The following is a 56,558-nucleotide window of genomic DNA, read 5'->3' as shown; positions in this document are numbered from 1 at the left end:
AGTGGTCTCCCTTGAAGCGAGGGCGCATTATAGAGAGAACAGATTCCTATGCAAGCACTTATTTGAAATAAATGTTTGTTTGCTTAAATAGCCAACAAATAGAGTGTTAAAACTGCAATTTTAACGCATAAGTCGTGTTTTGTTTTTGATATCATCTATTTCAAAGAATTTTGGTAGAACAGAGATGACAATTAGAACATACAAGACAAGAAGCCCATTTTTAGGGGCGCATTGCTATATAGATGCTTCTTCAGTAGTGGTAGGCGATGTTGAATGTGCCGAGCATGTCAGCATTTGGCCGTTGGTTGCCGCTAGAGGCGATGTTAATTATATAAGAATAGGTGCCAGGACTAATGTGCAAGATGGCACTGTATTACACGTTTCTAGAACTAGCGAGGCTAATCCTCTTGGGTTTCCGCTTGTTATTGGAGCGGATGTGACAGTAGGACATAAATGTATGTTGCATGGTTGTACCTTAGGTGATCGCATATTAGTGGGTATGGGCACTATTATCATGGACGGTGCAGTAGTAGAGGATGATGTGTTCATCGGAGCAGGTACATTAGTACCTCCTAACAAGACCCTGAAAAGTGGCTATTTATATAAAGGTAACCCAGCACAACAAGCAAGACGCCTAAAAGAAAGTGAAGTGGCTTTTTTAAAACAGTCGGCTTTAAACTACGTGAAACTTAAAGATGAGTATATTGCAGAGGCTAAGTAGATTTAATATACATTTATTGCGTCGGCGGTGAGCCATATTTCACCGTCTGAATTCCATTTCTCTTGTAAACCTTGTTGTTCAATCAATTCTTCTATTTCAAACTGCTTGGCCCTGTAAATAGACATCAGGCTCTCTTTATCCTTTCCGCTTATATAGCAGACCAACATTTGCCCAGCGACCATAACATCCACTTGAAGTGCTTTTTTCGTTTCTATATAGATGCAACCATCTAAAACTTGAATCGCTTGATTCATAAGTTATTTCTAAGAGCTTTTATAACAGGCTCAACATCAGGACGAAACCCCGTCCACAAGTAAAAACTTTCTGCCGCTTGCCCTACTAACATACCGAGTCCATCAAACGTATTGGTTACCCCGAGCTTATCTGCATGTTGCAAAAATACTGTGGGTTTATCGCCGTAACTCATATCGTAAACCCATGTACTCTTGCTTACGACTGAATCTGGGATAGCGGGTAACTCTCCGGTCAAACTAGCAGAAGTGGAATTTAGAATAAGATCGAAGGGCTGTTGCACTTCATCTAATTGGCTTAGTCCCACCCCCTTAAAATTGTCTTGGGGTATCAAAGAAGCTAACAGTTTAGCTTTTTCTTGAGTTCGATTGGCTACGACGAGTAAGGCAGGTTCTAGGGTAAAGATAGATTGCAAGACACCTCTAGCGGCACCACCAGCGCCTAACAATAAAATCCGAGCGCCCTTGATTTGTACACCTAGACGCTGTAAGTCTTGAACTAATCCTATACCGTCTGTGGTGCCTCCGATAAATGTGCCATCTGCTTTTTTAATGACGGTATTCACCGCACCCGCTATTTTTGCGGCGGCAGATAATTCATCGACCCATTCAGCTGTTTGCTCTTTAAATGGAGAGGTGATATTGCAACCTCTTGCATTAGGATCGGCTAAAAACTTTGATAATTCTGAGATAAAGTTTTCTTTGGTTGCCAAGGTACGATCATACTCAACCTCTAGACCCGCTTGTTTAGCAAACATTTGATGAATAAAAGGTGATTTACTTTGGGCTATGGGGTTGCCGAAAACCGTAAGTTTATTCACTAGATCCATTCTCTAGGATGTAAGTAGTTGGTGTATAAATCGGCTTCTTTACTATCAGGCTCAGGCTGGTAACTATATTCCCATCGTGCGAGTGGTGGCATCGACATTAAAATTGATTCGGTGCGACCACCAGATTGCAGTCCAAATAAGGTGCCTCTGTCGAATACCAAGTTGAATTCTACGTAACGCCCACGTCTGTACAATTGAAATTCTCGCTCTTTTTCACCAAAAGCAAGGTCTTTACGTTTTTCTACAATGGGCACGTAAGCATCTAGAAAGCCATCGCCTACGGCTTGCATAAATTTAAAACTCTTTTCAAAACCCTGTTCATTTAAATCATCAAAAAATAAGCCACCAACACCACGGGTTTCGTCTCGGTGTTTTAAATAAAAATAGTCATCGCACCACTTTTTATATTTTGCATAAACATCATTCCCAAAAGGTGAGCAAAGTTTATCGGCGACTGTATGCCAATGCACCACATCTTCATAAAAAGGGTAGAAAGGAGTGAGATCAAATCCGCCACCAAACCACCACACAGGTTCTTCGCCAGGTTTCTCGGCAACAAAATAACGTACATTCGCATGAGTTGTGGGTATATAAGGATTATGAGGGTGAATAACTAAGGACACACCAACTGCTTGGAAGCTTCTTCCAGCGAGCTCTGGCCTGGCCGCTGTGGCGGATGCTGGTAACTCTCCACCAAACACATGAGAAAAATTAACACCGCCTTGTTCAATAAGTTTGCCATCTGTTAGCACTCGAGTGCGGCCGCCACCACCTAGTTCGCGCTGCCATTTGTCTTCTACAAAACTGCCTTTACCATCCACCAACTCTAAGGTTTGGCAAATGTTATCTTGCAGTTTTAGCAAATATTCTTTTACTTTTTGTATATCTGGCATTGAATCTGTTGTCATCTAACTAATTGTCTCTTATGGTTTTTCCTGAATTTCCGTGACGGATTTTACTGGGTTTACTTGCCCCACCAACCTGCCCTTTTACTAGATATAGGCTTTCATCAAATTGTTGATATAGTTGTTTAGCATTTATAGCGGGGGGCTTTCCAGACACATTAGCACTGGTAGAAACCAAAGGCTTGCCAAATTGCTCACATAATTGACGTACGACAAGGTGTTGACTCACACGTACAGCGATTAAGTCACTATTGCCGGTAACCCATTTAGGCGCTTGCTCGGCAGCGGGAAGAAGCCAAGTAACTGGACCTGGCCAACTAGAAAATATTTCGCTACGCATCTGCATGGGAATTTTTGCATCATCCACGTAAGGCAGTAATTGCGAATACGTATTTGCCACCAAGATCAAGCCTTTCTCTATTGGGCGCTTTTTCAACGTCAATAACTGCTGAACTGCACCTTCATTATCTGGATCACAACCCAACCCTAATACTGACTCTGTTGGGTAAGCGAGTATGCCCCCTGCCAGTAAAGTCTCTAGGATCAGTTTGTTGTCTTCGCTGTTTGATAGCTGGTTCATGTATCTTGATTTAGTCCGTTTTTAGCTCAATTCGTGCCTGTGCATCCGCTGCCGTATCTAGCTCTGGCGCACAGAATAAAATCCGAGAAGAGGCAATGCCTTGCTCAATCAAGTATCGTTTCAAGTTATCTTGTCGCTTAGATCCCATGGCTTTAAGTGATGCTTTTTGATCTGAATTTAGTACTGTTTCTGCAGCTAAAGATAAATCGGCATAAGTACCAATAGCACAGGTTTTTAGCTGTAACTTGGGCTTGTCGTTCATAAATAACACGAGTTCGCTCAAATATTGCTGGTTCTCTTCGGTTAAGCCAACCTCGCCGGTTTGAAAAATCAATGGTTCAAACCTTACTTTTAGCAAATACTCTGCGCCCGTTATGGCTACCGAAACCACAGAGGCATATGGAACAAAAGTATTCATTAAATAGCTCTTAGCCTGAGACATGGCGGCTTTTTTTAATACTAACCCTAAGAAACTCTCAACGCCAAAAGAAGGCTCACTGACATTGCCTCGTAAAGGCACACCTAAGTCAATATTGCCCTGGTCGTCTTTCAACATACCTAAGGCGACATTCAGCGGCATAGCTTTACCTTCTTTGATTGTTCCTTGCTCCACCTCATCGGCGCTGGACATATCAATCCCCCGCATAAACAGCTTAGTCTTTCCGTCTATTGCATCGTCTTTTACGACGACTTCAATATCAACATCAAGCTGACCGCTTTTCATCTCAAAACCTAGCCCATCTTTTACGTAAGGTGATACAGCGGGCAAATTTAACTCACTGACATTGGCATTAACTAAGGCGTTCAGTTTGTCTGCAAATAACATCACATGCCCTTTTGCATCAATTTTGAGATAGCCTTCATCTGTGGCCAGCAACTCAAAAGGGCTTTCTAACTCACTATTGGTACTATCAAATGGCCCCGCTTGTAGCTTTTCAATGGTAATTTTATGCTCGTAAGCAGGTGACACGCTTTGGTCATTGATGTGAACAAACGCGGCATCGGCTAGTAAAAACTTGCCTAATTCAAGGGTTAACCCTGGTGTTTGTTCTGGTTCAGCAACATCTTCAGGCGCAGTTGCTTCATCTTGAGGCACGGATGTTAATGCTGTGGTATCAACCAAACCGTGAATGCTTTTATCTGGGTTCACTCTTATATCTGTTTTTAACCCAGCCATAGAGATAGTGTCTATTTTCAGGTGATTATCGGAAAATTGCACATCTGAAACCGCGAGTTGCCCGACGCTAAGCATAGGCAAAGACTCCGCTATTTGGCGGTTTTCAGACAAGTTAAGCCCATTCACTTGCACCCGTTCAATCACAATATTCGGCTGCATGTCCACCAGCTGTAAGTCGGTAGATAAACTTATATCCTCCCAATTCGCCACACTGTTGTCATGGGATTTTAATCCTATATTGCCTTGTTTTAACCGAGTGCCAACTGTCGCGCTCAGTTGTTGCACATCGCCACTTGGTAAGGCTGTGATGTTTAAATTATCGATTGTAACCACATCACTAGCGCCTTCTACAATCCAAGGGGCATAGTTGAGATTAAGAGCTGCTACAGACACGACTATTTGCTCACTGGTTACAGCAATATTCTCTTCGCCAATATTCACTTTAGGGTTGCCGTTGGCAGAAAATGCCCCTGAAATACTCACACCTAAGTCAGTCAATAAAGGGCTTAAGGTTTCGGTGTCAAACTTCTCCAGTGAGAAAGCACTATCTATCGAGCCTGTACCCCCCTGTAAAGAAACATCTGAAGTCAGCATCATTGGCGCTTTATTAACAAGTGCGTCCATAGATAACGACAACTGCTGTTTTAGCATACTCAAAGAACTATCAGTTACCGCAAGCTGATTTAGCAAGACCCGCTGCGAAGTGCCATCGATATTGGCATCAAACAATATTTTTTGTAATCTTAACTCGGGGATCACCACAGTATAATCTAGAGGTGGTTCGTCACTTTTTTGTTCAACTTTAGGCAGCTCTTGTTCGGCTTCAGAACGAGCCGTTAGGTCAACCCCTGCCACAATTAAATTTTGCTTATCTTTGACAATTTTAACTTCGGTGCCGCTTAACAAAAACTTCGATACGTACAGTTCTTTCAATAACAAACGATGTAAATGCACACTGATTTCTGCGTATTCAACAGATAAGGCTTGGCTTTTATTGACATCAAGCAAAGTCAACTCGCTTACCGTTAGCGTACTGGTAAAAGGATTGAATCTCACCGAGCTGTCGTCACTCAAAGATACACCCATTTCGTTCAAAGGATTTTTGGCAAAGTGACGAACCACCAAGGGCGAGGCTATCCAAACAACCAAGTATATTACCAAAAACAAAACGAATAAAAATTTTGCAGCAGTCGTTAACAGATGTGATTTAGCTTTGTTTGTAGAGGAGGTCATGATTAATATCTATTTAAGGTGGCTTTAAAGAAATCTACCCAATTTTTGGGCCGAAAAATATGGTGTTACTCAGGCTTAGGAATTTTACATTGGCATCGTTTTTGTGGGCAAACCAGTTCAATTTCACCGCTACTTTTTTTCTGCTGCATAATCGGCCAATGGCATTTGGGGCACGGGTGATCAACAGGTGGAAAATTTAATAAGTATTTACATTTGGGGTAATTATCACACGCATAAAATGACTTGCCAAACTTATTTGCTCGTTTGTTAATATGGCCTTTATTACAGGATGGGCAGATAAGTAGCGTATCTTCACTGTTGTGATTTGATTCAATGTAATCACATTCAGGAAATTCACTGCAACCAATAAACAACCCATAACGCCCCTTTTTAATAACCAATAACGATTGGCATACTGGACAAGCAGAGCCATCAATGGTTTTGATCTCGGCATTTTCGTATTCGTGTAAGGGTTTTGAAAAGTCACAATCTGGGTAACAACTGCAACCAATAAAAGCGCCAGACTTACCGCGTCTAACCTGTAGTTTGGCAGCACATTTTGGACAAGGTCCAAAAGCTTGCTCAGACGCTTTGCCTGAAAACAGAGAGTGATCAATCTTAGACATCTAAAAAACACGCATATTTTTTATTCATGAAACAATCAGTGCAGAGGACCTTCTGGCTCTTCAAACAATAATTCTTCCATTTGAGCATAAGCGTTTTCTTTTCCTGGGACATTAAATAGCACCATTAACACAACCCATTTCATGTCCTCAAGGCAGAACTCTTTTGAATCAATTTCCATCACACGATCAATCACCATCTCTCGAGTAGAGGGATCTAAAACCTGAATTTGCTCAAGAAACATTAAAAAACCACGACACTCAACATCTAAACGCATTTCCTCATCTTGGGTATAGATACGAGTAACAAATGAAGTAGTGCCTTTAGCTAAATAGGGTTTGATGTCGGTTTCTTGCAATGCCGCAAGCTTTTCCAACCAAGATAGTGCTTTGTATATTTCGTCGTGATGAAAACCCGCTCTCACCAACTCATCTGTTAACTCGTCTTGATCGACCCGTATTTCAGTTTCGCTATGGATAAAGTTTTCAAATAAATACATAAGGATATCGAACATGTTATTTTTCCCCCAATTTAATGTAACCGCCGGGAACAGCGGTAACTAAACCGCGCAATTCATATTCTAATAATTGTGACATTACATCTGTTACTTCTAAGCCGCTGCGTTGCGCTACTATATCTAGTGGCGTTGCTTCAAAATCTACACTATCTAACAATTTGTCCGATGCCAAGCTTTGTGAGCCATTATTTTCCGATTTTTGCTGTATTTTGCTTACCTCTGGTAAAAAAAGATGCTGAAACTCTTCATTAATGTCTTTTACACATGTCACCAACTTGGCCCCTTGTTGGATCAGGTAATGGCATCCGGCAGACATTGGGTTATGGATATTACCGGGTATCGCAAACACATCTCGGTTTTGCTCTAAGGCACACCTTGCGGTGATCAATGAGCCACTTTTAATTGCCGCTTCAACAATGAGTGTACCAAGCGACAAACCGCTAATAATGCGATTTCGTCTGGGGAAGTACTCTGGACGCCCTGGTGTGTTTGGTGCAAATTCTGAAATAATCACCCCATTATTATGCAAAATTTCCTCAGATAACTTGATATGGCGTCGCGGATACATTTTATCAATAGCCGTCCCTAGTACAGCGATAGTGGTATACCCTCCTTGTACTGCTCCTTGATGAGACAAACCATCTATTCCTAGCGCCAAGCCACTGGTCACTGTCCAACCACATTGACTTAATTGATGTGAGAAAAATTTGGCATTTTCTTTTCCCTGAGGACTAGGATTTCTACTACCTACCATAGCAATTTGGTAGTTTCTTAAATGTTTGGGATCTCCATAACCATATAATAGTGGAGGGGGGCTTGAAATCTGTTTGAGTAAGTCAGGGTAACTAGGATGGTCGAAGTGGATTAAAAATCTGTTTTTCGCTGCACTGAGCCAATCCAAGCTAGCCTGAATAGCTTGGGTATTAGGTTTCAATACTGCGTTAATTTGCTGGGAATTAAACCCCATTTTCTCAAGCAAGGCTGGTGATGTGGTAAACAATTCAGATAGTCCCACATCACACTTTTTCTCTAGCTTTTTTAAGCTTGTCACTGAAAAATTGGGTATTTGTACCAACTTCAACCAATTTTCCAGCTCGCCTCTATCGTTACTACCTACTTCAACATCCTGTTGCATGAATTTCTCCCTAGGCAGTTAGCCCTTTTAAGGGCTAAGGTTTGGCTACAATCATCCCTCTCTTAATCACTTTAGCTGATCGGGTAATCAGTGCGTAACTCGCTTTTTCAAAAGTTTTAAATACCACTACTTCACCAATTTTTAATGCAGGCTGACTAATTTCATCTCCCTGATTGAAAGCACTACGGATCATATCCGTTTCACCTTCATACTTGGGTTGTTTACCGTCAATTATTCTCGGCCCCTGACTGTAAATACCCATAATAGTACCGGCAGACACTTGGTCAGCACCAATATCTAGTACAACAACATTAAATCTACCTAATAAGTTATGTTGTTCTAAGTCATCAATAATATGTCCTCTTTGGGCATCAGCAGCCTTAAGCTGTATTTCATCAGGCTCATTGTTAACCGCTGGTATAATTTTGTCGCCTCGCTTAACCTCTAAGTTAGACTTAAGTATTTTAATGAGTTTCTGCTTACCTATATTTGCATCTACTAACTTTGCAGAGGCTAAATGTCGCACTTGCAAACCTATAAAGTTACCTTCCATGTCGTGCAGCTCGTTTTGTTTTCTAACGATGCTCAAGTTTTCTTTAGAACGGCGACCCGCTTTGCCAAGCACCAAATCATCAGATGCATAACGCACTGCACCATCTTGATTTCCCAAAATATGCGGGTGACGATCATAAGCTTGTTGCGTCATAATCATCTCATTTTCAATATAGGGTTTGATAACGGACCATGGCAACGCCGGTATCGCTTCTCGGGTTTTAAAGGATTTAACGCCTTCTGGAGATAGTTTAATCTCCTGCTTTTCTATTTCTCTCACTACTTCAAGTACATTTTCACCTTGTTCATTTTTAACCAAGTGCAATTCGTCACCGGGATAAATAAGATGAGGATTGGTAATATGAACATTAGTACGCCAAAGCTCTGGCCATTGCCAAGGCTCCTCTAAATACATATTGGAAATATCCCATAAGGTATCGCCTTTTTTTACAACATATATTTCTGGGGCTGTGTCTTTGACTAAAATACTGTCTGCGAAGCTATATACTGGCATGATCAGCAGCAGTATCAGCAACCTAATTATTTTTTTGCTCGTCATTCTTATATACACCTTGATGCAGTGACTATTATGTTTTGGATCGATTTACGCTAGAATAGCGCAGCTTGAAACCAATTAAATAGTCAATTCTATTTGATCGTATAGTAAATAATACACACGCCAATACTAACTCCCTCACTGTAACGTAAAGTTACTATTGGTTACATTAGTTCCTGAGTCTCGGCTCATTATAGTTGAATAATACAATGGCAATATTAGATGTTTTGCGTTTTCCTGATGAGAGATTACGCACAGTAGCGAAAAAAATCGAGAAAGTTGATAAATCTATCACTGCATTAATCAGTGATATGTTTGAAACAATGCGTGACGAAAACGGCATTGGTTTAGCCGCAACACAAATCGATGTACATCAACGATTAGTGGTCATGGATGTCTCAGAAAACCAAGATGCACCTATGGTTTTTATTAATCCAGAAATCACCCATAAAGAAGGTACAACCATCAGTGAAGAAGGCTGCCTATCTGTTCCCAATAATTATGCACAGGTTGAAAGAGCTGAAAAAATCACGGTTACAGCCCTTGATAAAGCAGGCGAACCTTTTACTCTAGATGCGGATGGTTTGCTGGCTATTTGTATTCAACATGAATTGGATCATCTAAATGGCAAATTATTTGTAGACTATTTATCCCCCCTTAAGCGTAAAAGAATTAAAACTAAACTAGAAAAAGAAGCCCGACTAGCGGCAAGAGGCTAAACCACAATTGAATAAGCCGTTAAAAATAATATTTGCAGGTACCCCTGAATTTGCAGCCTTGCATTTACAAGCTCTCATAAATTCAGAGCATGAGATCATTGCAGTTTACAGTCAGCCAGATCGCCCAGCGGGTAGAGGTAAAAAACTACAGGCGAGCGAAGTCAAAAAACTAGCTGTTGAACATGATATTCCTGTATTTCAGCCACAAACCTTAAAAACACCAGAAGCACAACAGACCTTAGCTGAATTAGGTGCCGATATCATGGTTGTGGTTGCTTACGGTTTAATATTGCCCTGCGCAATATTAAATACCCCCAAATTAGGCTGCCTTAATGTGCATGGTTCATTATTACCTAAATGGCGAGGCGCCGCACCAATTCAGCGTTCCATATGGGCGGGTGATAAAGTAGCGGGGGTAACCGTTATGCAAATGGATGAAGGTTTAGATACAGGTGCTATGTTACTAAAGCACTCCATTGCCATTACCAAACAAGATACCAGCGCCAGCTTATATCAAAAACTGGCGAAAATTGGCCCTAAAGCATTACTTGAAACCCTGTCAAAATTGGAAGAGTTGCCGCCTCAAGTTCAAGACAATACACTAGCAAGCTATGCCAAAAAGCTATCAAAAGACGAAGCTAAGATTGACTGGCAACTACCTGCCGAACAACTTGAAAGAAATATTCGCGCCTTTAATCCATGGCCTGTGGCATTTTTCACTTTAAACGAAGCAAATATTAAAGTGCATGCATCTGCTGTTGTTAAATCAGAAAATCCTAGCAAGCTTGCTGCTGGGTATATTCTTAAAGCGAACAAAGAGGGTATTCTCGTTGCCACCGGTGTTGAGTCTTTATTGCTAACCAAAATACAACTGCCGGGCAAAAAGCCTATGGCAGTGAGTGATGTGTTAAATGGAAAAGCAGATTGGTTTACTGTTGGCACCTCGTTAAAATGAAGAATAATACATAATGTCTAAGTCTACGGGTACGCACTTTAAAGCATTCAATTTGCGCGCTGACGCCGCCAAAGTATTGCACCAAATATTAGAAGAAGGCCAGTCGGCAAGAGAATGCTTACCCCTTGCGCAAGCATCATTAAAAGACCAAGACAAAGCCTGGCTACAAGAGATGGTGTATGGGGTACTTCGCAATTTACCTATTCTACAATTTTGGCTAAGACAACTACTCGATAAACCGTTAAAAAACCGCTTTAAAATAGTTGAGCAACTGATCATGCTAGGGTTTTATCAACTGGCCTTTAGCCGCGTTAGTCAACATGCCGCAGTATCCGAGACAGTGGCTGCATGCCAACCCCTTAATACTTTGGCTATGAAAGGGCTTGTCAATGCGATACTTCGCACCTTTATTAGAGATGAGTACTCGCAACAACCCGCACCAAGCAAACAAGTAGCCTCTGGGTTGCCTAAATGGTTATACAAAAAACTAGAAAGCGCCTATCAAGATGACTTTAACGATTTAATCGCTAACATGCAGACAAAAGCCCCCATTTGGCTCAGAGTTAATAGTCAAAAAGTGACCCGCGAAAGTTTTGCCCAAGAGTTAGAACAGTCAGGAGTCGAATTTAGTTATACTCCTGAACACCCAGAAGCCTTAATATTATCAAAAGGTTATGACGTCACTAGCCTACCGGGTTTTGACGCTGGCTGGTTTGCAGTGCAAGACGGCGCGGCGCAGCTAGCAGCGCATTTTCTGCAGCCTCAAGCAAACGACTCAATCTTAGATTGCTGCGCTGCTCCCGGTGGTAAAACCTGCCACATTATCGAATCACACCCCCATTTATCAAAAGTAACTGCCCTTGAAATCGATGAAAAGCGTGCTGCTAAAATAACTGAAAACCTAACGCGCCTTGGGCATACTGCCAACGTCATTATCGGAGATGCCAGTTCTCCTGATAAGTGGTGGGATGGGCAACTATTTGATCGTGTATTACTAGATGCACCTTGTTCTGCCACAGGTATCATTCGCCGTCACCCCGACATAAAATGGTTACGAAAAGCCAAAGACATCGATGTCTTAGTGAACTTACAAAAACAAATATTAGATGCCATTTGGCCACTTATTAAACCTGGCGGCACTTTGCTATATGCAACCTGCTCTGTGTTGCCACAAGAAAACCATTTACAAGTCTCCGATTTTTTATCACGTACCAGTAACGCCTTGTTAGACAATAGCTTTTACAATGACTCTACAGATAAACCAGGTAAACAGATTTTGCCTGGAGAGCAACAAATGGATGGTTTCTATTATGCCCGACTGGTAAAGTCCTAGGACGTGTTGGCCTGTCTACTATTGTCACCCTCTAAAAATAAGGTGTAAAAACCACGAATGAAGATAATTATCCTTGGTGCCGGTCAAGTGGGTGCCACCTTAGCGGAAAATTTAGTCGGTGAAAAAAATGAAATCACCGTTATCGATTCTGATCAAGACAAGCTAAGACATTTGCAAGACAGACTAGACTTGCAAGTAGTAGGAGGCATGGGCTCTCATCCAGATGTACTAAAAAAAGCTGGGGCAGAAGACGCCGACATGCTGATTGCTGTTACCAACAGCGATGAAAGCAATATGATGGCTTGTCAGGTCGCTTATAGTTTATTTAAAACACCTACCAAAATAGCTCGCGTTCGCTCCGAACAATACATCATCTACCAAGAACAATTATTTAAGCATCAAGATGTACCTGTCGATCATTTAATTGCACCAGAGCAACTGGTAACAAGAGCCATAAAACGCTTAATAGATTACCCAGGTGCCTTACAAGTAGTTGAATTTGCCGAAGGTAAAGCAAGCCTTGTAGCGGTTAAAGCCTATTATGGTGGTTTACTTGTAGGCCATGCACTTTCTGCCATCAAAGAACACATTCCCAATGTAGAAACACGTGTGGCCGCTATCTATCGTAGAGGCAAACCTATCCGCCCATTAGGTACAACTATTGTTGAAGCCGACGATGAAGTGTTTTTTATCGCCGCCACTAAACATATTCGCGCTGTCATGAGTGAACTACAAAAATTAGAGTCGAGCTACAAACGTATCATGATCGCCGGTGGCGGATTAATTGGTGCGGGTCTGGCAAAATTACTTGAACATAATCACAATGTAAAACTATTAGAGTACAACCCCGAAAGAGCAAAATACCTCTCCGCACACTTAGATAAAACCATCGTTTTTTCGGGAGATGCCTCAGATCATGAGTTATTAACCGAAGAAAATGTTGAGCAGGTCGACGCTTTTATTGCTGTTACTAACGATGACGAAGCCAACATTATGTCGGCTATGTTAGCCAAGCGACTCGGTGCATCTAAAGCCATGGTATTGATCCAGCGAGGCGCTTATGTAGATTTAGTACAAGGTGGAGAGATTGATATTGCCTTCTCTCCTCAGCAAGCCACTATCTCAGCACTCCTAACTCATATAAGGCGAGGAGACATAGTAAATGTTTACTCACTTAGACGTGGAGCGGCAGAAGCCATAGAAGCCATTGCCCACGGGGACCGCAGTACATCTAAAGTTGTAGGGCGAGAAATTCGTGAGATCAATCTGCCACCTGGCACCACTATAGGTGCCATTGTAAGAAGTGAAGAAGTCATCATTGCCCACGGCGATACAAAAATAGAAGCCAATGATCACGTTATCCTGTTCCTCGTTGATAAGAAATTCATTAGTCACGTTGAAAAACTATTCCAACCCAGTGCTTTCTTTTTTGGGTAATAGCCCCTAGTAACTTAATGTCCATTTGTTCAGGGTATTTTTTTGATAAGTAACGCCCATAACATCAAATGAATTGTAATGAATGGGCACTTGTTGTTTTTTCAAAGCATTGACGTAGAACAGTGTGGGCCAAGCATGGGGCGCAAAGTCCAGATGATTACTAATTCTTGTTTGGGTGACATCAAAAGTCACCCCATGATGTAAAGCTTGGTTGCTTCCTGGCACAGTATCCTGAGTATCAATATAGGCGTCACTAAAATCCGCGCAACTACCAAAATATTCAATGCCATAATCCCAAAAAACGCCAGAATAAACAGAAACGGGATCTAAATAGGTGGTGTGGACTCTCATTGCTGGGCGGATTTCTTTGAGCGCAGTGCACATTCCATAGATAACAAAAGAACCACAGCTATGGCCGACCAAATGAACTGCATTAAGGTTAGGTAATTGCGCTACTTTTTCACCCACAGCATAGCCAATTTTTTTACCATCTACAGAACAATTAAACACACTATCTGAATAAGGTTGCCAGCCAAAACTAATATGTTGAGTGTGAATATCACTGGAGGTTAAGGGTTGGATTTGCTCATAAACCAGTTGAAGCTCATCACTCCAACTGGCGGCTGAATCTTTCACGCCGTGAGCTGAAAACGTTAGGTACTCAGCATCCAAATTCACATCAATATTGACCACATCTTGATAATTTTTAGGCCAATGCATCAGTAACAGCAGTCCTAGGGAAACGAGGATAAAGGGGATACTCGGTATCACTATTCCTAGCCACCAAATACATCGCACCAGCCAATATTTTCCATAAAATTGCAGTATTTTATTCATCGATAACCCATATGGTAACTGAGACCATGAACTTCCTTATGTAACACGCCCTAGTTGCAATTGAATAACTGCAAAGTTAAAAGTAGTATATCACTGACGCTGCCACTCACTTAGGCTTAAGATAAAATTAGCGTAGTAAGCCAACCATGCTCTGTAACAGGCACCAAAGCAAATTTTCTATTGAGACACAATGTCAGCATTTACCATAAAAGATCTTGAATATCGCTATACTAAATCTTCACCTCTTGCGCTTCAGGGGATTAATATTGATGTGGAGGCAGGGCAATGCCTTGGTCTAATCGGACCAAATGGGGCAGGAAAATCAACTTTATTATCCATTTTGTCGGGCCTTATTACTTGCTACTCTGGGACGCTGTGTTTTAAGCAAAGTGACAATCTCTCCCTCAGGCAGTTTATTCAAAAAAACGTTGCCTTAGTGCCTCAAGAATATGCATTTTATCCACAACTGAGTGTCGCTCAAAATTTAGAATATTTTGTGAGTTTATGTGGCATTAAACAGACTAAATGCCAATCTAGAATAGACAAGGTTACCGAGCAATGTCAGTTACAACAGGTCTATAATAAACCAGCAAAAATTTTATCCGGGGGCTACAAACGCAGGTTAAATCTAGCCATAGCCTTACTAAAAGATCCACAAATACTGTACTTAGATGAGCCCACAGTAGGGGTTGATCCCATTACCAGAGAAGCCCTATTAACGCAGCTTAACTCACTAAAAAAACACGGGAAAACCATAGTATATACATCGCATTTATTAGCCGAAGTGCAAGATATCAGTGACCAAATAGTGATGTTAAATCACGGCAAAGCCAGTTACTTAAATTTGCAACATGGCAGTAAATGCTTGTCCCTAGAGTTTGCAGAAATACCAGCAGCAGATTGGATAGCACAGCTGTCAAATATCCCTATTAAAGTTGCGCCCAGCGGCAAGCAATTCGAACTATATATAGAAACACCCGCTATCTTACAGCAAGTTTTAACATTACTCGGTCATAGTCAACATAAGATAGTGAACCTGCATTATGACCAAACCTCATTGACCCAATATTATGTAAGTCACATGGAACAAGATGATAATTCAGAGCATTAAAAAGGAATTCATTTTGGTGTTTAGCGATCTGCATAGCGTTGCGGTATTGCTGTTTATGCCTGTTATTTTTATGTTGATCATGACCTTTGCAATGAGTGAACGGCAAGATCAAGTGATTCAAAATCTTGATGTTGAGTTGCGCACAAACAACGAATTCGCCCAAAGGTTGTTAGGCCGCTATTTGTCTCAATTTGGCTATCAGTTGAGTGCCGATAAACCCAATGCCAGCGCCAAATTAACCCTTAGCCCTGATCTCAATCAAGGGTTATTTTCAGGTCAGAATAACACCTTAGTACAGATAACATTTGCCCCGTCAACTTCCCCCGCAATTCAAGCCCTACTCAATCAACACCTACAAATGGCCTTCGCGCGAGTAAAGTTACATTTGTACATGCTAGATACCGGAGAGTTGCAACAGGATTTGCCGTTAGATGCGCAAATGTTGCAAATTAACCAACAAACCGATACCGCTGGTTACATTAAAATAGCCGCTGAAAACCAAGAACTGCCCGTGGTGAGCTATAGCGTGCCATCTTGGTTAGTATTTGGGGTGTATTTTATTGTTTTGCCTATTTCTTTAACCCTGATTAATGAAGTGCAAAGTGGCACACTCATCAGATTAAAGACCTTCCCTGTTAATTTGCAGCACTATTTTCTGGTTAAGTTACTGGCATTTTATCTGTTTAGCTTGGGACAATTTTTAGTTTTAAGCCTAATTGGTTGGCGGCTTATTCCGCTTTTAATTGATTTACCCGTTATTCCCTATAACCAAGTAGCAGAACTGCTGTGCACGGCTCTGGTTGTTAGCTTGGCAGCGGTGAGTTTTGCCTCGATTATTGCTGCGGTTGTACAGAGTTTTGAGCAAGCCATAGTGCTAGGAGGCGGAGTGAATATTATTATGGCGGCATTAAGTGGTTTTATGGTACCACTTGATGTTATGCCTAAGGTGTTACAACAAATCGCGCAATTTTCGCCAATGTACTGGTCGGCGCAACTTGTTAAGGGCACTATGTATGGCCAATTTAGCCATGAACATTGGAAAAGTGTTATTTTCCTCTGCATATTTGCGACAATATCACTCTTAATCTCGGCTTTACTCTTTCGCCGCAAAACAAGGAAACTTTCATGGAACTAACAGCAATAAAAACCCAATTAAAAAAACTGATCGTGGTGGAATGTGATAAAGAAGATGACATGACATGGGAAGATATAACAGATGATGAGCCATTATTTGGTAATGATTCTAAAGTGGGCTTGGACTCCCTCGATGCCTTGCAACTCGCCTTGGTTTTAAAGGAGCATTTTGGCATCAAAGTAGAGGGCTCTAAGGAATCTCGTAAACACTTACAATCTATCAATAGCATTGTTGCACATATCCAAAAGGTTGGGTCTGTTAACTAATATGCCGGTATATATCCATTCGAGTGTCTCCCATAGCGCCTGTGGCAATAGTTATGTTGAACCCCAGTTAACATTTTCAACCCAAGCCAATACTCAGCTTACATTTACTACAGGTGTTGAAGAACAAGCCCAAATCGCCAGTTTTTTTGCTATGGATAAACTGCCACTCAATAATACCGAAGCACGTCTGTTTACTAGTTTATCCACTGTTGTTGCACAACTGATCAAAACCAGTGGCTTAACGCCTCAACAATTAAGCCAAACCGCACTTATGTTAGGTTCTACCTCATTAGATATTGGCACCTTAAGCCCAGATACCGACAAAGCGTTAGGTTTACCCAAAATCGACAGGCTGAGCGAATATTTACAACAAAAATTTTCGCTACACCCTTACCATTTAGTAATCAACACCGCCTGTACCGCCAGCCTAAACGCTGTGTTATATGCCAAAAAACTTTTGCAAAGCACTGATATTAAACAGGTTATAGTGATTGGTTGCGAATTTTATAATCAGCTAACTACCTCAGGTTTTCATTCATTAGATTTATTAAGTAGTGAGCAATTGTTGGCCTTTCACCAAGAGCGCCAAGGATTAATTTTAGGTGAAGGCATAGGGGCATTATTGCTGTCTAACTCTCAACCTAAAGACAAAGCCTGTTATCGCGTTTTAGAAGGTGATTCTGCTTGTGATACATCCAGCCTGACCATGACGGCGGAAGATGGTAGCCATATACACAAAGTAATGAGCCAAGCTGTTAAAGAGTCAGGACTAAGGGCTAGTAATATAGACTTGATTAAAGTCCATGGTACAGCAACTTACAACAACGATATATCCGAGTACCATGCACTAAAAAGTTACTTTAATGATCCGCCCCCTATCATGGCTCTTAAACCCTTTATCGGACATACCTTAGGTGCCTGTGGCGTGATAGAACTGGCATTGATGGATTATTTACTGAGTCAACAAAGTATTCCTGTCGCCGACTACGTTACCAGCCAACCCCATGTAATCATGTTACCTTTTGCACCCCTTGATAAGGCAATTAGCCAGTATCAATATCTACTGGTCAATCATAGTGGCTTTGGTGGCAACAATGCCGCCTTGGTATTGGAGACAATTCAAGCATGCAATTAACCTTATTGAAGTACGCTAATTTTAGCCATAGCCGTGACATCGACAACAAAAATCTGCGCCAGCAAGTTAAACAAAAATATGGGGTAGCAGTTAGACGATTAGATAATTTTACATTATGCGCCTTAGCGGCAGTAGCTGAGCTTGGCGGTGATATTCACCATTATAAAAAATTATCGCTGATCAGTTGTGCCCAGCATTTTTCTATCGAGTTGATCCAGCAAATGTTGTTGGATCTACAACAAAATCACGCCATTAAACCCTTAGATTTTGTAGCCACTGTAGGCAATGCCGCCAATTTTTACATTGCTAAAGAATTTGCCATAGATGGCTGCAATTTGTTTGTTGGTGCAGACAAAGACGCCTTATCCAAGAGTTTATTGTTAAGCGCCTTAGAGACCCAAACAGATACTGCATCGGCAATACTCTTGCTTATTTGGCAAGAAACAGAACAACAGCGTAGCTGTCACGCCTTATTGTTAGCTCATCCTCAACTTCACTCCCATTACACTTCGAAGCAAAACCTTAAGAACCTTAATGAACTAGCCACTATGGCATTACCAGCAATAATTGATGTGACCTTGTAATACCATTATTCTTCATAAATAAGTGACCACTCAGAAAGCCCCAGCCATTTTAAACTCTCGCTGAGTGAGCACTTATTTATGGAGATTGGTATAAATTCGCCTCAACCGAATCCTTATCGACGCCTTTTATTATGTTTGAGTGTGATACTTTGATAATTAGTGGTTTGTTGTAACATAAAGCAGCTATCTTGGGGCGTCGGTTCCCCATTAAACAGGGATGGATTATTACTAAAGCCTACTGGCTCTAATGGCAAACCTATTGAAGAGCGTTCAAGGATTTGATTATTATTCAAATCCAGATATAAACGAATACAAATAGAGCCCAAAAGTAGATCTTCAATTTTTAACTCCACACTTTGTTGTTCACTATGGGCTGAATCGATGGTTTTTGTTAGTTTACGTACTGGTATTAAGTCTTTCCAGACTAGTCCTTGTTGTATCTCGCCATCGACTTGCGAGATGTCAATATGCAGTTGCCCTGCATATTTTTTGTGCCCTTGTACGTCGAGCATTAACGTTGCTGACTCGGCAAAATTTGCACTCAAAAGTGCATAAATAAAACAACAATATAAGACTAATATCTTCAACTAATTCCTCTGCTAACCTCGTCTCAGGGTTCACAAATTACCGTTAATAGGTATACTAACCACTTAATCGTTGAAGGACAAACTGGCCCACAATTTATGCGTAAAGTGCTTGCAATTAACTACTCTCAAACAGGTCAACTCTCCCGAATTTTACAGTCTATTAGCCAACCGATTTCTCAATCTGAACATATAGAGTTTGAAGTGCTGAACATAGAGCCGGCTAAACCTTTTCCCTTTCCTTGGCCGTTCTTACAATTTTTTAGAATATTTCCCGAAACGGTAGCCATGCAACCGATAGAGTTGAAACCTAGCACCACACAAGATCAACAATACGATTTGATTATTTTGTCGTATCAGGTGTGGTTTTTATCACCTTCTTTACCCATTAATTCTTTTCTTCAAAGCGAACAGGCTAAGTCGTTATTTGCTAACACCCCTGTGGTCACTGTGATTGGTTGCCGCGGCATGTGGTTAATGGCACAAGAAAAAGTCAAAGCTCAGCTACAAAACCTACAAGCAAAGCTAGTAGACAACATAGTGTTAAGCGATGATTGTGGTGCATTTTTTAGTTTTTTGGCTACCCCATTGTGGATGCTTACAGGCAACAAAAAACCGTTATCTTGGGTACCAGCCGCGGGTGTGTCAGAGCAAGATATTACAGAAGCGGCGCGATTTGGTGTGGCTATAAAAAGTCGTTTAGTGACTGATCCTAATCCATTGCAACAGAGTATGTTAAAAGGGTTATCGGCGGTCACCATTAACGAAAAACTAATCGCCAGTGAAAGAATGGCCAATCATAGTTTTACTATTTGGTCGAGAATACTGCGTAAAATAGGGCCGCAGCAAAGTACTCGCAGAGCAATAGGCTTGTGCGTTTATGTGATTTTCCTGCTGACCCTTATTCTTACGGTAGTGCCTATCAGTGCCTTAATTAAAAAGCTCATTGCACCGCTAACCAAAGATAAAATTATCGAACAAAAGAAATATTTTGCCGAGCCTTCAGGGGAATAACCAATACATGACTAATCCGGTTTACATCAATAATTTATCTGCTGCCCTACCTAATGCTGCGGTTGCTAACAGCGAGATGGAGCAGCGATTAGGTAAAGTCGGGGGGGTTAAATCTCGTGCTCGAGCCATTATTCTTAGAAGCAATGGCATCAAACAACGGTATTACGCCATCGACCCCGAGACAGGTGAGCAAAACTATACAAACGCAGCTTTAGCCGCAGCGGCAGTGCGCTCTTTGTTTGTGGATGAGCAAGAGATGCAAAATATCGACACTTTAGTGGCTTCATCATCTATACCCGATCAAATCATGCCTAATCACGCCTCTATGGTACATGGCGAACTTAATAATCCTCCTTGTGAAACAGTGTCAACCTCTGGGGTGTGTTTATGCGGTGTTACCGCTCTTAAATATGCTTATCTCAATATCAAAGCAGGTGAGAGCAAGAAAAGTGTTGTAGTGGCAAGCGAAGTGGCATCGGCCATGATGCATGCGCGCAATTTTGAAGCCGAACATCAGCATAAAATCGAGTCTTTATCTAAAAGCCCAGAAATGGCATTCGAAAAAGACTTTTTGCGCTGGATGTTGTCTGATGGCGCAGGAGCAGCCTTATTAACAGACTCACCTAATCCTGATGGTTTATCGTTACGCTTAGATTGGATTGATACATTTTCTTTCGCCAACGAACTCGAAGCTTGCATGTACGCTGGGGCCGAAAAAGTAGAGGGCAAGCTCAAAGGTTGGTCAAGCTACAATAGCGAAGATAGAGAGCAACAGGCGATTCTCGCAGTCAAACAAGATGTAAGATTATTAAATGAACATGTAGTGCGTATTACGGTAGAAGAAACCCTAAAACGTATTATCGCCAAGCGGCATTTATCCACGTCAGATTACGACTATTTTCTACCTCATTATTCTTCAGAGTTTTTTCGTGAAAAAGTTTATCAATCCTTAGTGAATATTGATTTTGAACTGCCCTTCGACAAGTGGTTTACCAATTTAACCGAAAAAGGCAACACTGGCTCGGCGTCTATTCTTATTATGCTTGAGGAGCTGTTTAACTCTAAGCCATTAAAAACGGGTCAAAAAATTCTATGTTACATCCCAGAAAGCGGCCGATTCTCCAGTGCCTTTATGCAGTTGACTGTGGTTTAACCCCATGAAAACTGAACAGGTGCCGCAAGACGACAGCCCTAGTTATAGCGGCCATAAAAAACTCATTTATGCGGTAAATGATAAAGGCCATTACAGCGGGATTCAATCGAGTGGTTGGGAAGTAGAAAACTTTGCTACTCAAATGGCTGTTGCAGAGCTTAAGCAACAGACCCAAGAAGCTATTGCCAATTACCATCAAGGCAAAGTGTCGGCCTTGGCTTACCATATGTGTCATCGTCGTTTCGATATTGTGTCTTTGGCGCAATGCACTGGGTTTTATCAATGGCAAATACGTCGCCACTTAACACCCCGAGTGTTTCGCGGTTTAAGCCAGCGCAAACTCACTATTTATAGCCAAGTGTTATCTGTCAGCATCGCACAACTATCTAGCGTCCCTAAACTGCCATGAGTGAAATCGTTAATCATCTTATCCACCAACAATCCTCACACTGTGAAACTGGTGTGGTGGCCAATATGTTAAGTAGTAAAGGCTTGCCCATGAGTGAGCCTATGGCCTTTGGTTTAGCGTCGGCTTTAACTTTTGCCTACTTACCCTTTGTTAAGCTGGCGGGTCTGCCTCTGATCGCCTATCGTATGCCACCTAAAACCATCATTAAGACGGTAGCCAAAAAACTCAATATTGAACTTAAGAGCCGTAAATTTTCTGATCCCCAAAAAGGTATGCAGGCTTTAGATCAAGCACTAGCTGAAGGACATATTGTTGGTCTACAAACCTCAGTTTACTGGCTGCCTTACTTCCCCGAAGACATGCGCTTTCACTTTAATGCTCATAACCTCACTGTATATGGTAAAAATGCACAAGGTGATTACCTGATTAGCGACCCTGTTTTTGAGGAGGTAGTCACTTGCTCGCCAGAGGATCTACAGCGGGCGCGATTTGCCAAAGGTGCCTTGGCCCCCAAAGGATTAATGTATATTTTAGGGGAAGTCCCCAGCCAAGTGGATTTAGCGCCTGAGATCTATAAAGGCATCAAAAAAACCGCCAGAATGATGAATGGTTTGCCAGTTCCGGGGGTGCCCTTTTTTGGGGTAAAAGGCATTCATTATTTAGCGAAAAAAATAACCGAGCTAGAAAATAAGCCCAGCAAATATGCCCGTTTGTACTTAGGGCACATCGTTAGAATGCAAGAAGAAATAGGCACAGGCGGGGCGGGGTTTCGCTTTATCTTTGCGAGTTTTTTAGACGAGTCATCCAAATTACTCGATGATCCAGAGTTATTTGAATTATCCCAGTTAACCACTAAAATTGGCGATCAATGGCGTGAATTTGCGGTACAAGCGGTCATGTTTTGCAAGAAAAGAAAAGCACTTTCACTGCAAGATATTAGTGCAACGTTAAGCAAATGTGCTGAGATGGAAAAACACTTGCAAACAAGGTTATTGTCTCTCAGCGCGTTGCAATAATACTTATTTAACCACTAACTTTAAAAGGACTAATCATGAAGTTATCTACAATCACAAAATCAATGCTGCCTCTTGTTTTGGCAATGAGCGCCGTTGTCACTGGTTGCTCTTCAACAGTTGGCAGCCAAGATGGCAGCGGATTTCAAGAAGGCGGCACTATGGTTGCTTTAGTAAACTTGCATCCCGACCAAAAGCGCCGAGTGCTGTACGCATTGAATTATCAATTACCCTATCTGCTACCTATGTGTTCTTCCATTAAAATTGAAGACATAGATGATGATGAAATTGAGTTTACCTATCAAGGTGTCACATTCACCTATGTGTGGGATAAACACACTCGCAAGGCAGGACAATCACTAGAAGCCAACTTTAAACAATACTTTGGAAGTAGTTGTGAACAACAAAAAGCCAATAACTTAAGCGCACTCGATCAACAGGGTATAAAGGCGGGCAAACCTAAACTGGGCATGTCAAAAGAAGGAATACTCTTTGCGATGGGCAGACCACCTATTCACGCTACTCTATCTTTGGACAGCAATACTTGGACATATTGGTCAAATAAATGGAATCGCCAGCTCATCAGTTTTGATGACAAAGGCAAGGTAACAAAAATTCGTTAAAACAAAAAAGGCGCTTTTAAAAGCGTCTTTTTTATTCCATCAGTATCAAACCCGTTTAAAAATAAGCGAAGTATTAATGCCACCAAAGGCAAAGTTATTCGACATCACAAACTCGGTATCAATGTTTTTACCCTCCCCTGTGATGTAATCCAAATCGCCGCACTCAGGATCAATATTGTTTAATTGAATGGTAGGCGCAAACCATTGGTGATTCATCATTTCAATGCTCGACCAGGCTTCGATCGCACCGCACGCACCTAAGGTATGTCCAAGGTAACTTTTAAGCGAACTAATAGGTTTGTGTTTACCTAACACTCGTTCTGTGGCTGTGGTTTCGGCGATATCCCCTTTATCGGTTGCTGTGCCGTGGGCACTCACAAAACCAATTTCACTGGCGGGTAGCGCCGCATCTTGCAACGCCATTTCCATGGCGATACCCATAGTATTCGAATTGGGTTGCGTCACATGCATACCGTCGGAATTAGTCGCAAAACCAACCACTTCGGCCAAGATTGTCGCCCCTCTGGCACGGGCATGTTCATATTCTTCAAGAATGAGCGTGCCTGCCCCTTCACCTATGACTAAACCATCTCGGTCCACATCAAAAGGACGAGGCGTTAATTGAGGCTGGTCGTTTAAGGTACTGGTGGCAAATAGCGTATCAAACACCGCTACGGCAGAGATACATAGCTCTTCGGCGCCACCGGCTATCATCACTTTTTGTTTACCAAATTTAATGGCCTCGTAAGCATAACCAATGCCTTGTGAGCTTGAGGTACAAGCTGAACTGGTCGTGTGAATACGCCCCTTAACTGAGAAAAACACCCCTAAGTTGACGGCTGTGGTGTGGCTCATCATTTGAATATAGCTGGTGGCAGTAATACCCGACATATCATGGCTTTTGAGTAAATCACCAAAGCCCACTATGGGTGGAGTCGAGCCAATTGACGATCCGTATGAAATGCCCGTATCACCATTGGTTAGCGTATCGCTACCGAGTAACTGACTTTGCTCTAAGGCTATTTCTGTGGCTCTGGTGGCCATCACCGATACTCGGCCCATGGAGCGAGTTTGCTTGCGGGTATAATGGCTAGGTTTAACAAAATTAGGGATAGGAGCGGCCAGCCTAGTATGTAGACCTTTTACATCTTGCCATTTTGGCACCTGCACCACCGAATTTTTCTTACTGCGCAGGTGACCTTCAAACTCACTCCAGTTGTCACCAAAGGCCGAAATTGTACCCATACCTGTTATAACAACGCGCTTCATTAGGCCATACCACCGTTAATTGAAATGACTTGTCTGGTGATATAAGACGCATCATCCGACATCAAAAAGGCCACTGCGGCGGCAACTTCATGCACTTGCCCGACTCGTTTTAGAGGGATCATTTTTATGATTTCATCCATAGGTAGATCGTCTGTCATACCTGTATCAATTAAACCTGGGGCCACACAATTAACTGTGATTTTACGCTTGGCAAGCTCTAATGATAACGCTTTAGTGGCTGCAATTACCCCTCCTTTAGAAGCGCTATAATTGACCTGCCCGCGATTTCCAACCACGCCAGATACAGAAGCCATAGTAACTATACGCCCACCTTTGCGTTTACTGACCATAGGCATAACCAAAGGATGCAAAACATTGTACATACCATCTAAATTAGTATGGATCACACTGTCCCATTCTTCACCTGTCATGGCAGGAAAAGCCGTATCCCGAGTGACACCAGCATTACACACTATGCCGTAATAAGCGCCAAACTCTGCTACATCGGCGTCGAACACCTCTTTACACTGGTCCCTATTGGCAACATCACATTGCAGATAGTAAGCATTTACTCCTAACTCTTTTATGGCAGCAACAGTTTGCTCGGCACCTTCGGCATCATTGCGACAATGCACTGTGATATCAAAGCCTTCTCGCGCTAATTTTAAGGCTACGGCTTGGCCAATGCCTTTACTCGAACCTGTTACTAATACTCGTCTATTCATTTGTCTTGTTGCTCCTGCAAATACTGCTCTGGATTGTCTGGCTCAAATACATTAATTTTGGCTTCGACCACAACTTGCTCACCTTGTTTGATGGCGCAGCTAAACACGCTTAGGCCATTGGCTTCTTTCAATAGCAACTCTACATAAATGTGTAATTCTGTGCCCAAGGTAAATTCTCGCACTTGGGTAGTATAACTACGGGAACTCACTAAAAAACCTAAGCTAACTTTTCCCCCTTCTTCGAGTTTTAGGGCATTGGCGTAGGCTGCTATAGTTTGTGCCATGTATTCAATACCCACGTAAGAGGGCACACTATTACGCTCAGAGTTAAAAAAATTACTGTGCTGGCCAATTTTCACCGAACACTCGGCTGATATAGCTGAATAACACTCCAGTTTATCCACCAATATCATCGGGTGGGAATGAGGCAGGACCTGCTCTATCGGATAACTATTCATGCTCTCGCCCCACTATTAAACTCACATTATTGCCACCAAAAGCAAAAGAATTACTTAAACAATAACGAATTTCAGTATTACTGTCGGTGCTATTTATAACCCATTTAAGAGGGGGCAGTGCTGGATCAAGGCTATGATCCGACACATGAGGTGCTAATTTTTGTTGTTGTAACATCAGGCAACAAAAGCCGATTTCGGTAGCACCCGCTGCACCTAAGGTGTGGCCAATACTGCCTTTACTGGAACTCACATAAGGCCGATGAGGAAAAAGCGTATCGACTGCTATTGCCTCCATCGCGTCATTCTTAGGGGTGGCGGTACCGTGTAAATTAATATAATCAATCTGCTGGGATAAAAGTTGCGCTTTATCTAATGCTTGTTGCATGGCATCAATTGCACCGCGCCCTTCAGGATGAGGCGCCGACATATGATGGGCATCGCTTGACTCGCCACCGGCTAATAAACGTAACTCGGCGTTATCTTTACTGATAACGGCGAGCGCCGCGCCTTCGCCTATGTTGATGCCATCACGGTTAACGCTTGAAGGTTTACATATACCCGCCGATGTAGATTGCAAGGCACTAAAACCATTGACTGTCATGGCACATAGCGAATCAACACCCCCTACAATAGCGGCGTCTATTACTCCCGTCTGGATCAACTCGTTAGCGGTGATAAAAGTTTTAGCACTCGAAGAACAAGCGGTAGAAATGGTAAAACTAACCCCAGACAAACCTGCCACTAAACTAATAAATTCAGCCACATTGGACATTTCTTGGACGCGATAATCATAGTCTGATGGAAATTCTCCAGTCTGTTGCCTTGCCTGCATTGCTTGTTCACCTTGGGCGATACCTGAAGTACTGGTGCCCAAAATAACGCCTATTCTCGACGCAGAATACTTTTGTTTAAGAGACTCAACAGTCGCTGCAATTTGTTGATAAGCCAGCAAAGCTAATTGATTATTGCGACTCTGAAAATGTGCAGGATAGGCAACTAAGCTTGGCAACTCACTCGCTACTTCGGCTACAAACACTGTTGCTTCAGGCAAAATATCGCCTCGCTGCACAAAGCCTTGTTGCGAGCCAGAAAATAAGTGCTGACTGATATCTGCAAGGTTGTCGCCTAAGGCGTTAACTAAACCAAAATCGTTGATATAAATAGGATCTGCCACAGCAGATTGGCCTGTGCCCATAGTATTAATCCGCTTCACATAACTTAGCTAACATACGCATGCCACGGCGCGAGCTTTTCACAAATGGATTGCTTTCATCCCAGGCATAACCGGCTAGAATCGAGGTGATCATGGGTTTAATTTCACTATCATCAGACTGGAAAAAAACCACATTTTGGAAACTAGTGTCATACCAAGAGGTGACAAAGGTCTTAAAGACTTCAACCCCTCGTCTCAACTCATCGGCATATTCAACCTGCCAATCGACCTGTTCCCCTTTAAGTTCACGGCTGACAAGTTGCGCGGCACTCACAGCCGAGCGCATGGCGATCGTCACTCCAGATGAAAACACCGGATCGAGAAATTCACCGGCATTACCTAATAATGCAAAACTAGGGCCGAATAAGGATTTCACATCCGCAGAATAACCGCCTATTTTTCTGGCGGGTTGTAATATCTCGGCGTTTTTAAACAATTCGGTTAAGTTGTCATCCTGATGAATAAAGGATAATAGCTGCTCGTTAAGCGGGTCATGATCGTTAAACAACTCTGGACGGGTGACAACCCCTAAGCTCGAGGTGCCATCTGAAAATGGGATTAACCAATACCATACATCTTCAATTTCTGGGTGCACGGTAATCAATATTTTATTGCGGTCAAAATTGGCATCGGCTGGGATATTGTCTTTAAAGTGAGTAAAAACCGCGATCCGCGGCGGTAAATCGCTAGGTAGATTCAGATCCAATAAACGTGGCAACACACGACCAAAACCACTGGCATCAAGCACAAATCGGGCTTTTAGCTGATAACGCTCATCACCTGAAGAAATGGTTAATGTAGCGCCATTTTCATCGGTTTGCACTGCTTCAACGCTTTGCTGATAACGTATGTCGGCGCCAAATTGACTGGCTTGATCGGCTAATAACTTATCGAAGGCGGCGCGTTTAACTTGAAAAGTAGTGCCTGGCCCTTGAGAGAATTTTTCCTCGAAATCAAACTGTGAACGCTCGCCTTTGCGATAAAAGGCCGCGCCATTTTTATACTGAAAATCTAGCTCTTCAGCACTGGCATTTAGCGCATCTAACATGCCCGCTTTTTCAACAAATTCCATGCAATGTGGCAGTAAACTCTCGCCTATAGAAAAACGTGGGAAACTCTCCCGCTCAACCACAACAACATTCCAACCATCTTGAACCAGCATTGAAGCAGCGATTGCGCCAGAGGGGCCTGCACCAATGATAACCACATCACATACTTCACTCTTGTTCATATTTATTCCTTATTTAAAAACGGGGATAATTTATCAAGCAAACACTGGGGGGTGGTAAATGACATTTCACCTGTAGCTATTTCTACTGCCACTTGTATTGTATGGGCTTTGGTTAACACTGTACCAGTTGCCTTGTCTCGCACTATATAATCAATTTTTAGGCGGGTTTGATATTCAACGAGGCGCGCTTCAATGGTTACCCATTCACTCAACTTAGCCGATGCCACATATTTAAGACGCATATCAACAATGGGCCACATGTAGCCCGAGGCTTCCATTTGCAGGTAGTTGTAATCGAATAATTTGAGTAACTCACAGCGGGCTACTTCAAGATATTTGACATAATTACCATGCCAAACCACGCGCATAGAATCCACATCAAAAAACTGCACTTCTAGCTCGGTTGTGGCCGTTAATATGGGTTTAGCTTTCATACAAGGTCCATCTTTTTTGCTGAATATATTCTATGGTTTCTCGCAGGAGTTTATCGGTCGGCCTATCTTCATCAATCAAGGTGAAGAAACTGCTGATGTCATCCAACATAGTACTGACATCTGTGGTCAAAGAGTTTTTATCTAATTCACCATTTTCAATTCGCAGCCAAATACCCTGGACAGATGCTAATAAGGTGGCAGCAACGACTTGCTCGGTTAACTGCAACACCCGCAAGCAATCTCTGGCCGCTATGGTGCCCATACTCACTTTGTCTTGGTTGTGGCATTCAGTTGAGCGAGAGAATACGCTGGCTGGCATAGTGAGTTTTAGTGCTTCTGCGGTCCACGCCGAGCAGCCAATTTGAATCGCTTTAAAACCGTGATTGATAAAACTGCGTTCTGCTTTAGCAGCAGACAAGTTAGACGGCAATCCATGGTTCATTTTCACATCTACCATAGTCGCTATCTGACGGTCGGCTAAGTCTGCCAAGTTGGCCACACAGTTTTTCATGGAGTCCATGGCCATGGCAATATGCCCACCATAAAAGTGCCCGCCATGTAAAACGTGCTCACCTACACCATCGACTATTGGGTTGTCGTTGGCGCTGTTTAATTCGTTTTCAATAAAACTTCTAAACCAAGGTAAACTGTCTTGCAACACTCCAATAATATGTGGCGCACAACGAATTGAATAGCGATCTTGTAATCGCTGAGAGTTGCGCGGATGAGAATGATGATTTAGATCATGCTGTATCCAAGCGGCAATTTCATTTTGCCCTGGATGGGGTTTGACACTAAATAGAATGTCATCAAAATGATTACTATTACCCTTTAACGCAAGGCTGGACAAGGCCGTAATTCTGGCCATTAATTTGGTTAAATATTCTGCGCGATCATAGGCCTTACAGGCTAATGCTGTCATCACAGCCGTGCCATTCATTATGGCTAGCCCTTCTTTAGGCCGCAATTTTATAGGCTTTAAACTGGCTTGTTTAAAGGCTTCGCTACTGGCCATAACTTTGCCTTGATAATAAACATCGCGCTCGCCAATAAGTGCACCTGCCACATAAGATAAAGGCGTTAAGTCACCACTTGCTCCTACCGATCCTTCTTGCGGGATCACTGGAATAATGTGTTTGTTGAGCATATCCACCAGCAAGTTTAGGAGATCCCAACTCACCCCAGAATACCCCTGCGACAAGGAAACCAACCGCGTTGCCAATATGGCTCGTCCCTCTTCTGGCGAGAAAAACTCTCCTAATCCACAGCCATGAAAACGAGTGAGATGCATAGGTAACTCATCCACAAGGGATAACGGCACTTCAACTGTGCAAGAATCGCCGTAGCCAGTAGTCACGCCGTAAATATGGCCTTCTTCTTTGAGTAACTGGTCAAGAAAACTGACCCCTGCATCGACTTTTTGGGTAAAAGATGGGGCGTTAGACAATTCAACCTGGGTATCATGCAGGGCAATGCGAACAACATCTTCTATTGTGATTCTTTGAGCGCCAAAACTCACAGTGTTCAAACCTGAACCCATCTATATTTACTCCATCTTTCTATTAATACTGGAACTATGCATCCCAATGATTTCTATACTAAAGCTTAATCTATTGTACATGTCAGATAATTTAACCCCAACTGGGAATCACTTATCTTTATTCTCTGGTAAAGGGCTATCTTCTTGAGTTTCATTGCCTCGCCAAAAGTCGAAAAAATTACCCCATTGATAAGGAGCCAAGAGCGCGAAATAACTCAGCCTGTCGGCATATTTGCACATTAGTTGATTAAAATAGGTTTCTCGATCTTTGCGTCTTATTTTGACCGGCTCTGCAAAATTTTCAATATGTACCTGATAGCGACTGGTTTCGGTACTTTTCAGGCAAGTCATTAAATAAACTGGGCATTGCATAATAGTGGCTAAGGCAAAGGGGCCAATTGCTATAGGCGCAGGCTCAGTCAAAAAAGGGACAAATTGCACACTATTAGGATTGTTCACTGATGTTCGGTCGGCGAAAATCACCACGGCTTCACCGTCATCAATTTTTTGTTTGAGTTTGATGGTATCGTCTGGGCCAAAGTTTTCGATATGAATAAAATTAATGCCCGCTTCGGGATTAATACGCTCTAAAAAATCATTAAAAGACTGGGCGTGAACATTATAGGTGATCACATTCAGTTTCTTTTTATTTTCACCAGAACTGAAAATAGCTCTACATATTTCCATATTGCCTAAATGCGTACTGAGAATGACACAGCCTTGCCCTTGGGCAAGCTCGTCATACACCTGTTGGTTAACGATATCCAAGTCATCTAGATGAATTTTACCTAGCCAAGCATCAAATTTGTCGACTATGGCCCAGCCAAAAGTCAGAAACACTTTAAAACCATGGATATGCAGCTTTAACTTACTACAGGGTTGCTGTTGTCGGCTGCGCTCAAGATTACGCCAATATTTAAGTACACCGCGGCGAGCTTGACCGCCGGTAACATAGAAATACAACATCACAGGGAAAAAACAGACCCGAAAAGGCCCTTTTCCAAAGAGCTTATATACAGCCACCAAAAAACGTATGCCAGCTAAACTGCCACGCTCTTTAATGCTTGACCAATGGGCTTGCTGACTCACTACTGGCCCCTAAATTTTGAAAAGAGCAAATAAGGCAACCGAATTATCATCCCAAAAAATAATCGGGTGTGCATTTTTGAGATTAACCAATTATCTTTCCAAACATTAAAATGAGACACCCCATCGGGAGGATAAAGCACCTTAGTTGCAATAAATCGAATCGCCGTATTCTGCCAAAATAAGCGCACCATAATTTCGATATCAAAGTCCATCCTATCGCCCAAAGCTTGTTTATCCATAAGCTGCATACAAGCTTTTAAGGGATACACCCTAAAGCCGCACATTGAATCTTTGATTGTAAAAGACAAGGTTTCGATATACACCCAAAAATGAGTGATAAAACGGCCATAATATCGGCCTTTAGAAATGCTTTCATCGTATAAAGGTCGGCCACTTATCATCGCAAGTGGATAACGTTTAGATTCATTTAGTAAGCTATCAATATCAGCCAAATTATGCTGTCCGTCGGCATCAACTTGTATTGCATGACTCATGTCCATTTCATAGGCAATAGTTAAACCTGTTTTTACTGCGGCGCCTTTGCCGCCATTGATTGACCTTCTAAAAAGCGTCAAATTTTGATATTCAGCGGCAAGCTCTTCAAGCAAAGTTTGGGTTTCAAGATTACTGCCATCATCCACCAAAATAATAGGTAAAGCATAGTGCTGCAGCGCGGCAATAGTATTAGCGACGGCCTGGGTATGATTGTAATTGGGAATAATAAAACAATAACTCATGGTCACACGAATAATACCTTACCTGAAGCATGTTTTCCGTGTTCTGAGCTATAGCTGAATGAATATTTATTAAGGTTGATTTGCCTCAAATTAAGTTTGAGGGTATAGCCTGGACACACAATAATTTGAAACTTAAGGCCATTAAACGCCTGAAACCCAGCTGGATCAGCATCAAAATATTGGCTGGCATATTCCACAACCCAATGGGTCATTGCCACCCCTGGTAACACAGGTGCATTGTCAAAGTGACCTTGAAAATAGTACAAATTTTCAGGTACCTTAAGTTCTAAGGTTACCGAATCCCGTTGTTCTTCAACTGACAAAACTTCGCCATGATATACACAATCACTCAAAATATGACTCCACAGCTTGTCGGTTTAATTTACCTTGAGCATTATAAGGTAATTGTTGCGGATACCTAAACTTTTTTGGCAAGGTCACGGCTTCAAACCATTGGGCTAAGTAGCCTCTAAACACGCGGTTAAACATGTGCCTAGGCATAGTATTCTTGGCTTCTACTCCTTGCGCATTAAGTTCAATTACAGCCGCTAATTGTTTGCGCTGTTTACCGGTAACTAAAACACATACGTCTTGAACAAATTCATGTTGCTTACAGCGCTGTTGCACTTCCTGTAATGAAATACGCTTTTCTTCGATTTTTACTATATCGTCGGCTCGCCCTAACAACCTAAACTGTCGTTCGCTATAAATCTCAATCCTGTCATCTCCGTAAAATTTATCTTCACTGATATAAGGTGATGACAACAATAATAATTCGCTATTGGGTTGCAAAGCCACACTGACGCCAGCGAAGGTATGCCAGATTTCGTCTGTGATTGAATTTCTCTGACGCCAACCTATGCCGCCTGTTTCGGTGCTGCCGTAGACTTCGATTAGCTTGCATGCAAGCTGTTGTTGCAGCGCAATATTTTTATCCGCATCTAACGGACCACCTGAAGAAAACACATTATCTATACGCTGCTTGACTGCCAATAGAGGATTGTCTAGACATAAACGATGCAGATGAGCCGGGCTGGCAACTAATGTCACTTTATAAAAATCACTTACTCGCATTTTATTAACTATATGTTCAGGGTATTCAAATGCTTGGCATACCACCCCATGACCCATAGTAATAGGCCAAAGTACCTTAAACAACAAACCATAAATATGCTGGTGGGAAACAGTCGACAGAAACACCGTATCTTTGACATTTGCGCCAAAACTGGCTTCAAGACAAGCGATTTCGGTTTGCAATTGACTGAACTTTTTGACTATAGCTTTTGCTTGGCCGGTGGAGCCAGAGGTAAAAAAGCTAAGGGTGATTTCGCCATCAATATGTAGACTGGAAATTGGCTGATTCGGCCAGCTATGCCGCGTCACTAAGTCAGGCTCTATCTCTGGCGAACCTATGCTGGCCTGCACCTGCTGTTTTATTTCGCGAATATGGGCGGGCTGGGCATTTTGTGGCAAAACAATAGATTTACCTGCGGATAACAATGCATAGAAGATCGCAGAAAATAAGAAGGTATCCGCCTCAAACAACAACCAAGTCTTAGCCGGTGATGCCATTAACTGGCTGCGATAACCTGCAACTATGTTAAACCAATGGGCATTATTGTGTTGTCCATCTAGGAAGGTAATTGTTCGGGGATCAAGGCTGTAGCTTTTTAAATCCATTTGCATTTAGTGTCTTATGGCCTTGTGGCGCATGAACACGCCACAAAAAATGGAATACCACTCGTAATCCATTGTGGATGGGTGAAAGGATTAATTGTTAATGAGGTTATCCAAGGCGTCTAACAAGTCGGCTATGGTTCTAACTTGTTTAAAATTACCAGGCTCAATCGAGCGACCCGTTTCTGCTCTTAGGCGCACCACAAGATCGACTACATCAATACTGTCTATATCGAGGTCTTCATATATATTGGCTTCTGGCACTATATCCGCTTCATCAATTTCGAACTCATTGACTAATATGGTTTTTACCATTGATAAAATTTGTTGTTGATCCATCGTCTTTGAAACCTTATTTACTGGCTAAGTTGAATATAATCACTCAAGGTTTTCACTGAGTAAAAATGCTTCTTGCTGTCTTCTGTATTGCCATCAATCTTAATATTGTAGGCATTTTTTATTGCCACACCTAACTCTAAAGCATCGATAGAGTCCAGCCCTAACCCATCAACAAAAAGAGGTGCATCATCTTCAATATCATCCACAGAAATATCTTCCAAATCCAAGGCTTCAATAATTAATAGCTTAATTTCATGGTTCAGATTGCTCATCTGTTTTCCTATTTTAAGGTTTTCGTTGTGAATTTCGTGTTACTACTATGCTCACCAAAAGCTGGTTCCAATCCTTTGCTATGATAAGTCTAGACCTAAAAACAGTGGGAAATGAAAGGCACTTAGGATGGTGCTGTTTTAAACAAACACCCATTACATCTATATACTTGATAGTTAATAATATCATTCTGAGGCTTATTCGCAACAACTGCTAGTGCTTCAATGTTACCCAAAAAAACCTAAAATCAACTCAATTTTGTCGAGAAACTTGCCAAGTTTGTTGGTGAATATTAGTTTGCAATTGGCGGTTATCACTTAACATAAACCCCATAAAGTCCAACGCTTGGCATTCACTACTTAGACTCTTTGCCGCAGGGTTATAAGCAAGACTGAAATCATTATTGCCATTGGCTTTTTCAATAAGCAACCCCACCCCTATTGAGCTGTCATCTGTGACATAAGGACGATAACAGTCAGGTACACTTAGATCACAATAGACATAAAGTATTTGTGATAACTGATTGGCATGAAGTTTTGCCACACTATCTAACAAGCCTTGCATAAAGCTACTTTGACCACCAGCAATGGCAGATAAGGGCGCACGGTTTCCGGTGAAAATACTAAACAAGCCTGCCGCCGCATTATGCACCGACAATCCAAATTGAGTCGGAGACAAATCTTTATTCTCGGCAATATTCTCAATTAGGCTGGTAGTGCGGTGTAAATCTCCATGACGTGAAGAGAACACACAAGGCACCTCTGCTTGATGATGACCGCTGGCTTCTAAGGCACAATGCAAGGCAACTTTTGCAAACGGGCTTAAGCGCCGGCGCTGCATTGCAGGAATGGCCGCTAGCTTAGGTAAAGCCAAGTCTTCAGTTAAGTGTTTTTCTCCACTTTGCCATAATTGCCAATCTTGTTCAGATTCAAGTCCAGGCGCCCAGGCGACACACTTACTAATATTGAAACTCAAGGCCATAATTCTTCCCTATTAAAAAAAGAAGTTTACTAAAGCCCGTCTTAGGGTTCAACACTGGCACAATTCAGTTGAAATACCTCAATAGAGGTGATTTTTGCTGCATTTGTCATGACACAATAGCTATAGTCGCCTTTTGCCAATTCTCCGCTATATGATTGATAGCTAGAAGTTTGCGCGAAACCAGACAATAAACATGGACTCAAATCTTGTTTCACCACAGCATCAATAGGTTTTTGCGTGACTTTTAGAAATGCTTCTTTTGCGGTCCACAAACGATAAAACATACTCTTAATGTCAGCCAAATTAGCGATCAGATGCTGCTCTTCAGTGGTACTAAAAACCTTGAGTAATTCGCTGAAGTTTCGTGATTTATGTTGCTCAATATCAATACCCAATTCACAAGGAAAATCGGCAATTGCCACGGCAACATAATCGCTACTATGGCTGATTGACACACTGTAGCGTTTATCGCTGGTTAACTGTCGCCACTGAGAATAATTAGTCAGTTCATAGTTATCTGACTTAGCGACCGAAAACTGCTGGCTTAAGCCGTGTTTAATCAACCATCTGCCCATGGCAAACTGGCGCTGCCGAGTTTTGTTTTTTATTGTATGGAAACGTAATTGGTCCGGCCCGTTTAGCAACGCAAGTAAACCTGCATCTGTAATGGCATGCTGACGCATATCGCAGTAGTACATATAAATAGTGTGTTTGGCCAAGCCCGTTATCCTTTATTGTTTGAACCACCTAGCGTACGGCCGTCTTATCATTTAACAGAAACATGCTAAACTTGAGCCATTCTGAGCTAACTAGACCTTTTATGCCTTACCCCCACTTACTCTCTACTCTAAATTTGGGGTTCACCACATTAAGCAATCGCGTCATTATGGGCTCCATGCACACCAACCTTGAAGAGCAACTCGATGGTTTTGTGCGTTTGGCCGCATTTTATGCCGAGCGTGCGGCTGGTGGTGTAGGACTAATTATTACCGGTGGCGTATCACCTAATACATCAGGAATTTTAGCCCCAAATCGCGTGATCCTCAGTCGTCAGCAACATGTTGCCGAACATCGGCTCATTACTCAAGCTGTGCATCAATATCCCACTAAGATATGCATGCAAATCTTACACGCCGGCCGTTATGGTTATCACAGTCAAATTGTGGCGCCAAGTGCCATTCAAGCGCCAATAGTGCCCTTTATTCCCCATGCACTAACTGAAAATGAGATAGAGCAGCAAATTGAAGATTTTGTGGTATGCGCCGGTTTGGCCTTTGATGCGGGTTACGACGGTATAGAAATCATGGGCTCTGAGGGATATTTAATTAACCAGTTTATATGTCGCCACACCAATAAACGCAATGACCAATGGGGTGGGAACTTCGACAATAGAGTGCGCTTTCCATTAGAAATTGTGCGGCAGATCAGGCAGCGTTTTGGAGACAATCACATACTTATTTTCCGCTTGTCTATTTTAGACTTAGTAGAAAATGGCAGTGATTTTGACGAAGTGATTAAACTGGCCTTGGCCTTAGAAAAAGCCGGTGTCAACATCATCAACAGCGGCATAGGTTGGCACGAAACACGGGTGCCCACTATTGCTAGCGTGGTTCCAAGAGCCGCGTTTAGCGGCATAACGGCCAAAGTTAAAAAGCTTATCACTATTCCAATAGTGGCTTGCAATCGTATTAATACCCCGCAAGTGGCGGAATCAATTATAGCCGACAATATGGCCGATTTGGTTTCAATGGCACGCCCTTTCTTGGCTGATAGTGACTTTGTAAATAAAGCCAAAGCAGATAACGCCGAGGCTATTAATACCTGTATTGCCTGCAATCAAGCTTGCTTGGATCATATATTTGTCAATAAAGTGGCTAGCTGTCTTGTGAACCCGCGCGCGGGGTTTGAAACCCTATTAAATTTTGAACCCACCTCTGAAGTCAAGGATCTAGCAGTAGTGGGAGCAGGCCCTGCTGGAGCCATGTTTGCAATTTTTGCTGCCCAGCGTGGCCACCAAGTCACCCTATTTGAACACAGTGACAAATTGGGTGGTCAACTAAATCTCGCTGCAAAAATTCCAGGGAAAGAAGAGTTCAATGAGTTCTTGCGCTATATAAATTACACCTTAGAGCAGTCAACGGTGAATGTGAAACTGGGCACATCACCTGATTTAACCCAACTCAATAAATTTGATGAAGTGATTATTGCCACGGGCACCACTGCCCGCCAATTAGATGTTCCTGGCGCCCAGCACTCAACTGTTATGCAATACCAAGATGTAATAGAAGACAAAGTAAAAGTAGGAAATAACGTAGTCGTTATTGGTACTGGAGGCATTGCCTTTGATGTCGCAACTAAGATCACCAGCCCGCCACCTGAAGACGACTCTTTTAAAACAAAACAACAAGGTTTTGCCACTCATTGGGGCATTGATCTTAATAATAAAAATAATGGCGGATTAGCCACTGCTGTGAATACTTGGGTTAACAGCAAACAAATCACTATGTTACAACGCAAAGTCCGCAAGCCAGGAGCGGGGCTAGGCAAAACCACAGTGTGGATCCACCGTGCTGAATTAAAGCGAAATAACGTTAAAACACTATCAAAGGTTAGCTACCAAGGTATATCGGATCTTGGTTTAACTGTGGGTATACGTGGTGAGTCCAAAATATTAACAGCAGATTCTATAATAGTGTGCGCAGGGCAGCAAAGCCATGTGACCTTTGACGTAAACCAGTTTAAGCAAGCGGTACACTTGATAGGTGGTGCAAATAATGTCGCAGGATTAGATGCCAAATCCGCAATTGAAGCGGCCGCTTGGTTAGCAGCAAAAATTTAAATATTATCTTAGCGTGATGAGTAACTTATTGGAGTACACACCACAATGACGGAGTTTGTTTTTGACATACATAAGTAAAATTTGGCGTTTTTTTGCAACCGCATTTTGTTTTAGTGTTTTTGGCCTAAGTGGTTTATTAATGGCGATATTTTGGCTTCCCCTGTATCGCCTAAAACACCGAGATGAGCAAACTCGTAATAGAGCCTGCCGTTATGCCGTTCACAAAAGCTTTAAATTTTTCATTTGGCTAATGTATTGGGTGGGTGTGGTCAAAGTCACCACCAACAATATAGAAAAACTGGCTAATCTCAAGGGCAAGATTGTGATTGCCAATCATCCAAGCCTAGTGGATGTAGTGGTGTTGATTTCATTGATACCAGATGCCAATTGTGTCGTAAAAGAATCCCTGTGGAAGAATATTTTTACCAAAGGGGTATTAATCAATACCGGTTACCTGAATAACGCAGACCCCGAAAATTTAATTGAAGACTGCCGAAATTCCTTGGATCAAGGCAGCAATTTGATTATTTTTCCGGAAGGCACCCGCACTACACCCGGTAAAGCTCTTAGTTTTCAACGAGGTGCTGCCAATTTAGCTTTACGCTCTAAAGCTAATTTTCAACGTACGTTGATTAAGGTTTCACCTCCAGGCCTCACTAAGGGTTGGCCTTGGTATAGGATCCCAGCTAGGCAAATACATCTAGATTTAACCGTACTCGAGGAATTTGATGTACACCCCTATCTACAACATAATATCAGTTTGTCGGTACGAAAATTAACCCGAGATTTACAAGAAATCTTCTCAGATGAATTAGCACATTTTGATCCTAAGCTATAAATGCTAAACTTTGCTTAGAAACGACTGGACAGACCAGCCTAAAGTAATCTTTTATACAGAAGAGCCTTAATGAAGCAGCAACTTTTTCAGCAATTAAAAAACCTCTTAGTGAACTATTTTGAGTTACCCGAAAACATGATCACTCGTGAAACGGATTTATATGAGGAACTTGAACTAGACAGTATCGACGCAATAGATTTAATGGTGAAGTTGCGTGAGCTAACAAATTTGGATATCGAACCCGAAGCCTTTAAAAAAATACGCACTGTAGGCGATGTAGTCAACGAATTACAACAGTTGCAAGGCGCCTAAAACATGGCGTTTTTAGTAGGTATTTTGGCGGTACTTTACCCAGTGATTGCCTACTTGGGTTTAAGGTATGGCTCACCCAACTTAGTAGCGGGCGGCCTAATTGCTATTCTACTATTGCGCTATAAGTTTGGTCATTCAGTTATGATCCAAAAATCATATATCAAATTTTTTATCGCCAGCATTGTTTTGGTCTTAGGTTATTCGTTGATTACCGATACTACCGGCGGCATTCGTTTTTATCCTGTAGCAACCAGCTTATTGTTTTTAGGCATCTTTGCTGGGTCTCTCTATTCCAAACAAAATGTAATTGAGCGTATTGCTCGCATTCGAGAACCCGAATTGCCACCAAGTGCAATATCCTACACCCGTAAAGTGACCATGATTTGGTGCGGCTTTTTTATTATCAATGGAGCTATAGCTTTTTATACCGCTGTGTATAGCGATATTGTTAGCTGGACCCTTTATAATGGCTTTATTTCATACTGTATAATGGCTGTTATAGGTGGCGTCGAGTGGTTAGCACGCAAGAGATTCAAATATAAAGATGCCATCAAATGAAGGCAGCTTCTAACACAGGAAGACAGAGTCCATGATAAAATTGAGATTATTTTTAATGCTTTTGTTTTTCTCGGCCCATTCTAGCAGCGCCGACTCACCTAGCCTTAGTCTGGACGCATCAGGTGATCAACAAGGGCAGTTTATCCAACAAAAACACCTAAAAGTGTTGAGCCAACCTTTTGTTACCAAAGGCAATTATCATTATCAACAAAATATCGGTTTAGTATGGAATACAAAATTACCATTGGTAAGTGAACTCAAAATCACCTCTGAAGGCGTGTCTGAACGTCAGCCAGATGGTAACTTTAAAACACTCACCAATAACGCTCAATTTAGTGAGTTATTATTGGCATTATTTAGCGGCCAACAACAAAGTTTGCAGCAACAATTCACCCTAACGCAACAAGAGAACACCCTTACTCTTATCCCTAAGGTACAACAAATCTCACAAATATTTGAGAGAATCACCTTGCTACTAAGTGAGCAAGGTATTCAAAAAATAACCCTGTACGAACCCCAAGGCAATTACACCACCATATTACTAAGCCAAAACAGTTTAGCCGATACTCAGGACTAAGATAATAGTGAAACTCACTCGGTCCCGCCTGTTATATAGTTGGTTATTTATCTCGCTGTTATGTATGGCAACATTGCTCTACCACAGTTTTAACCGCTCAATAAAATTTGATACCAATATTTTCAATATGCTAAATATGGGTGACAATAGCGGCGCACTAACCAAGGCGGCTCGCGCCCCCTTTGAAAATAAAGCGCTATTACTGTTGCAACTCAATAACACCACCAAAAGCAAGACCTACCTGCGACAATTACAAAAAGATTTAGCCCAACAGTCGGCCATCCAGCTGGTCAGCTTTAATCCCATTGACAACCTAGATATCAAGCAACTCGTTGCCAGCTACAGTCGTTTTCCTCTTGCGTTGCTAAGTGAAAAGGCCAAAATCGCTAAAGACAACAATGACTACGACTATCTTATTCAGCGCTATATGCAGCTTTTGAGTCAACCCAGCAACCCTTTAGTGACCATGAGCATTACTCAGGCACCTTTGTTAAATGTGGCCGATTGGTTTAGTGCACAATTAAACCAATCATTATGGCAGCAAGATCAAGAGTTGCTATTTATTGAGCGCCAAGGATTGCGTTATTACCCGTTATTTATTGAGTTTGTACCCGCTGCGATCCAGCTTGATCTTGTGGTTTCTACTATTCAAGAAATTGACCAGTTGCTATCTCAAGATAACCAAAACGCTGCCAATACCATCATTAAAAGTGGTCTAGCATTTCATAGCGCAGCAGTCACCCAGCAGATCGAATTTGAGATGCAATTATTCAGTACCCTGTCATTGATTGGGGTATTGCTTTTGACCTTCTTGAGTTTTAGAAACTTACGGCCCTTGCTATGTATCTTGGTGTTAATTAGCGCTTCGATGCTTGCAGGCATGACTGCGCTAGTGCTGGTTTTTGAGCAAATTCATTTATTAGCGCTGGTATTTGCCATCAGCTTGATTGGTATCGCAGTAGACTACGGCTATCACATCATGTTTGCTGCAAAATATACGGGGTTACGAGGCACGCATTTAGCCAAACATATAGCGCCTGCCTTGTTAATGGGCGCGGGCACAACTTTGCTCAGTTATTTGTTGTTGTTGTTATTACCCATTATGTTGTTGCAACAAGTAGCCGTATTTGTGGGAACAGGGTTGTTTTTTGCCATTTTCACCGGGCTGAGCGTGATCACTTGGTGGTCTGGCAATCTTAAAAACGAGCAGCCCAAAGCAGACTCGTCTACCACACCGCCTAAAGGCTTTAAACTGCTATTAGCTTTGTTGGTTTTGTGCGGCCTTGTAGCGGTTCCCCATTGGCATTTTGAAGACGATATCAACATGTTCAATAGCACCCCACAACATTTAATTGATAACGAGGTGCTCGTTAGTCAACTAGTAGGAAACCAACAATATCCTAGGTTCATCGGTATTAAAGGTAAAAATACAGAACAAATCTTGCAGCGATTTGAACAAACTCGCACCCAAATACAAAACTTGACCGATTCGGCATTCGAACTTAAAGGTTTGGACTTGTGGTTACCCTCTATTGCAACGCAAAAAGCCAACTCACAATGGCTTAAAGAAGGCATCACTCAACAGAAGTTAAGCTCCATAGTAAATATGATAGAGCCAAAGATAGTAGACAGATTGCTAACTGAATCAGATGCTTGGTTAACTGAAGGCCAACTACCTCAGTTTATAAGGCAGATGTATCCCGCTTTTGTGGAGCAAGGTAATGAGGTTGTTGGCATTTTAAGTTATATGGGCCCACTTGAAACTGAGTTATTAACAAATATTCAAGTACAATTGGATTTTCCCATTCAATATTACGACCAACCAGCCCAATATAGCGCCGCATTAACCCAATTAAGACAGTACATTTTAATCTTTCTAACCATGGCTGTGGTGGCTTTGATTATCATAATGCTAGTTCGCTACCCTATTTGTATTGGCCTAAGACTGTCTGCCTTACCTATTTTGGTTGCCTTTAGCGCACTGGCAATTACCCAATTAATTACGGGTTCGGTAACCATATTCAATTTACTAGGCTGCATATTGATTTTAGCGCTGAACGTGGACTATGTATTTTTTCTAAGGGAGCACGGACGACTTAATTATGTATTGAAATCTATTTTTCTTTCTGCCACAACCTCAGGCTTGGCATTTGGTATTATGGTTTTCAGTAAGACCCCAGCCATCTGGCAATTTGGCTTAACTGTTTTATTGGGTGTAACACTAGGCTGGTTATTGTGTTACTTATTGCCACCTTCACTACTCAATAGAGACAAAAACCAAGTTTGAAAATTACTCTAGCGCTTTGCATAATATTATTATCCTCCTGCTCTTCCATAGCACCGCGCGGCACGGCTATTTATTTGGATAAATATAGCCAATACTATCTACAAGCAGTACCAAAAGACATGTGGGGACAATCGAGTTTACAAAAGCTAACGGTAACTACACCTCAAGGCAATCATGAGCTATTACTGCAAACAGAATTAGGTTCCAATCAAATAAACATGGTGGGATTGTCGGCGGCTGGATTAGTCTTGTTTAACTTAACCTGGTCAGATGAATCTGGACTAGAAATAAAAAACAACCTACCTACAAAAGACATTGAAGCGCAAGTGATACTGGCCTACTACCAATTAGCTAATTGGCCGATGGAAAATATTCAACTTGGCCTCAAAAATTTAGATCTGGTGAATTCACCGGAAGATCAACAACAGCGGAATTTCTTTCGTGACAACACCCGTATCTTTAGCATGGTGCATACCCCTCAGTACAATCTAATGACCCATTATATTGATCACTACCAAATTAAAATTGAAACACTGCAGCAAATAAAAGTCGATTAAGCCAAGTCACCTAGTATTTCTAACCAAGAAAATTTAATATAAGAATTAAGTGGGTTAGCCGTTTGGTTATTGTGCAATTAATTAAAGCTTATGCAAAATTAAAAACACCTAGCTTAAGCCCATTTCTATCACGACCTATTCAAAGTTTAAGGAGAAAATTGACATGAAAAAGATATTAATCGCTTGTATTACTGGCTGCTTGTTTTTAGCGTCACCAGCGATGGCGAGAGACGACAGACACAAGTTCTCGCTCGATGAATTAATGAAAACTGACAAGGCTAAACAAGCTCTATATGATATTCCTTTGTATTTTGCAGACCAATCCTTTCCTAAACCACTTCGCAAGCAGACAGGTATAACCACCAACAAAAAAACCAATGCATTTGGTAAGTCTGACAAAGAAGCCTGTGAATGGGCGTTCTTATCGGCGATAAAAGCACTGCAAGAAAGAGCAGAAAAAGAAGGTATGAATGCTGTAGTCAATATTAAATCTAACTACAAACATAATGAGTTTTCTAGCAGAACAGAGTTTGAATGTGGCGCAGGCAATGTTATTGCTGGCGTGGCACTTAAAGCTGATATCGTAAAATTACCTTAATCATTAAAGAGCTTCTAATTGTAGAAGCTCTTTTTACCTAACTACGCCAGAATGTAGGCGAAAATAACACTAATAACGAAAACACTTCCAAACGCCCAAAGAGCATTGCAGCTATTAACATCCACTTTCCACCATCGCTCACATCTGCATAGGTTGCAGCTACTTCACCTAAACCCGGTCCCAAATTATTTAATGTGGCGGCAGTCGCACTAAAGGCTGTGACATCGTCCATTCCTGTGGCAATGAGTCCCACCATAATAATCACAAAAATCATCGCATAGGCTGAGAAAAAGCCCCACACCGCTTCTACGACCCTATCTGGCAAAGCTCTTTCACCTAACTTCACCGAATACACAGCTTTAGGATGGATTAAACGGTCAACTTCTCTTTTACCTTGTAAATACAACAAAAAGACCCGAATAACTTTTAGGCCACCACCAGTCGAGCCGGCACATCCTCCAATAAAACTTGAAAAAATTAGCATAATAGGCAAAAACACCGGCCAATTAGAGAAATCGGTCGTAGTAAATCCTGCCGTAGTACTAACAGAAACAGACTGTATCAAAGCTTGATCAAACGCTATGCTAGCATCTGAAAACCAACTAAATTGAATCAATACGAAGAAACAAATCAGTACCAAACTTATTTGAATAACAAAAAACGCTTTTAGTTCAGGGTCATAAAAATACCCTTTTAATGAGCGCCCACTAGCCGCAGCATAATGTAACGCAAAATTGAGGGCCGCAATCCATAAAAATATCACGCAAACTATGTTTACACCCACACTATTAAAATGACCTAAACTGGCATCATAGTTACTAAAACCACCAATAGCTATGGTTGAGAACGCATGACAAATGGCATCAAACCAATTCATACCCACTGACCAAAAAGCACAAGCACAAGCAATAGTAAGAGACAGGTAGATATACCAAAGATGTTTAGCTGTATCCGCTATTCTGGGGGTCATTTTAGAGTCTTTAACTGGGCCTGGGGTTTCTGCTCTATATAACTGCATACCACCTACACCCAAGATAGGTAATATTGCCACGGCGAGAACAATAATCCCCATCCCCCCTAGCCATTGTAATTGTTGACGGTAAAATTGAATTGCCTTCGGCAAATAATCTATACCTTCGATAACTGTTGCACCAGTCGTGGTTAGACCTGAGAAGGCTTCAAAAAAAGCATCGGTTGTTGACATTTGAGGCTGTTCTAATAACAAAAAAGGCAATGCACCAAAACTTGCCAGAACAGTCCAAAATAACACAACAATGAGAAACCCTTCCTTGGCCCGCAAATCATATCTAAAGCGTCTATTGGGATACCAAATAAGCAACCCGGTAATTAGACATAAAATAAAGGCCAATATAAAAGGCAAACCACTGCCATCTTCATATATAACCGACACTAATGCTGGTGGGATCATGGTGACACTAAACAGGGCTACAAGTAGCCCTAAAATTCGAATAATAGTGCGATACTGCATGAGTTAGATTTTACCCAAAATAGTGCGGCCATATAATGCATATGACGAGCTCGGAGATAAGTAGTTTAATTTGGAGTAACTCATTGGTTTAACAGTTGTTATCATTATTACTTTCTAGAGATCACATCAGAACCTAACTCAAAATATAGGCGTACAGAGTGAAAGTCGTGTATTATTTTAATAAGATAACAGAATGACTGTTAAGGTCGACTATATTTCGAAAAATTCGAATAACAATGTGTGATTGCATGACTTTAAAGGAAACAAGTTAGTATGTAAGCACTAACAAACATGGTTTTATGACAAAAGGTATCACAGGGCATTGCGAAATTAGGCTGCAGAATACGCCAATCAAGGCTTATAATTTTTTGTATCACTTTGTTAAAAAGACGACTTAAAATAATTCTTTTATCCCATTAGAGATCTGTGTATCTTCTATCTTGGTTTTTAATAAGCGCTTATTCTTTTTAAAATTTATCCACAGAATTAGTATCTTACAGTGTTACTTTATTTGATTGCTAAAAATACCTGTATCTATCTGTTTATTAAAAATATTTATATTTTATTTCAATACCAATATCTCTCAAACGTTTAATCATCTAATACATTATCTACATACTTATCCACAGAGTTAGCGGTGGATTAGTGGTATATTTCGGCACTAATGACATTCTCTACAATGTATAATCTAATCAAACAATTATATGGGCTCACTTTATGGCATCTGACACAGAAATTCTCTCTACCCCACTAATATTAGTGGACGGCTCTTCATATTTATTCAGAGCCTATCATGTGCCCTATTTGCAAGCGTTATCCACTTCTTGGGGGCAACCTACTGGGGCAATTACAGGCGTATTAAACATGATAAAGAGCCTGCAAAAAGATTACCCTCACGGCAATATAGTGGTGGTGTTTGATGCTAAAGGGAAAACCTTTCGTAGTGATATGTACCCTGAATACAAAGCCAACCGTCCACCTATGCCAGACGATCTTAGAACTCAGATTGCGCCTTTACATGAAATTATCCAAGCAATGGGATTACCTTTGTTAGTGATCGAAGGTGTCGAAGCAGACGACGTGATAGGCACCCTTGCTAGTCAGGCATCTAGACTAGGTATAGAAACCGTTATATCTACCGGCGACAAGGATATGGCACAACTGGTTACACCTCATGTGCGACTGATAAATACAATGACCAATGTGGAAATGGACGAAGCGGGAGTAATAGAAAAATTTGCTGTACGACCAGACCAAATAATCGACTATTTGGCGCTAATGGGTGACAAGGTAGATAATATTCCGGGCGTGGATAAATGTGGACCTAAAACAGCCGCGAAGTGGTTGGCAGAACATGGTTCACTAATACAAGTTATGGCGAATGCCGACACAGTAAAAGGCAAAGTGGGTGAGCATCTACGTAACGCATTAAGCCATTTGCCTCTATCCTACGACTTAGCCACAATAAAATTAGACGTTGATTTACCTGAAAACGTACAAGACATAAAACCATCCAAAATAGATTTTGACAAGCTCATCGCATTAAGTAGCCAGTTTGAACTAAAACGCTTATTGGCAGAGACCCAGCAAAAGGCAGCAAGTTTTTCATCAGACTCGATTTCGCAGCCAATAGATTCAGAAGCGCCAAAGTCAGACAGTAGTGATTATCAAACTATTTTAACCCAAGCCGATTTTGAGATCTGGTTAGAGAAACTTAAAACAGCCGACCTATTTGCATTTGATACCGAAACAACCAGTTTAAATTATATGGATGCCGAATTAGTGGGGGTGTCATTTTCAATATTACCAGGCGAAGCTGCCTATGTACCTGTTGCCCATGATTATTTAGATGCTCCAGAACAACTAGACAGAGCCCAAGTACTGGCCTTACTTAAACCTTTATTAGAGGATCCTGAAATTAGGAAAGTCGGACAACATCTAAAATACGATAAAAATGTATTGGCTAATTACAATATTAATTTGCAGGGCATAACATTTGATACCATGCTTGAGTCTTATGTATTGAATAGTGTTGCCACGCGTCACGATATGGATAGCTTGGCGCAAACATATTTAGGCGAAACCACTATTCATTATGAAGATATTGCTGGTAAAGGCGCCAAGCAAATTACGTTTAATCAAATCCCTCTAGAGAAAGCTGCTCCTTATGCAGCCGAAGATGCAGATATAACCCTTCGCTTGCATCACACTATTTGGGAAAAACTAAGCACAGAACAAAATTTAGTGAGTGTGTTTGAGGAAATCGAGCTGCCCTTGGTACCTGTTTTAGCCAAGATGGAACAGTTTGGTGTGCTTATCGATAGTCAAAAACTGGCGCAACAAAGTCAAGATTTAGCAACCCGTATTGTAGCCTTAGAGAATGAAGTACATCAGCTTGCAGGAGAGGAGTTTAACTTAAGCTCTCCTAAGCAATTACAAGAAATACTCTATAAAAAGATGGATTTACCAGTTCTTAAAAAGACCCCTAAAGGCGCACCATCAACTGCAGAAGAAGTATTGCAAGAATTGGCCATCAATTATCCTTTACCCAAATTGTTGATGGAATATCGTGGGCTAAGTAAGTTAAAAAACACTTACACCGATAAATTGCCAACAATGATTAATGCTCGCACTGGTAGAGTGCATACCTCCTATCATCAAGCCATAGCGGCAACGGGTAGATTGTCCTCTACTGAGCCTAATCTACAAAACATTCCTATCCGCACGGAAGAGGGTCGCCGCGTAAGACAAGCCTTTATTGCTCGACCAGGTTATAAAATTGTCGCGGCAGATTACTCCCAAATCGAATTGCGAATTATGGCGCATTTGTCAGGTGACAAGGGTTTACTGAAAGCTTTTGCAACCGGTCAAGACATCCATAAAGCCACTGCATCAGAAGTATTTGATACCCCTCTTGAAGAAGTCAGTATTGAACAACGCCGAAATGCTAAGGCCATCAATTTCGGGCTAATCTATGGTATGTCCGCATTTGGCTTAGCTAAACAGCTCAATATCCCGCGGCATGATGCTCAAAAATACATGGATCTGTATTTTGAGCGTTATCCGTCTGTTTTAACTTATATGGAAGACACTAGACAACTTGCCAAACAAAAAGGCTATGTTTCAACTGTATTTGGCAGACGATTATACTTACCTGAAATTAATGCCAGTAATGGTATGCGCAGAAAAGGCGCCGAACGGGCAGCCATCAATGCACCTATGCAGGGCACTGCGGCAGATATCATCAAAAAGGCCATGTTAGCCGTCGATAACTGGATAGAAACACTACCCCATGACGACATACGCATGATCATGCAAGTACACGACGAACTGGTTTTTGAAATTAAAGAATCTAAGCTATCAGAATTTAAAAATAAGATTATTTGTTTAATGGAGCAAGCTGTGCAGCTAGACGTACCGCTAATAGTTGAAGCAGGTGTGGGCGAAAACTGGGATGAAGCTCATTAATCTCTGCCTTTTCATAGAAATAAAAAGTAATTTTGAACTTTGTGCTTGGTCTAGCCTCTTATGTACAGTTTATGTGTGTCTCTATGTGTTTTACCCCACTTTTTAGTGGGGTTTTTTTTATCTAAAATATGGCTGCCAGTTACTCAGGTCAGATCATAGCCATACCAAACATCTAACTTCTGTTGCAAGTTCTCTAGGCCAATTCCATTTAGCGACGAAAACACTTCAACTGTCACATCACCACAAAAAGCCAGGGCGGCTTCGCGAACCATCATCAACTGATTTTTACGCTTACCAGACTTCAGCTTGTCGGCTTTAGTTAACAGTGCAAGTACGGGTAAATCTGCCGCTACTGCCCAGTGAATTAATTCTTGATCTAGATCTTTGAAGGGATGACGAATATCCATCAAGACCACTAGCCCTTTTATACTTTCCCTTTTTTGTAAATATTCACCTAGGGACTTTTGCCACTTCTTTTTAATGTCGATAGGTACTTTTGCGTATCCATAGCCCGGCAAATCCACTAAGCGGCGGTTTTCATCTAACTGAAACACATTGATCAACTGTGTCCGGCCAGGGGTCTTACTAGTTCTTGCTAGGCCTTTTTGCCGCGTTAGCTTATTTAAGGCACTCGATTTACCGGCATTTGAACGCCCAGCAAAGGCAATCTCGATCCCCTCGTCTGGTCCTAGGTGCGAAATATCAGGGGCACTGATACTAAATTTTGCTTGACTATAATGACTCACTGCGACTCCTGAAAACGCTGCAAAACTATTGTTTTTACTAATTAACCCATACGGGATAAGCAACGCCTGTAAGTAGCGCTATTTTTGCCCATTTCTTCGTTGTCTATCATGGGTGTAGAGTGACTACACAACATAATGAACGCCTCGATAAGAACAAAAATAGCACCACTTACCCATAATTTTAATGATTACTTTAATTCAAGTTAAGGTAACCCTTTGAAATATAATTATAAATTTGCTAATTTTGGCATTCCTTATCCCGAATTCGGATTAAGTTAGAGGCATTATATCAGGGAAAAGTAGAATCGTTATGCACTTTAAAATTTAGACAAAATCGCAAGTTATCGAATGAATTTATTTTACTGGCGGCGTAAATGTGTAAAATACCCAAATAACTGTTGTAAGAATAGCCAATTAATCAAATGCTTAATGAGATAATGATGAAAAATATAGGTCTGCTAGTCTGTTTATTTGTAGGTTTTAGTACGAGTGCGCTTGCACAAGGTGATGCTGAAAAGGGTAAAACCAAAGCTGTTACTTGTGGTGCATGCCACGGGGCAGATGGAAATAGTGCTTTAGCCATGAATCCTAAAATTGCGGGTCAACACGCTAATTATTTGGCCAAGCAATTAACAGAGTTTAAGTTAGCTGGCCAAACTGACGGCAAAGAAGGTCGAAATAATGCTGTCATGAACGGCATGTCGGCCGTGTTATCAGAGCAAGATATTCTCGACTTGGCCGCATATTTCTCAAGTCAGGAAGCGACACCAAGTGAAGCGTCAGAAGACGCGATAGAGCTAGGCAATAAGCTGTATGTTGGTGGCGATTTAGATCGCGGCATTACAGCCTGTATCGCTTGCCATGGCCCTAAAGGAAACGGCACTAGCTTGTCTGGTTTTCCTGACATTAGTGGTCAACATGCCGAATATATTGCCACCCAACTTAAGGCGTTTCGTTCTGGGGATAGAGCCAACTCACTAAATGGTATGATGGCAGATATTGCTAAGAGAATGACAGACAAAGATATTGAAGTAATTTCAAGCTACGTCGCTGGCCTGCATTAATCGGTTGTTGTTGCGACTAGTTTTCACCCGATTATTGGTCGCATTTGGTTATTCCAAAAGAAAGTTCATTTTTTTTGAAAGTTAAATGTAAATAAGTTGTAAATTTTTGTTATTGCTGTATTCTCTCGTGCAAATAAAAACAAAAGGGAATCACAAGCGCATTGCTTGTCATGGAAGTAGCAAGGCAACAATAGTTGATTTTGCATTATAAAATTACCATGGGAAACAAGGATGAAATATAAAACATCAGGAAGATGTCACAATAATAAAAAGGTCTTCGTTAAAAATAATAATAAGTGAAGATGGTATGGGAGAAGTGTCAAATGACACTCTTATCTTTGAAAAGGCGATAGCAACACTATCGCTTTTTTTCTGTCTAAAATTCACCTTCTGCTCGTTGTAACGTCCCTCTTAAACATTGCCTTCTAGAAAATTTAGGAAAAATCAACACAGCCTAGCAAACTAAGGTAGAATCACGGCCATTATTAAGCCCTACACAGGTGATTTATGGCTAGGCAAAAAAAATCTCGAAAAGTTGGCAAAATTGGCGTTTCCAAAACATCTTCAAACGTACGCAAGCCTACTGAGAAACGAGTTAAAAAGCATCTAGGTAAACCCGCAGGAAGCCGCAACAGCGAATCGCTAACCGTTCAACAAGCACCGGTCAAGGTCAATAAAGATCCAAGACATGGCAGTAAAAAGCCAGTTAGCTTAGTTGCAGAAACAAAAGAGCAACATTCAGCAGAGAAAAAAGTTAAGTACTTTTCTCCTACCCAAGAGCTGGCTGCCATCGAACAAGACGACCGCTTGGCAACACTATTAGATAAAATAGATTTAGGAAAAAAGATTACAAAAGAAGATCAGCAATTTGTAGATAAGACATTAGCCAGACATAAAATACTGTGCGACATGCTGGGTTTAAAGGGTGAAGCTGAAAAACCTAGTGCAGAGCCTGAACAACAAGCAGATCTATATTCACAGTTTGAAGCTATTGATATCAATGACTTTAAAGACTAATTAGCAAGGTGATGTATTTAACTTTATTACTCATTGCCCTAGCAATTGTTGCCGGCTTAGGATTTTATGCCGGCTCTCTACTGTATAAACTCAGAAGACAGCAACGGTTGCGCAATCAAAATACTCAACAAAGAATCCAAAATATTTCACAGAGCATTCAAACTATCGCTATGGCCGTTGAACAACAACAGTGTAATTTATCCGAAGGTTGTATCAGGTTGTTCCATCTTCTCGAAGCCCTGCCTGTAGCCGATAAACCGGATTTTTCTGAGCAATTTGTAGGGCTTTATACTCTCTACAATAAAATAAAAAACTTACCTACTCATGACGACAGAAAAGCCCAGTCTAAAATACAAACCAAGCAACAAGACATACAAAGAGAAGAATGGGAAGCCCAATTAGCGTCGCAGATTCTCGGCGAAGTAGCCGTTTTAAAGACCTTTTCTATTTAATACCATTATTCTCCATAAATAAGTGCTCACTCAGAAATATATAATTTGGCTAGATTAAGCCTAAAGTTTTGCATCCTGCGTACTAGCTTGGTAACAAAAACAGTCTGTTGTATGATCATTTAGCATCCCCACTGCCTGCATAAAGGCATAACAAATGGTGGTGCCAACAAATGAAAATCCACGTTTTTTAAGATCTTTTGCCATTCTGTCAGATTGTATCGATGAGGTAGGCACGTCGGCCATTGTGGGCCATGAATTGATCAGAGTTTTTCCTTCTACAAACTGCCAAATATAGTCATTAAATGAAGTACCACTGGCCTCAATTGCTAAATATGCCTTAGCGTTTTTAATGATAGATTGTATTTTTAAACGGTTACGAATGATGCCAGCATCTAACATCAGTCGTTCGACATCACGTTCGGTTAAAGTCACTATTTTTACAGGGTCAAAATTAAAGAAGGCCGCTTCATAATTAGCTTGTTTTTTTAAAACGGTGATCCAGCTTAGACCCGCTTGCTGGCCATCTAAACATAGTTTTGCGAACAATTCTTGGCTGTCAGTAACAGCCCTGCCCCATACATTGTCATGATAATCTTGGTAACACTGGTCTTTACCTACCCAGCTACAGCGTATTTTTTCCATTTAAATGCCCACTTTTGCTCAAAATGCGGTTTTAGTCGCCTTTAAGCCTACATAGAGTCAAGAACAAAAGGTATACTTGCCGACGTTTTTTTAGAATTTATTTATTGGCAAGCCCAGTTGTGGCAGAGGAAATGCAAAAGCATATGCAAAAGTTTGATTGTAAGACATTTCAGGGGCTTATTTTGGCGCTCCAAGATTATTGGGCCCGCCAAGGTTGCGTGATTATTCAACCCCTAGATATGGAAGTGGGTGCCGGTACGTTTCATCCCATGACCTTTTTAAGATCAATTGGTCCCGAGCCAATTAGTAGTGCCTATGTGCAACCATGTAGACGTCCTACCGATGGTCGATACGGTGAAAACCCCAATCGATTGCAACATTACTACCAATTTCAAGTCATGCTTAAACCTTCGCCCGACAATATCCAAGAGTTATATTTAGGCTCGTTAAAAGAACTAGGGTTCGATCCACTAGTGCATGATATTCGATTTGTTGAAGACAACTGGGAATCCCCCACTTTAGGTGCATGGGGTCTAGGCTGGGAAGTCTGGTTAAATGGTATGGAAGTCACTCAGTTTACCTATTTTCAGCAAGTAGGCGGCATTGAGTGTTCTCCTGTAACAGGCGAGATCACTTACGGCTTAGAACGTCTTGCTATGTATATTCAAGAAGTAGACAGTATTTACGACTTAGTTTGGACCGATGGGCCTATGGGTAAAGTGACCTATGGCGATGTATTCCATCAAAATGAAGTCGAGCAATCAGCTTATAATTTTGAACACGCCGATGTTGATGCGTTATTCGCTACATTTGACCAATGTGAAAAAGACAGCGAAAAACTGATAGCCGCTAATTTGCCGCTTCCTGCTTATGAACAGGTAATGAAGGCATCTCATGCATTCAACCTTTTAGATGCCAGACACGCCATTTCGGTAACTGAGCGTCAACGCTATATTTTGCGCGTGAGAGCCCTTTCAAAAGCTTGCGCAAATGCTTATTACCAAGCACGAGAAGCTCTTGGCTTTCCAATGTGTAACAAGGAGAAGTAGCCATGCGAACTGATAACCTATTAATTGAAATTGGTACAGAAGAGCTACCACCCAAATCGTTGGCAAAATTGGCTTTAGCATTTAGAGATAACATTCACTCTGAATTTACTGACAAAGACCTAACATTCAGTGAAGTAATTTGGTATGCGTCACCGAGGCGTCTAGCCGTCATGGTTGAAGGGCTATGTGAGTTTCAAGCAGATAAAAATGTTGAGAAACGCGGTCCCGCCATCACAGCAGCATTCGACCAAAATGGCGAACCCACTAAGGCAGCACAAGGTTGGGCCCGAGGTAATGGAATTGACATAAGTCAAGCCGAGCGATTGAAAACCGATAAAGGCGAATGGCTACTGTATAGAGCCCAAGTCAAAGGTCAGGCTATCAACGAGTTTCTTGCGGTGTTAGTAGAAAAAGCTTTAAAAGCACTACCTATCCCTAAGCCTATGCGCTGGGGGGCAAAGTCTACACAATTTATTCGCCCTATTCATACTGTCACTATGCTGTATGGCAGCGACCTCATACAAGGTAAAGTATTAGATGTAGACTCTGCTAGATTGATTAACGGCCACAGATTTCACAGCGATGCACCTTTTGAACTAAACCATGCAGATAACTATTTAGAGCAACTTGAACAACAACATGTTATTGCCGATCATAGTCGCCGCAAGGCAATTATTTTGGAACAGATCCAACTTAAAGCCAAACAAGAAAATGCCGTTGCAGATATTAACCAAGACTTATTAGATGAAGTGACTTCATTGGTAGAATGGCCAGTTGCGTTAGTAGCTAATTTTGAAGAGTCTTTCTTGGCTGTGCCTAAAGAAGCGCTAATCTACACCATGAAAGATGACCAAAAATACTTTCCGTTGTTAGATGAAGACGGCCTACTAAAGTCTAAGTTTATCTTTATTACCAATATAGAAAGTAAGCACCCTGAAACGGTAATTACCGGTAATGAGAAAGTTATTCGCCCAAGACTGGCCGACGCTGAGTTTTTCTTTAATACCGATAAAAAGCAAACGCTAGCATCGCGAGTTGAAAGTCTAAAAACCATTCTTTTCCAAAAACAGTTAGGCACCCTTTACGAGAAATCACAGCGTATTGCCACTATGGCTAAAATCATCGCTCAAATGCTAGGGGCTGATCAGGAAGCCGCACATAGGGCAGGCTTATTATGTAAAACCGACCTAATGACGAATATGGTTATGGAGTTTCCCGATGTTCAAGGCGTAATGGGAATGCACTATGCAAGAGTAGACGGTGAATCAGAGCTGGTTGCCTTGGCACAGAATGAGCAGTACATGCCACGTTTTGCTGGTGATAACCTACCTACTTCTGATGTTAGTGCATGTGTTGCTCTAGCAGACAAAATAGACACCTTAGTCGGTATTTTTGGCATTGGCCAAACACCTAAGGGTGATAAAGATCCGTTTGCGCTACGCCGAGCTTCTATTGGGGTGCTGCGAATAATAGTAGAAAAGTCTTTACCCCTAGACTTGGTAGATTTAGTCGAAGCATCCATTACAACTTTCGGTGAAAAAATTAAAACTGAAAACCTTCAAACCAATGTTGTTGACTTTGTATTGGCAAGATTTAGAGCCTGGTACGGAGAACAAGGTATTGCGGCAGGCGTTATTCAAGCTGTAGCAGTTAATCGCCCTACTCGACCAGCAGACTTTGCAGCCAGAGTTGAAGCGGTTAAGTCCTTTAATACATTGACCTCTGCAGAAGCCTTAGCAGCGGCAAATAAGCGTGTAGCTAATATATTGGCTAAGAATGCAAACAATGCAAATATTCCTTTTGATGCCGACTTATTGCAGGAGCCAGCTGAATTAGCTCTAGCGCGTAGCCTGGAGTCGGTAGAAGCACGTATTCGACCTATGGTTGAGCAGTCTGACTATACTAATGCATTAGTGGTTCTAGCTGAACTTAGGGAGCCAATTGATGGTTTCTTTGAGAATGTTATGGTTATGGCGGATAATGAAGCCGTTAAGCTAAACCGTTTATCGCTATTATCTAAGCTTAGAAACGTATTTTTGTGCTGTGCGGATATTTCGGTTCTTAATTGACTATAATCATTACGCATTTTTTGGATGTAAAGCAAATATGAGAAATATTGGTTTTATCACTGCTTTTGCTCTAAGTAGTTTACTAAGTGGCTGTGCCACTAATACTATTGATAACTTTAGTAAGGTGCAGGGTTACGACGGCCTTTATCTAAGAGGAGTGTTCTCTTGGTGGGAAGCAGATGATAAATATAAATTGGTAGAGCTGTCTGATAGGATATTCTCAACCTCAATTGAACTAATTGCCGATGGCCAGCCCTACGATTTTAAATTTGCAGATGCTAATTGGACGCCTGGTATGAACTGCGGCTATGCCAGTAGGTCTGATATGATTATAGTGGTTGGCGATACTGTTAGTGCGAATTGCGAAACCACAGATGAGAATTTTCGTTTTACTCCTACGGAATCCGGTACCTTTCAGTTCACAATAGACTTTAATGGATTTGGCAGACCTAAAGTCTCAATCGAAAATATAACAAATTGATTTTAGTGAAAATCTAGATAAGGCCGCTGCAATAGCGGCCTTTTTTATGTTTTGAAAAAATAATACCAAGCCATCCTAACAATTGGTCACTCAGCGAGATTTAAAAGCACCTAATCAAGGCGCTCGAATGAAGCAATAGTTATTCTATTGTAAGTTCGGGCAA

The 56,558-nt window shown here is 41.6% G+C and carries 59 protein-coding genes; 30 read left to right on the top strand and 29 right to left on the bottom strand.

Annotated elements, in window-relative coordinates:
* Nucleotides 1–184: 184 nt before the first annotated feature.
* A complete protein-coding gene (locus Q0688_RS20960) occupies nt 185–721 on the top strand; it encodes a gamma carbonic anhydrase family protein (protein ID WP_299082076.1) in 537 nt (178 codons plus the stop codon).
* Nucleotides 722–723: 2 nt separating this feature from the next.
* Here Q0688_RS20960 and Q0688_RS20955 read toward each other — a convergent pair whose 3' ends face one another.
* The 9 genes from Q0688_RS20955 to Q0688_RS20915 form a co-directional block, all read right to left on the bottom strand.
* Nucleotides 724–975, bottom strand: a complete 252-nt coding sequence (locus Q0688_RS20955; protein ID WP_299082074.1) for a hypothetical protein — start codon at nt 973–975, stop codon at nt 724–726.
* A complete protein-coding gene (aroE, locus tag Q0688_RS20950; RefSeq protein ID WP_299082072.1) occupies nt 972–1,802 on the bottom strand; it encodes a shikimate dehydrogenase in 831 nt (276 codons plus the stop codon). Before aroE ends, Q0688_RS20955 begins: the two co-directional genes overlap by 4 nt.
* Nucleotides 1,793–2,710, bottom strand: a complete 918-nt coding sequence (gene hemF / locus Q0688_RS20945; protein WP_299082070.1) for an oxygen-dependent coproporphyrinogen oxidase — start codon at nt 2,708–2,710, stop codon at nt 1,793–1,795. Before hemF ends, aroE begins: the two co-directional genes overlap by 10 nt.
* A gap of 4 nt (nt 2,711–2,714) precedes the next feature.
* Nucleotides 2,715–3,287, bottom strand: coding sequence for a Sua5/YciO/YrdC/YwlC family protein (locus Q0688_RS20940; RefSeq protein WP_299082068.1), 573 nt, complete (start codon nt 3,285–3,287; stop codon nt 2,715–2,717).
* Between the two features lie 10 nt (nt 3,288–3,297).
* A complete protein-coding gene (locus tag Q0688_RS20935) occupies nt 3,298–5,613 on the bottom strand; it encodes a DUF748 domain-containing protein (RefSeq protein WP_299082066.1) in 2,316 nt (771 codons plus the stop codon).
* A 149-nt stretch (nt 5,614–5,762) separates the two neighbouring features.
* On the bottom strand, nt 5,763–6,323 hold the full coding sequence (locus Q0688_RS20930; protein ID WP_299082064.1) for a topoisomerase DNA-binding C4 zinc finger domain-containing protein: 561 nt from the start codon (nt 6,321–6,323) through the stop codon (nt 5,763–5,765).
* 35 nt (nt 6,324–6,358) lie between these two features.
* Nucleotides 6,359–6,835, bottom strand: a complete 477-nt coding sequence (locus tag Q0688_RS20925; protein ID WP_299082062.1) for a DUF494 family protein — start codon at nt 6,833–6,835, stop codon at nt 6,359–6,361.
* A gap of 1 nt (nt 6,836) precedes the next feature.
* Complete coding sequence (gene dprA / locus Q0688_RS20920; protein ID WP_299082059.1) at nt 6,837–7,973, bottom strand: DNA-processing protein DprA; 1,137 nt, start codon at nt 7,971–7,973, stop codon at nt 6,837–6,839.
* A gap of 34 nt (nt 7,974–8,007) precedes the next feature.
* A complete protein-coding gene (locus Q0688_RS20915) occupies nt 8,008–9,084 on the bottom strand; it encodes a LysM peptidoglycan-binding domain-containing protein (RefSeq protein ID WP_299082056.1) in 1,077 nt (358 codons plus the stop codon).
* Nucleotides 9,085–9,290: 206 nt separating this feature from the next.
* Between Q0688_RS20915 and def the strand changes: the two genes are divergently transcribed.
* The 4 genes from def to trkA are packed head-to-tail and all read left to right on the top strand — an operon-like array spanning nt 9,291 to nt 13,525.
* Entirely contained in the window at nt 9,291–9,800 is a 510-nt protein-coding gene (gene def, locus Q0688_RS20910) for a peptide deformylase (RefSeq protein WP_299082053.1), read from the top strand.
* 7 nt (nt 9,801–9,807) lie between these two features.
* Nucleotides 9,808–10,755: a methionyl-tRNA formyltransferase gene (fmt, locus tag Q0688_RS20905; RefSeq protein ID WP_299082050.1), complete on the top strand. Its 948-nt coding sequence runs from the start codon at nt 9,808–9,810 to the stop codon at nt 10,753–10,755.
* 13 nt (nt 10,756–10,768) lie between these two features.
* Nucleotides 10,769–12,088 carry a 16S rRNA (cytosine(967)-C(5))-methyltransferase RsmB gene (rsmB, locus tag Q0688_RS20900; protein ID WP_299082047.1) on the top strand — a complete coding sequence of 440 codons (1,320 nt, stop codon included), beginning with the start codon at nt 10,769–10,771 and terminating at the stop codon, nt 12,086–12,088.
* Between the two features lie 57 nt (nt 12,089–12,145).
* Nucleotides 12,146–13,525, top strand: a complete 1,380-nt coding sequence (gene trkA, locus Q0688_RS20895; protein WP_299082044.1) for a Trk system potassium transporter TrkA — start codon at nt 12,146–12,148, stop codon at nt 13,523–13,525.
* Between the two features lie 6 nt (nt 13,526–13,531).
* On the opposite strand, the gene Q0688_RS20890 is transcribed toward trkA, so the two are convergent.
* The gene (locus Q0688_RS20890) at nt 13,532–14,362 is read right to left on the bottom strand and encodes a hypothetical protein (RefSeq protein ID WP_299082041.1); all 831 of its coding nucleotides are present in this window, start codon (nt 14,360–14,362) and stop codon (nt 13,532–13,534) included.
* 190 nt (nt 14,363–14,552) lie between these two features.
* Between Q0688_RS20890 and Q0688_RS20885 the strand changes: the two genes are divergently transcribed.
* From Q0688_RS20885 to Q0688_RS20865, 5 genes are read left to right on the top strand one after another with little or no spacing between them, the layout of a single operon-like run.
* Nucleotides 14,553–15,473: an ABC transporter ATP-binding protein gene (locus Q0688_RS20885; protein ID WP_299082039.1), complete on the top strand. Its 921-nt coding sequence runs from the start codon at nt 14,553–14,555 to the stop codon at nt 15,471–15,473.
* The gene (locus tag Q0688_RS20880) at nt 15,454–16,608 is read left to right on the top strand and encodes an ABC transporter permease (RefSeq protein ID WP_299082037.1); all 1,155 of its coding nucleotides are present in this window, start codon (nt 15,454–15,456) and stop codon (nt 16,606–16,608) included. The genes Q0688_RS20885 and Q0688_RS20880 overlap by 20 nt, the downstream gene beginning before the upstream one ends.
* On the top strand, nt 16,599–16,874 hold the full coding sequence (locus Q0688_RS20875) for a phosphopantetheine-binding protein (RefSeq protein WP_299082034.1): 276 nt from the start codon (nt 16,599–16,601) through the stop codon (nt 16,872–16,874). Before Q0688_RS20880 ends, Q0688_RS20875 begins: the two co-directional genes overlap by 10 nt.
* 1 nt (nt 16,875) lies before the next feature.
* Nucleotides 16,876–18,009, top strand: coding sequence for a beta-ketoacyl synthase N-terminal-like domain-containing protein (locus Q0688_RS20870; RefSeq protein WP_299082031.1), 1,134 nt, complete (start codon nt 16,876–16,878; stop codon nt 18,007–18,009).
* Nucleotides 18,000–18,593 (top strand): hypothetical protein, encoded by a 594-nt coding sequence (locus tag Q0688_RS20865; protein ID WP_299082030.1) that lies wholly within the window; start codon nt 18,000–18,002, stop codon nt 18,591–18,593. The genes Q0688_RS20870 and Q0688_RS20865 overlap by 10 nt, the downstream gene beginning before the upstream one ends.
* 113 nt (nt 18,594–18,706) lie before the next feature.
* Here the strand turns inward: Q0688_RS20865 and Q0688_RS20860 are convergent, their stop codons facing one another.
* Nucleotides 18,707–19,180 (bottom strand): DUF2141 domain-containing protein, encoded by a 474-nt coding sequence (locus tag Q0688_RS20860; protein ID WP_299082027.1) that lies wholly within the window; start codon nt 19,178–19,180, stop codon nt 18,707–18,709.
* 96 nt (nt 19,181–19,276) lie between these two features.
* Between Q0688_RS20860 and Q0688_RS20855 the strand changes: the two genes are divergently transcribed.
* The 5 genes from Q0688_RS20855 to Q0688_RS20835 are packed head-to-tail and all read left to right on the top strand — an operon-like array spanning nt 19,277 to nt 23,389.
* Nucleotides 19,277–20,191, top strand: a complete 915-nt coding sequence (locus Q0688_RS20855; protein WP_299082024.1) for a dialkylrecorsinol condensing enzyme — start codon at nt 19,277–19,279, stop codon at nt 20,189–20,191.
* 7 nt (nt 20,192–20,198) lie between these two features.
* Complete coding sequence (locus Q0688_RS20850) at nt 20,199–21,344, top strand: beta-ketoacyl-ACP synthase III (RefSeq protein WP_299082021.1); 1,146 nt, start codon at nt 20,199–20,201, stop codon at nt 21,342–21,344.
* Nucleotides 21,345–21,348: 4 nt separating this feature from the next.
* Nucleotides 21,349–21,753 carry a hypothetical protein gene (locus tag Q0688_RS20845; RefSeq protein WP_299082018.1) on the top strand — a complete coding sequence of 135 codons (405 nt, stop codon included), beginning with the start codon at nt 21,349–21,351 and terminating at the stop codon, nt 21,751–21,753.
* Entirely contained in the window at nt 21,750–22,769 is a 1,020-nt protein-coding gene (locus Q0688_RS20840) for a BtrH N-terminal domain-containing protein (RefSeq protein WP_299082015.1), read from the top strand. Before Q0688_RS20845 ends, Q0688_RS20840 begins: the two co-directional genes overlap by 4 nt.
* 35 nt (nt 22,770–22,804) lie before the next feature.
* Nucleotides 22,805–23,389, top strand: a complete 585-nt coding sequence (locus Q0688_RS20835) for a hypothetical protein (protein WP_299082012.1) — start codon at nt 22,805–22,807, stop codon at nt 23,387–23,389.
* Between the two features lie 45 nt (nt 23,390–23,434).
* On the opposite strand, the gene Q0688_RS20830 is transcribed toward Q0688_RS20835, so the two are convergent.
* The 15 genes from Q0688_RS20830 to Q0688_RS20760 form a co-directional block, all read right to left on the bottom strand.
* Nucleotides 23,435–24,658, bottom strand: a complete 1,224-nt coding sequence (locus Q0688_RS20830; RefSeq protein WP_299082009.1) for a beta-ketoacyl-ACP synthase — start codon at nt 24,656–24,658, stop codon at nt 23,435–23,437.
* Nucleotides 24,658–25,383: a 3-ketoacyl-ACP reductase FabG2 gene (locus tag Q0688_RS20825; protein ID WP_299082006.1), complete on the bottom strand. Its 726-nt coding sequence runs from the start codon at nt 25,381–25,383 to the stop codon at nt 24,658–24,660. Before Q0688_RS20825 ends, Q0688_RS20830 begins: the two co-directional genes overlap by 1 nt.
* Nucleotides 25,380–25,841, bottom strand: a complete 462-nt coding sequence (locus Q0688_RS20820) for a 3-hydroxylacyl-ACP dehydratase (RefSeq protein WP_299082003.1) — start codon at nt 25,839–25,841, stop codon at nt 25,380–25,382. The genes Q0688_RS20825 and Q0688_RS20820 overlap by 4 nt, the downstream gene beginning before the upstream one ends.
* The gene (locus tag Q0688_RS20815) at nt 25,834–27,036 is read right to left on the bottom strand and encodes a beta-ketoacyl-[acyl-carrier-protein] synthase family protein (protein WP_299082001.1); all 1,203 of its coding nucleotides are present in this window, start codon (nt 27,034–27,036) and stop codon (nt 25,834–25,836) included. The genes Q0688_RS20820 and Q0688_RS20815 overlap by 8 nt, the downstream gene beginning before the upstream one ends.
* A gap of 4 nt (nt 27,037–27,040) precedes the next feature.
* Nucleotides 27,041–28,285 (bottom strand): NAD(P)/FAD-dependent oxidoreductase, encoded by a 1,245-nt coding sequence (locus Q0688_RS20810; RefSeq protein ID WP_299081998.1) that lies wholly within the window; start codon nt 28,283–28,285, stop codon nt 27,041–27,043.
* A gap of 2 nt (nt 28,286–28,287) precedes the next feature.
* A complete protein-coding gene (locus tag Q0688_RS20805; RefSeq protein WP_299081995.1) occupies nt 28,288–28,719 on the bottom strand; it encodes a thioesterase family protein in 432 nt (143 codons plus the stop codon).
* Nucleotides 28,709–30,259: a histidine ammonia-lyase gene (hutH, locus tag Q0688_RS20800; RefSeq protein ID WP_299081992.1), complete on the bottom strand. Its 1,551-nt coding sequence runs from the start codon at nt 30,257–30,259 to the stop codon at nt 28,709–28,711. Before hutH ends, Q0688_RS20805 begins: the two co-directional genes overlap by 11 nt.
* Before the next feature lie 108 nt (nt 30,260–30,367).
* Complete coding sequence (locus Q0688_RS20795) at nt 30,368–31,348, bottom strand: family 2 glycosyl transferase (RefSeq protein ID WP_299081990.1); 981 nt, start codon at nt 31,346–31,348, stop codon at nt 30,368–30,370.
* Nucleotides 31,348–32,085: a glycosyltransferase family 2 protein gene (locus Q0688_RS20790; RefSeq protein WP_299081987.1), complete on the bottom strand. Its 738-nt coding sequence runs from the start codon at nt 32,083–32,085 to the stop codon at nt 31,348–31,350. The genes Q0688_RS20795 and Q0688_RS20790 overlap by 1 nt, the downstream gene beginning before the upstream one ends.
* 2 nt (nt 32,086–32,087) lie before the next feature.
* Entirely contained in the window at nt 32,088–32,438 is a 351-nt protein-coding gene (locus Q0688_RS20785; RefSeq protein WP_299081984.1) for an acyl-CoA synthetase, read from the bottom strand.
* Entirely contained in the window at nt 32,431–33,771 is a 1,341-nt protein-coding gene (locus Q0688_RS20780; RefSeq protein WP_299081982.1) for an AMP-binding protein, read from the bottom strand. Before Q0688_RS20780 ends, Q0688_RS20785 begins: the two co-directional genes overlap by 8 nt.
* 84 nt (nt 33,772–33,855) lie before the next feature.
* Complete coding sequence (locus Q0688_RS20775) at nt 33,856–34,101, bottom strand: acyl carrier protein (protein WP_299081979.1); 246 nt, start codon at nt 34,099–34,101, stop codon at nt 33,856–33,858.
* Between the two features lie 17 nt (nt 34,102–34,118).
* Nucleotides 34,119–34,373 carry a phosphopantetheine-binding protein gene (locus Q0688_RS20770; RefSeq protein ID WP_299081976.1) on the bottom strand — a complete coding sequence of 85 codons (255 nt, stop codon included), beginning with the start codon at nt 34,371–34,373 and terminating at the stop codon, nt 34,119–34,121.
* Between the two features lie 250 nt (nt 34,374–34,623).
* The gene (locus Q0688_RS20765; RefSeq protein WP_299081974.1) at nt 34,624–35,352 is read right to left on the bottom strand and encodes a beta-ketoacyl synthase chain length factor; all 729 of its coding nucleotides are present in this window, start codon (nt 35,350–35,352) and stop codon (nt 34,624–34,626) included.
* Nucleotides 35,353–35,393: 41 nt separating this feature from the next.
* On the bottom strand, nt 35,394–36,071 hold the full coding sequence (locus tag Q0688_RS20760; protein WP_299081971.1) for a 4'-phosphopantetheinyl transferase superfamily protein: 678 nt from the start codon (nt 36,069–36,071) through the stop codon (nt 35,394–35,396).
* A gap of 101 nt (nt 36,072–36,172) precedes the next feature.
* On the opposite strand from Q0688_RS20760, the gene Q0688_RS20755 reads away from it, so the two are divergent.
* The 8 genes from Q0688_RS20755 to Q0688_RS20720 all read left to right on the top strand — a co-directional run bounded on the left by Q0688_RS20755 (nt 36,173) and on the right by Q0688_RS20720 (nt 43,918).
* Nucleotides 36,173–38,191: an NADPH-dependent 2,4-dienoyl-CoA reductase gene (locus Q0688_RS20755; RefSeq protein WP_299081968.1), complete on the top strand. Its 2,019-nt coding sequence runs from the start codon at nt 36,173–36,175 to the stop codon at nt 38,189–38,191.
* A 61-nt stretch (nt 38,192–38,252) separates the two neighbouring features.
* Entirely contained in the window at nt 38,253–39,029 is a 777-nt protein-coding gene (locus Q0688_RS20750; protein ID WP_299081965.1) for a 1-acyl-sn-glycerol-3-phosphate acyltransferase, read from the top strand.
* Between the two features lie 69 nt (nt 39,030–39,098).
* Entirely contained in the window at nt 39,099–39,341 is a 243-nt protein-coding gene (locus tag Q0688_RS20745) for an acyl carrier protein (RefSeq protein WP_299081962.1), read from the top strand.
* Nucleotides 39,342–39,344: 3 nt separating this feature from the next.
* Entirely contained in the window at nt 39,345–39,899 is a 555-nt protein-coding gene (locus Q0688_RS20740; protein WP_299081958.1) for a hypothetical protein, read from the top strand.
* A 31-nt stretch (nt 39,900–39,930) separates the two neighbouring features.
* The gene (locus Q0688_RS20735) at nt 39,931–40,476 is read left to right on the top strand and encodes an outer membrane lipoprotein carrier protein LolA (RefSeq protein ID WP_299081955.1); all 546 of its coding nucleotides are present in this window, start codon (nt 39,931–39,933) and stop codon (nt 40,474–40,476) included.
* 64 nt (nt 40,477–40,540) lie between these two features.
* Nucleotides 40,541–42,763 carry a hypothetical protein gene (locus Q0688_RS20730; protein ID WP_299081952.1) on the top strand — a complete coding sequence of 741 codons (2,223 nt, stop codon included), beginning with the start codon at nt 40,541–40,543 and terminating at the stop codon, nt 42,761–42,763.
* Between the two features lie 74 nt (nt 42,764–42,837).
* Nucleotides 42,838–43,320, top strand: a complete 483-nt coding sequence (locus Q0688_RS20725) for a DUF3261 domain-containing protein (RefSeq protein ID WP_299081949.1) — start codon at nt 42,838–42,840, stop codon at nt 43,318–43,320.
* Between the two features lie 163 nt (nt 43,321–43,483).
* The gene (locus Q0688_RS20720) at nt 43,484–43,918 is read left to right on the top strand and encodes an excinuclease ABC subunit A (protein ID WP_299081947.1); all 435 of its coding nucleotides are present in this window, start codon (nt 43,484–43,486) and stop codon (nt 43,916–43,918) included.
* A 37-nt stretch (nt 43,919–43,955) separates the two neighbouring features.
* On the opposite strand, the gene Q0688_RS20715 is transcribed toward Q0688_RS20720, so the two are convergent.
* Entirely contained in the window at nt 43,956–45,407 is a 1,452-nt protein-coding gene (locus Q0688_RS20715; protein ID WP_299081944.1) for a TrkH family potassium uptake protein, read from the bottom strand.
* 717 nt (nt 45,408–46,124) lie between these two features.
* Here Q0688_RS20715 and polA point away from each other — a divergent pair.
* Nucleotides 46,125–48,875, top strand: a complete 2,751-nt coding sequence (gene polA, locus Q0688_RS20710) for a DNA polymerase I (RefSeq protein ID WP_299081941.1) — start codon at nt 46,125–46,127, stop codon at nt 48,873–48,875.
* A gap of 143 nt (nt 48,876–49,018) precedes the next feature.
* On the opposite strand, the gene yihA is transcribed toward polA, so the two are convergent.
* The gene (gene yihA, locus Q0688_RS20705; protein WP_299081938.1) at nt 49,019–49,621 is read right to left on the bottom strand and encodes a ribosome biogenesis GTP-binding protein YihA/YsxC; all 603 of its coding nucleotides are present in this window, start codon (nt 49,619–49,621) and stop codon (nt 49,019–49,021) included.
* A gap of 440 nt (nt 49,622–50,061) precedes the next feature.
* Between yihA and Q0688_RS20700 the strand changes: the two genes are divergently transcribed.
* The 3 genes from Q0688_RS20700 to Q0688_RS20690 all read left to right on the top strand — a co-directional run bounded on the left by Q0688_RS20700 (nt 50,062) and on the right by Q0688_RS20690 (nt 52,154).
* Nucleotides 50,062–50,685: a c-type cytochrome gene (locus Q0688_RS20700; protein ID WP_299081936.1), complete on the top strand. Its 624-nt coding sequence runs from the start codon at nt 50,062–50,064 to the stop codon at nt 50,683–50,685.
* Between the two features lie 507 nt (nt 50,686–51,192).
* Nucleotides 51,193–51,702, top strand: coding sequence for a Der GTPase-activating protein YihI (gene yihI, locus Q0688_RS20695; protein ID WP_299081933.1), 510 nt, complete (start codon nt 51,193–51,195; stop codon nt 51,700–51,702).
* Between the two features lie 11 nt (nt 51,703–51,713).
* Nucleotides 51,714–52,154, top strand: coding sequence for a DUF2489 domain-containing protein (locus Q0688_RS20690; protein WP_299081930.1), 441 nt, complete (start codon nt 51,714–51,716; stop codon nt 52,152–52,154).
* Nucleotides 52,155–52,214: 60 nt separating this feature from the next.
* Here the strand turns inward: Q0688_RS20690 and Q0688_RS20685 are convergent, their stop codons facing one another.
* Complete coding sequence (locus Q0688_RS20685) at nt 52,215–52,796, bottom strand: DNA-3-methyladenine glycosylase I (RefSeq protein WP_299081926.1); 582 nt, start codon at nt 52,794–52,796, stop codon at nt 52,215–52,217.
* Between the two features lie 143 nt (nt 52,797–52,939).
* Here Q0688_RS20685 and glyQ point away from each other — a divergent pair, with 143 nt between their 5' ends.
* From glyQ to Q0688_RS20670, 3 genes are read left to right on the top strand one after another with little or no spacing between them, the layout of a single operon-like run.
* On the top strand, nt 52,940–53,845 hold the full coding sequence (glyQ, locus tag Q0688_RS20680; RefSeq protein ID WP_299081922.1) for a glycine--tRNA ligase subunit alpha: 906 nt from the start codon (nt 52,940–52,942) through the stop codon (nt 53,843–53,845).
* Nucleotides 53,846–53,847: 2 nt separating this feature from the next.
* Nucleotides 53,848–55,914, top strand: coding sequence for a glycine--tRNA ligase subunit beta (gene glyS, locus Q0688_RS20675; protein ID WP_299081919.1), 2,067 nt, complete (start codon nt 53,848–53,850; stop codon nt 55,912–55,914).
* A 37-nt stretch (nt 55,915–55,951) separates the two neighbouring features.
* Entirely contained in the window at nt 55,952–56,395 is a 444-nt protein-coding gene (locus Q0688_RS20670) for a hypothetical protein (RefSeq protein ID WP_299081916.1), read from the top strand.
* Nucleotides 56,396–56,558 lie beyond the last annotated feature (163 nt).

The sequence above is a fragment of the uncultured Paraglaciecola sp. genome, assembly GCF_937123705.1.
Taxonomy (GTDB): Bacteria; Pseudomonadota; Gammaproteobacteria; order Enterobacterales; family Alteromonadaceae; genus Paraglaciecola.
Note: the sequence above shows the minus strand (reverse complement) of the source record. Positions and strands in the feature narration are given on the sequence as shown.

Bases quoted from the DNA above. Each gene is read 5' to 3' on its own strand.
- glyS (WP_299081919.1), top strand. From the start codon at position 53,848: ATGCGAACTGATAACCTATTAATTGAAATTGGTACAGAAGAGCTACCA.
- Q0688_RS20775 (WP_299081979.1), bottom strand. From the start codon at position 34,101: ATGGATCAACAACAAATTTTATCAATGGTAAAAACCATATTAGTCAAT.
- Q0688_RS20745 (WP_299081962.1), top strand. From the start codon at position 39,099: ATGAAGCAGCAACTTTTTCAGCAATTAAAAAACCTCTTAGTGAACTAT.
- Q0688_RS20815 (WP_299082001.1), bottom strand. From the start codon at position 27,036: ATGGGCACAGGCCAATCTGCTGTGGCAGATCCTATTTATATCAACGAT.
- Q0688_RS20930 (WP_299082064.1), bottom strand. From the start codon at position 6,323: ATGTCTAAGATTGATCACTCTCTGTTTTCAGGCAAAGCGTCTGAGCAA.
- Q0688_RS20715 (WP_299081944.1), bottom strand. From the start codon at position 45,407: ATGCAGTATCGCACTATTATTCGAATTTTAGGGCTACTTGTAGCCCTG.
- Q0688_RS20670 (WP_299081916.1), top strand. From the start codon at position 55,952: ATGAGAAATATTGGTTTTATCACTGCTTTTGCTCTAAGTAGTTTACTA.
- Q0688_RS20960 (WP_299082076.1), top strand. From the start codon at position 185: ATGACAATTAGAACATACAAGACAAGAAGCCCATTTTTAGGGGCGCAT.
- dprA (WP_299082059.1), bottom strand. From the start codon at position 7,973: ATGCAACAGGATGTTGAAGTAGGTAGTAACGATAGAGGCGAGCTGGAA.
- Q0688_RS20850 (WP_299082021.1), top strand. From the start codon at position 20,199: ATGACTAATCCGGTTTACATCAATAATTTATCTGCTGCCCTACCTAAT.
- Q0688_RS20880 (WP_299082037.1), top strand. From the start codon at position 15,454: ATGATAATTCAGAGCATTAAAAAGGAATTCATTTTGGTGTTTAGCGAT.
- Q0688_RS20940 (WP_299082068.1), bottom strand. From the start codon at position 3,287: ATGAACCAGCTATCAAACAGCGAAGACAACAAACTGATCCTAGAGACT.
- Q0688_RS20955 (WP_299082074.1), bottom strand. From the start codon at position 975: ATGAATCAAGCGATTCAAGTTTTAGATGGTTGCATCTATATAGAAACG.
- Q0688_RS20735 (WP_299081955.1), top strand. From the start codon at position 39,931: ATGATAAAATTGAGATTATTTTTAATGCTTTTGTTTTTCTCGGCCCAT.
- Q0688_RS20700 (WP_299081936.1), top strand. From the start codon at position 50,062: ATGAAAAATATAGGTCTGCTAGTCTGTTTATTTGTAGGTTTTAGTACG.
- Q0688_RS20840 (WP_299082015.1), top strand. From the start codon at position 21,750: ATGAGTGAAATCGTTAATCATCTTATCCACCAACAATCCTCACACTGT.
- polA (WP_299081941.1), top strand. From the start codon at position 46,125: ATGGCATCTGACACAGAAATTCTCTCTACCCCACTAATATTAGTGGAC.
- Q0688_RS20845 (WP_299082018.1), top strand. From the start codon at position 21,349: ATGAAAACTGAACAGGTGCCGCAAGACGACAGCCCTAGTTATAGCGGC.
- hutH (WP_299081992.1), bottom strand. From the start codon at position 30,259: ATGGGTTCAGGTTTGAACACTGTGAGTTTTGGCGCTCAAAGAATCACA.
- Q0688_RS20820 (WP_299082003.1), bottom strand. From the start codon at position 25,841: ATGAATAGTTATCCGATAGAGCAGGTCCTGCCTCATTCCCACCCGATG.
- Q0688_RS20740 (WP_299081958.1), top strand. From the start codon at position 39,345: ATGGCGTTTTTAGTAGGTATTTTGGCGGTACTTTACCCAGTGATTGCC.
- Q0688_RS20770 (WP_299081976.1), bottom strand. From the start codon at position 34,373: ATGAGCAATCTGAACCATGAAATTAAGCTATTAATTATTGAAGCCTTG.
- Q0688_RS20685 (WP_299081926.1), bottom strand. From the start codon at position 52,796: ATGGAAAAAATACGCTGTAGCTGGGTAGGTAAAGACCAGTGTTACCAA.
- Q0688_RS20805 (WP_299081995.1), bottom strand. From the start codon at position 28,719: ATGAAAGCTAAACCCATATTAACGGCCACAACCGAGCTAGAAGTGCAG.
- Q0688_RS20885 (WP_299082039.1), top strand. From the start codon at position 14,553: ATGTCAGCATTTACCATAAAAGATCTTGAATATCGCTATACTAAATCT.
- trkA (WP_299082044.1), top strand. From the start codon at position 12,146: ATGAAGATAATTATCCTTGGTGCCGGTCAAGTGGGTGCCACCTTAGCG.
- hemF (WP_299082070.1), bottom strand. From the start codon at position 2,710: ATGACAACAGATTCAATGCCAGATATACAAAAAGTAAAAGAATATTTG.
- Q0688_RS20755 (WP_299081968.1), top strand. From the start codon at position 36,173: ATGCCTTACCCCCACTTACTCTCTACTCTAAATTTGGGGTTCACCACA.
- Q0688_RS20830 (WP_299082009.1), bottom strand. From the start codon at position 24,658: ATGAAGCGCGTTGTTATAACAGGTATGGGTACAATTTCGGCCTTTGGT.
- Q0688_RS20875 (WP_299082034.1), top strand. From the start codon at position 16,599: ATGGAACTAACAGCAATAAAAACCCAATTAAAAAAACTGATCGTGGTG.
- Q0688_RS20780 (WP_299081982.1), bottom strand. From the start codon at position 33,771: ATGCAAATGGATTTAAAAAGCTACAGCCTTGATCCCCGAACAATTACC.
- glyQ (WP_299081922.1), top strand. From the start codon at position 52,940: ATGCAAAAGTTTGATTGTAAGACATTTCAGGGGCTTATTTTGGCGCTC.
- Q0688_RS20765 (WP_299081974.1), bottom strand. From the start codon at position 35,352: ATGGCCTTGAGTTTCAATATTAGTAAGTGTGTCGCCTGGGCGCCTGGA.
- Q0688_RS20720 (WP_299081947.1), top strand. From the start codon at position 43,484: ATGAAAAAGATATTAATCGCTTGTATTACTGGCTGCTTGTTTTTAGCG.
- Q0688_RS20890 (WP_299082041.1), bottom strand. From the start codon at position 14,362: ATGAATAAAATACTGCAATTTTATGGAAAATATTGGCTGGTGCGATGT.
- Q0688_RS20690 (WP_299081930.1), top strand. From the start codon at position 51,714: ATGTATTTAACTTTATTACTCATTGCCCTAGCAATTGTTGCCGGCTTA.
- yihI (WP_299081933.1), top strand. From the start codon at position 51,193: ATGGCTAGGCAAAAAAAATCTCGAAAAGTTGGCAAAATTGGCGTTTCC.
- Q0688_RS20925 (WP_299082062.1), bottom strand. From the start codon at position 6,835: ATGTTCGATATCCTTATGTATTTATTTGAAAACTTTATCCATAGCGAA.
- aroE (WP_299082072.1), bottom strand. From the start codon at position 1,802: ATGGATCTAGTGAATAAACTTACGGTTTTCGGCAACCCCATAGCCCAA.
- rsmB (WP_299082047.1), top strand. From the start codon at position 10,769: ATGTCTAAGTCTACGGGTACGCACTTTAAAGCATTCAATTTGCGCGCT.
- Q0688_RS20730 (WP_299081952.1), top strand. From the start codon at position 40,541: ATGGCAACATTGCTCTACCACAGTTTTAACCGCTCAATAAAATTTGAT.
- Q0688_RS20915 (WP_299082056.1), bottom strand. From the start codon at position 9,084: ATGACGAGCAAAAAAATAATTAGGTTGCTGATACTGCTGCTGATCATG.
- Q0688_RS20825 (WP_299082006.1), bottom strand. From the start codon at position 25,383: ATGAATAGACGAGTATTAGTAACAGGTTCGAGTAAAGGCATTGGCCAA.
- Q0688_RS20870 (WP_299082031.1), top strand. From the start codon at position 16,876: ATGCCGGTATATATCCATTCGAGTGTCTCCCATAGCGCCTGTGGCAAT.
- Q0688_RS20865 (WP_299082030.1), top strand. From the start codon at position 18,000: ATGCAATTAACCTTATTGAAGTACGCTAATTTTAGCCATAGCCGTGAC.
- Q0688_RS20835 (WP_299082012.1), top strand. From the start codon at position 22,805: ATGAAGTTATCTACAATCACAAAATCAATGCTGCCTCTTGTTTTGGCA.
- Q0688_RS20790 (WP_299081987.1), bottom strand. From the start codon at position 32,085: ATGAGTTATTGTTTTATTATTCCCAATTACAATCATACCCAGGCCGTC.
- Q0688_RS20855 (WP_299082024.1), top strand. From the start codon at position 19,277: ATGCGTAAAGTGCTTGCAATTAACTACTCTCAAACAGGTCAACTCTCC.
- Q0688_RS20810 (WP_299081998.1), bottom strand. From the start codon at position 28,285: ATGAACAAGAGTGAAGTATGTGATGTGGTTATCATTGGTGCAGGCCCC.
- def (WP_299082053.1), top strand. From the start codon at position 9,291: ATGGCAATATTAGATGTTTTGCGTTTTCCTGATGAGAGATTACGCACA.